Raw genomic sequence first — 57,671 nt, 5'->3', positions numbered from 1 at the left:
CGTTTCAGGTATCGGCCCGTCTTCAGGTGGTCTCTAATTACAACATTTTTACGATTGAAAACATCAATCCGGAAAACGCACATTACATTCTTCTCACGCGTTTAAACACGACCTTTGCGTTGAATGCCACCGCATCCGGAAAGCTGCTTCTGTATTATATGGGGGAGCGCCAGAGGGAACGGTATTTCAGGACGCTGGACAAACACATGTATACAAAGAACACTCTTGTAACCAGGGAAGATTTGCAAAAAGAGCTGGATAAGATTGAAGAATGGGGATATGCCACAGAATTTGAAGAGATAGGGCTTGGAATCAGCAGTATTGCCATTCCGGTCATGAAGAAGAACGGGGCGCTCTACGGGACGATCAGTATCGTGGCATCCAGTTCCATTGTGATGCCGATTATCCAGGATGTTATCATTCCAATGAGAGAATGCGCGGCATTCGTGACAGAGAATCTTTTGCTTTAATGGACAAAGAAGTGTTTTGGAAGACAAGGAAAAAGCATTAATTCACTAAAGCAAATTTAAGAAGGGCAGGAATTCCAGGAAAACGGGATTCTTACCCTTCTTTTAATATGTTTTTTTCACGCAGGCAGTTCTTCCTTCGGTGACTAGAATTATTTTAATTCTGCTTTTCTGGCGGCCAGACCATTCATGAAATAGAGCGCCATCCATACTCCTGTGTGGGCAGATGTCTGCGCGCCGCAGGTTTCCGGGTAAATCTCTACAAAGTCAAATGCGTTGGCTCCGGCCCTGCCGCATTCGTTAACCATCATAGCCAGTTCAAAGGAGGTAACGCCGCATGGATCAACCGGTCCCTGTGGGTTTGCGGAAGCATCCAGTACGTCGGAGCAGATGGTTACATAGATTACGTCCGTATCTTTAGACACAATTTCCAGGGCTTTCTTGATGGAAGCCTCGTATCCGTTCTTTTTGATTTCCATAGCGGGAATGACGGTTGCACCGTATTTCTCGGCTTCCCTTCTCTCCTGAGGATGATTTCTCGGTCCTCTGATTCCGATATGCACAATCTTGGTGGAATCAAAGTTCTCATCCTGATACAGGCGGTTGAAAGGAGAGCATCTGGAATAAAGATCGTCACCAAAGGACGGCATTGTATCGAGATGCGCGTCAAAATGGATAACGCCGACTCTCTTTTTATGGCGTTTTGCCAGCTCACTGATCATTGGGTAGGAGATGGAGTGATCGCCGCCAAATGTAATCGGAATGGCTCCCGCATCAATAATCTCGCCGAATTTCTCACGCATTTTTGCAAATGTCAGGTCATAGTTTCCGTTCTGGACAACGGTGTCGCCGTAATCACAGGCGGTCAGATAATCAAATGTATCTATATCATAATCAGGAAGATATCCTGTATAGCGTGTCGAAACGGCACGGAATGTTTTTGGCGCTACAACGCAGGAAGAGTATCCGCCATATGTACAACCACCTTCCCACGGAACCCCCATAACGGCGAAATCAAACTGTTTTACATCTTCCGCTGTCTTTGCTACCGGAAGTCCCATAAAAGATGGTACCCCGCTGTAAATTTCCTGTGGCACTACGCCCGGCTGATAGATAACTGGCTTATTCTGCATAATAAAAAACTCCTTTCGTGGACGAAATATGGTACTTTAAAAACGACATTGTAATTCTATAAACGATATTATCATAAAATGACTATATCACTACGCTGTTAAAATGTCAATAGGCATGTAACATTTTTTCCCTCATATACTTATAATAATAAGGCGATCCGGCCCTTACCCGCGGCAGTTTTGCCGGGATTTCCGCGGGCCGGCGAGCAGTCTGAAAATTATATTTTGCTGAGGTGGTCAAATGAAATTTATTAAACAAAGAAAGAGGGAACCGTCGGAGAGGCATTCCGGCCATCATCTGCCTATGGCGGAGAATGCATTGTTCTGGATGCTGTTGGTGCTTTTGTCAATTGGCTGTATCACATCTCTGTATGAGAAATCCATACATAAGGGGGATGCGTCCAGCGTCTCATCACAGAGCGTGTTTAAATATGTCAAAGCCGCAGGCAGGAATTATCAGATCAAGGAAAGAAGGCTTCCCATTTACTGCGTGAAGACGGATAAACCACAGGTAGCGCTGACGTTTGACGCGGCATGGGGAAATGAGGATACACGCCGGCTGATGGATATCCTGGGGGCCCACAATATCAAGGTTACTTTTTTTATGACGGGCGGATGGGTGGAAAAATATCCGGAGGATGTCCGCTACATTGCGCAGCAGGGGCATGAGCTTGGAAACCACAGCGAAAATCACAAGAATATGAGCCGGCTCGACAAGGCAGAGATAAAGTCGGAACTGCAGACGGTGCATGACAAAGTGAAGAAATTGACGGGAAAGGACATGACGTTGTTCCGTCCGCCCTATGGTGACTATAATAATAATGTAATAGAAGTTGCGGATTCCTTAGGATATTACCCGATTCAATGGGATGTTGACAGTCTGGACTGGAAGGACTACGGCGCCGATTCAATTGTGAATAAAGTTCTGGATGATCCGCATCTAGGTAATGGAAGTATTATTCTGATGCATAATGGGGCGAAGTATACCCCGGATGCCCTGGAAGCGGTCATAACGGGGCTACAGCAAAAAGGATTTGAAATTGTTCCGGTTTCTTCTCTTATATGGAAGGAAAATTTTCATCTCGATCAGGAAGGACGTCAGTTTACCGATTAAGATTGCTTATTTTACTGTTCTGTTTTATACTGTATTTATAGATAAAACACTGATAAAACCAAAATCAAACCTAAAATTAACAGATTACTGCTTAATTTGTAACGTAAGTGTTTGGGAAAGGGGAGGCGTTATGAAAAATAAGATTTGGACGGCGGCAGCGTTCGTTTTGGGAGCGTCGATGACTCTGCTGGCGTCGGTTCCCACCCTGGCGGGCAACTGGGTATATGGGGAGGAAGTCTGGAAGTATGAAAACAATGACGGAAGCCATCTGGCCTCGCAGTGGTTTCAGGATGAAGATGGATGCTGGTATTATCTGGATAGCCAGGGAAACATGGTGACGGACGGCGTCACGCCCGACGGCTACACTGTTGGCAAGGACGGGGCGTGGATTCAGAAGGTTCCGCAGATGGAACGGTATGAACATATCGCCCCGGATGAATCCTGCAATCATTATGCCGGAAAACAAAGCGAGCCGATTTTCCAGGTAGATACGGAAAAACCGCTGGTAGCGCTGTCATTTGACTCCGGTTCCGTATTTGACTATACGGATCAGCTTCTGGAAATCCTGAAACGGTATAATGTGCGCACGACCTTTTTCTTGACGAAGGACTGGATGGATGACCACGGTGACAGTGTTAAAAAGATTTATGAGGCCGGCCATGAGATCGGCAATCACAGCGTCAGCCACCCGGATATGACGGGCATGACGCCGGGACAGATTACCGCCCAGATACAGGCGGCCCATGAGAAGATAAAGGAATTGACGGGGCGGGAGGCCTTTCTATTCAGGGCCCCCTACGGAGCCTATAATTCAAAAGTGATTGACACGGTCAAAAATAACGGGTATTACTGTATTCAGTGGACGATTGATTCTTTAGATTGGAAGAATCTGGGAATCCAGCCGCTTCTGGACCGCGTATTGAACAGCGGAAAGCTGAAAAACGGGGCAATCATCCTGATGCATAACGGGGCGGAATATACGCCTCAGGCACTGGAGACAATTATTAAAGAAATACAGGCCAGGGGATATACAATTGTACCCGTCTCGGAGCTGATTTACACCAGGGATTACAAATTGGATGTCTATGGAATCCAGCATTCCACGAAAGCGCAGGAGACTGAATAATGGATTTTGAGCCGTCATGCAATAACGGATTTTAAACTGTCATGCAGGACCCGGAACGGAGAACGCCCGGAACCGGCCCTGCATGGCAGTTTGTCAATGAGCCGGAGCCTGAAGCAAAGAGCGGTCTTTGTTTTTGCTGTGACCGGTAACGGAGCGCATGTCATGGTAATATGGAAAAAAGTTCTCTATTTACACAGAACGTATGTTCTTGTATAATGGATTTATTAAACAGCAGGAGCCGCCGCACGGTTCCTGTTTCGGACAGGAATTATATGTTCCTGAATTTTACCGGAGGTGGAAACATGGAACAGGTTGTATTTCATGTGGATGTGAACAGCGCATTTCTTTCCTGGGAAGCTGTTTACCGGCTGAAGCACCTGGGAGGGACCAGGGATTTAAGGGAAGGAATCTGCGCTGTGGGCGGCGACAGCAGCAAGCGCCGCGGCATTATACTGGCAAAGTCCATGAAGGCGAAGCAATTTGGCGTCCGGACGGGGGAATCCATCATGGAAGCGCGAAAGAAATGCCCCCAGCTGGAACTGGTGCCGGCCCATTACAATCTTTATCAGGAATCATCGAAGGCTTTTATGGATATGTTGAGAGAATATTCCCCTAACGTGGAGCCGTACAGTATTGATGAGGCGTTTATGGATATGACCGGGATGGAGAAGCTGTTCGGGCCGCCGGAAGAAGCGGCCAACCGCATCCGGGAGAGGATTAAGTCGGAGCTTGGATTTACCGTCAATATCGGAGTATCCTCCAATAAACTGCTGGCAAAGATGGCCTCGGATTTTAAGAAACCCAATCTGGTGCATACGCTTTTTCAGGATGAGATTGCGGAGAAGATGTGGCCCCTGCCCGTGAGGGAACTGTTTTTTGTCGGCCGGGCAACCGAGCAGAAGCTTTCGGCCATGGGAATCCACACGATCGGGGAGCTGGCGAATACGGAACTGTCCATCGTGACCAGTCATTTGAAAAAGCATGGCGAGGTGATTTGGAATTTTGCCAATGGGGAGGCTCCCGATCTGGTGGAGCCGGAAGCGCCTGACAATAAGGGATACGGCAACAGCACGACGATTTCCTTTGATGTGACGGATGCGCAGATTGCGAAGATGGTGCTGCTGTCTCTGGCGGAGACGGTCGGGACGCGGCTCAGGAGCCATGGAGTTAAGGCGGAGGTGGTCTCGGTATCAATTAAGAACAACCTTCTGCAGTCGCAGGGGCACCAGATGGTGCTGGCGGCGCCGACCAATATTACGGCGGAGCTCTATCAGGCGGCCTGCCGTCTTTTTGAGGAGCTGTGGGATGGGGCGCCAATCCGCCATCTTGGGATACATACGACCAGAATTAAGGAAGAGAGCGCCCGCCAGATGAGCATTTTCGATACGACGGACTACGAAAAATTGGAGAAGTTGGACAGGGCAGTGGATGCCATCCGCGGTAAATTCGGCACGGATGCCGTCAAAAGGGCCTCATTCCTGCCTCCTGATATCAATGGTAAGGAAGAGAAGGACAACGGGAAAGTGAGCGCGCAGGGAGCAAAAACCGCATTGGTTCCGGAAGAAAGAAATCCGGGAGACGGTTCTGCCAAAGAGCAGGATAAGACAAACAAAACGAATAAAACGGCGGGGAAAGCGGAAACTAGGAAGAGAGCAGGAAGAATAGACCATATGTCGGGCGGAATTTCCAGGGAGAAGCTGACCGTGGATTACAGCAGAATCAAGATAGATTAGCCGCAACCGTACGGACTCTGGAAAAAAGACAGTTCTTATGGTAATATTTATAGTGGACAATGACCAATATATGGATGAAAGAGGGATTGTGATGGCAAAGGAAATCATATTTAAGATGGAGAGGCCGGGACTTGTGGAGCAGGGCCAGGAGGTAGAGGTGAGCGAATCGGTCACCCCCTTTAACGTCAACTATATGATAGAACCGGCCGTGGCGATGTCGGGGCTTTTCAAGCTCAACAACAGATTAAAAACGGAGAACGGGGTTACAAGAGGAATTGTGAAGGAAATTGTAGAAAATGACCGGGGTTTTTATGTGACCGTCACGTTTCCGGAGGAGTAAGTTTGTAGAAATGTGTAAATTTTTGTAAATTTATGTTGACAAACAATTGAATTTACAGGTGCATTGTGATAAAGTGTGTGGGAAAAAGATAACCGACAGAGAAGGAAGCGTGACCCAAGATGAAAAAAATACCACAGGATCCAATTATGTGCCTGAGCTTTATTAATACCCAGCTCCGCGACTATTATTCCAGCCTGGAATCACTTTGTGACGACTTGATGGTGGACCGGCAGGAGCTGGAGAATAAACTGGCAGAAGCCGGTTACTGTTACGACAAAGGCCAGAACCGTTTTCGATGATATGAATAAAAGACAAAAGATGAACGAGAACAGAGGATGCGGCGAAAATAAAGGATTTACACTGTTGGAACTGGTTGTATCAGTATCGATACTTGCGATATTGGTAGGGATGGCGGCGCCTGTTTTGGCAAAATACATTGAAAAAGCCAGGGAACAGCGCTATATGACGGAAGCGGAAAGCGTCAGCCTGGCCACACAGCTTTATATGATAGATATGGAAGCAGCCGGGACTCCGCTGACACAGGAAAAATTGGCAGCTCAGTTATGTGAAATCGAAGTATCTTCAAAGAGACATGTGCTGAATCCGTACCTGACGAGGAGAGCCACCATGGGAGCGGAAATACAGGAATTCCGATTTGTGAAATCCGTGCTGGTTGAATTTGTTTACGCCGTGGATGGCTACAAAATCACTGTAAAGCTGGCGGGTGATATTTCAATCGTGAGGGATAAGCCGGATATCAGTATAACAAAACCAGGAGTAACAGCGGACGGTGAATAGCCGGAGCAGGTCAGAGGATATTCCGGTTTGAAAAATAGGACGGAGTGTATACAGTGGGCGTGATTGGAACGATTTTTGACGGAGCGGTGTCGGTCTGGACATGGATTCTGGAACATCTGATTTTTGTCAATTTAATATTGTCGATTATTATCGTATTTTTCAGGAGGCATGATCCGAAGACGGTCTGGACGTGGCTTCTGGCTTTGTATTTCATTCCGGTATTCGGCATTCTCTTTTATCTGTTTTTTGACCAGGATTTCAGGAAGAGTAAGATGTTCAGGATCAAAGAGGTGGAGGACCGCCTCAAATATTCGGCTAAAAACCAGGAAGAATTCATCAAGAGCCAGGATATGGGACTTTTGGGCTCCCTGGCCGGAGGATATGCGGATCTGGTCCTTTATAACCTGGAGGTATCCGGAGCCGTCCTGACGATGAACAACCAGGTGGAGATTTTTACGGACGGCGTGGAGAAGTTTGATGACTTAAAAGAAGAACTTAAGAAGGCCAGACGTTATATCCATATCCAGTACTATATTATAAAAAATGATGAACTCTTTGACTCAATGATTCCGATCCTGCTTGAGAAGGTGAGGGAGGGCGTTGAAGTCAGGATTCTGTACGACGGGATGGGCGGCCGTTTTATGCCGAAGCGGAAATGGAAGATGCTTGAGGAAGCCGGAATCAGGATTGCCAGCTTCTTCCCGCCGATTCTGGGCCGTCTCAATTTCCGTGTGAATTACAGAAACCACAGGAAGATTGTTGTGATTGACGGCCGCGTCGGTTACGTCGGCGGCTTTAATATCGGCCGGGAATATATCTCCAAGGATCCAAAGTTCGGATACTGGCGGGATACCCATCTGAAAATTCACGGCGAGGCGGTAATCGGCCTGCAGCTCCGTTTTGCCCAGGACTGGAATTATGCGGCAGGGGAGAACCTGTTTAAGGATATGAGCTATTTTAATGAGACGGCTGATTTGACGGAGCCCACATCGATTGACAGCATGGTCGGGATCCAGATCGTTTCCAGCGGACCCGATACCCAGACCCGGCAAATACGTGATAATTATCTGGAACTGTTCCATAAAGCCAGGCATCATATCTATATTCAGACGCCTTATTTTGTCCCGGATGACGCCATTTTGTCCGCCATCCAGATTGCGGCCCGCTCCGGCGTGGATGTGCGTCTGATGATTCCCTGCAAACCGGATCATCCGTTTGTGTACTGGGCTACCTATTCCTATGTAGGCGATTTGCTGAAGGCGGGAGCCAGATGCTATACCTATGAGAATGGTTTCCTCCATGCCAAAGGCGTTTCCGTGGACGGCTTTGTGAGCTGCTACGGTACGGCCAATATGGATATCCGAAGTTTTGAACTGAATTTTGAAGTCAATGCGGTCATCTATGACGAGGCTACGACGGAACGCCTGGAAGAGGCATTCCTGAATGATCTTCCGCTGTGCCGGGAGATTACACCAGAGGATTATGAGGCCAGGGGGCTTGTGATCCGATTTAAGGAACAGTGCAGCCGTCTGTTGTCACCGCTTTTATAGGACGGATTAAGAATTACAGAACGCGTTACGGTTCAGGCCGGATGTATTCCGCGAGATGTTTTTTGTGAGTGGAGCAAAGCGAAAGTCACAGAAAACCAGACGGTTCTTTACAGGCATTTTACAGACAGGAAAAGCTTGTAAAAGAGCCGTTATTTTTATATAATAGAACGGATAGAGAGGTGAAGATATGATACGTTTTGTATTAGTGGCATCAACTGTAATTGGTTTCCTTATTTTTTCCACAGGACTTTTGTATAAACTTAAAAAGACAGGCAAAAGTGACCGGGACAAGATGGAGCGGGAGAGCCTGCGCATTGTGCAGAAAGTATTCCGTTTCATACTTAAGATGTCGGGAGTGACCGTGACCGTCAAAGGGATGGAGAATGTGCCGGAAGGACAGCCTGTCCTGTATGTGGGAAACCATAGAAGTTATTTTGATATTCTCGTAGGCTATACGACGGTGCCGAGCCTACTTGGGTTTGTAGCAAAGAAAGAGATGAAACGGTATCCGCTGCTTTCCGACTGGATGACCAATGTCAATTGCCTGTTCCTGGATCGCAAGAACCTGAAAGAGGGACTTAAGACAATCCTGGAAGGAATCGAAAAGGTGAAGAGGGGCGTTTCCATCTGGATTTTTCCGGAGGGAACGAGAAACAGAGGGGACAATCTCCTGGAGCTTCTGCCCTTTAAAGAGGGGAGCTTAAAGATTGCCGAGAAATCAGGATGCCCGGTAATACCAGTTGCCATCACAGGTACGGCGGAGATATTTGAAAAACATTTTCCGATTATCAGGCCGGCCCATGTGACGATCGAGTTTGGACAGCCGTTTATTATCAAGGAACTGCCTCCGGAAGAGCGCAAGTTTGTCGGGGCATATACAAGAAAGCAGATTATCAGAATGCTTGAAAAGGAGCAGCATGGACTTACAGGAAATCAGAATTAAACTGGATGGAATCGATACACAGATTGAGAAGCTGTTTGAAGAAAGAATGAGACTCTGCGCGGATGTGGCGGAGTATAAGATTGAGACGGGCAAGGCCGTTTACGACGCCAAGCGCGAACAGGAGAAGATAGAAACCCTTACCGGAATGGCAGAGGGGGACTTTAATAAACAGGCGGTCGGAGAGCTTTTTCTCCAGATGATGACACTGAGCCGCCGATACCAGTACCAGACGATGGCGGGGCGCACCGGCCTGATGGAGCTGGGATTTGAGAAAGTGAAAAAACTGGACACTGCGGGAAAAAGGATTGTGTTTCAGGGATTGGAAGGGGCCTATGGCCATGCCGCTGCGCTGCGGTACTTTGGCAAAGAGGCCGATATCCACCATGTCCGCAGGTTTGAAGACCTGATGATAGAGGTGAAGGAGGGCCGGGCCGATTACAGCGTGCTCCCGATCGAGAACTCCTCCGCAGGAGCCGTTACGGATAACTACGATCTGCTTTTAAGGTATAACAATTACATAGTGGCGGAAACCTTTGTTCCGGTAAACCACTTCCTGCTCGGTACGCAGGATGCCTCCATTGAGGATATCCGGCGCGTATATGCCCATCCCCAGGCGCTGATGCAGAGTTCCGAGTTCCTGAACGGGAGGGAGAACTGGCAGCAGCTCAGCATGGAGAATAATGCGGTTGCCGCCAAGAAGATCCGGGATGAGAATGACAGGACCCAGGCCGCGGTGGCAAGTGAGATAGCAGGGGAAATCTACGGTTTAAAGCCGCTTGCCACGTCCATTAACAACAGTAAAGAGAACACGACGCGTTTCCTGATTTTGTCGGCTGAGCCGGTATACAGGGAAGACGCCGGGAAGATCAGCATCTGTTTTGAACTTCCCCACAAGATTGGTACTCTTTACAACATACTGGGGAATTTTATTTTTAATCACGTCAACATGAGGATGATCGAGTCACGTCCGGTTCCCGGGCGTAATTGGGAATACCGTTTCTTTGTCGACATAGAAGGAAATCTGGAGAATCCGGGAGTCATAAGCGCGCTTTACGGCATATCACAGGAAGCGAAGAATATGAGGATTCTCGGTAATTATTGACGGTACGGTATTTCGGTTCAGCCGGAAAGAGGGCAGCATGGAAGAGATAATGAGGAAAGAAAACGGAAAAATACAGGGGAATCAGATGATTCTCTACAGAAATTTAAAATATCAGAACTTATTTGACAATGTATGCGCACTGCTGGCAGCGGACAGGGGCCCTGAGGCCCCGGATGCTTTTGCCTGTGCCAACTGTCTGATAGAACTGGCAGTGACCTATGGTTTTAAAGGAAATCTATGGCACTGCTTTTTGGCATTCTGTATGGCGAACCATGAGAACGCCTACAGTACTTCATGTGAGATTACAGGCCCTGTAAAAGGCACGCTAAATGAGCTGGCGGCTCATGACTTCCGGCTGATGAGGGAGCTTTTTTCACGCGATATCGCCGCTTTGGACGAGGAGGATGGCGGTATCTGGCATCTGATGAAGCGGTATCAGAGTTCATCGGATGAGAGCCGGGTGTTCAACCGAAGAATCCGCGACAGGATTGTGGAGCTGGCTGCGGCGCTTGAGAGCGCAGGCGACGACAGGACGTTCCAGGATACGGTGACTGAGTTTTACAGGGAATTCGGCGTCGGCAAATTCGGCCTTAATAAGGCGTTCCATATCAGCATGAATGAGAACAGCCCAAAGGCATCGATTGAGCCGATCACCAGGGTGGAGCACATTTATCTGGAGGATCTCGTCGGATACGAGATGCAGAAGGCAAAACTGATCGAAAATACGGAATCATTTATAGAAGGCAGGGCGGCCAACAACGTACTTTTGTTTGGCGACAGCGGCACGGGAAAATCTTCCAGCATTAAGGCAATTCTGAATAAATATTATGACCGGGGATTGCGGATGATAGAAGTATATAAGCATCAGTTCCGCAGCCTGTCAGATGTGCTGGAGCAGATTAAGGACCGGAACTACAAATTTATTATCTATATGGATGATCTGTCTTTTGAGGAATATGAGATAGAGTACAAATATCTGAAAGCGATTATCGAGGGCGGGCTGGGAATCAAACCCCAGAATGTCCTGATTTACGCAACCTCCAACAGACGCCATCTGATCCGGGAGAAGTTCAGCGATAAACGTGAACTGGACGATGATCTGCATGTCAATGACACGGTGCAGGAAAAATTATCCCTCGTTGCCAGGTTTGGAGTGACGATTTATTACGGTTCCCCGGACAAAAAGGAATTCCAGAAGATCGTAAAGGTGCTGGCGGAGAAATACCATGTAAATATGCCGGAGGAAGAATTGTATCTGGAGGCAAATAAATGGGAGCTGAGCCATGGCGGGCTGTCCGGCAGGACGGCCGCCCAGTTCATCACCCATTTGCTGGGTAAGTTAAAGCTGGAGGAAAAACAGTATGGCAATTAAAACATTTGCTGCGATTGACGTAGGATCGTTTGAGCTGGAACTTGGAATCTATGAGATTTCAGGCAAATACGGCATCAGGGAAATAGATCACCTGCGCCATGTTCTGGCTTTGGGAAAAGACACCTACAATGACGGTAAGATCACTTATGTGCTGGTGGATGAGATGTGCCGGGTGCTGAAGGAATTCATGGACGTCATGAAGACCTACAGGGTTCAGGATTACCGGGCCTATGCCAGCAGTGCGCTCAGGGAGGCCAGAAACAGCCAGATCGTCCTGGACCAGATCCTGGTCCGGACCGGCGTCAGGGTAATACCGATCAATAACTCCGAGCTTCGTTTTATGACCTATAAAGCGGTGGCATCCAAGGACGCGGAGTTCCAGAAGACCGTGCAGACGGGAACCGCGATTGTGGACGTGGGATTTGGAAGCTCCCAGATTTCCCTGTTTGACAAGGACTCTCTCGTATCAACCCAGAACCTGATTCTGGGTGTGCTGCGCCTTAGTGAGATGGCCGCCCACTGGAAGGTCAATTACCAGATGATACCGGAGGTGATTGACGAGCTGGTGGACAATGAACTTTACACATTTAAAAAGATGTACCTGAAGGACAGACAGATCAAGAACCTGATTGCCACCGGCGAGAGCATTATCTATATGGTCAAGAGAGGGATGAAGGAGGCGAACCGTGACCGCTTTACCGCGGAGCAGTTCAAGGCATTCTGCAAGAAACTGACCTCGATGTCCGTGGACGAGATAGAAGACTACTATGAGATAGAGCATGACTATGCGGCTCTTTTGATTCCGGGCGCCATTATCTATAAAAAGGTGCTGGATATGCTGGGGGCGGAATCCGTATGGATCCCGGGCATCCGGCTCTGTGACGGGATTGCGGCGGAGTATGCGGAGGAAAGCCGTCTTGTAAAATTCCACCATGATTTTGAGGGAGATATTCTCTCCTCGGCCCGCAATATGGCGAAGCGGTATAAGTGTTACGCAGCCCACACCCAGGAAGTGGAGAGGACGGCGGTGGCCATTTTCAACGCGACCAGGAAATATCACGGCCTGGGAAACAGGGAGAGGCTGCTGCTTCAGATTGCCGCGATTCTCCACGCTTGTGGTAAATTTGTAAGCATCACAAAGAGCACGGAAAATGCTTACCAGATTATCATGGCGACGGAGATTATCGGCCTTTCCCATCTGGAGAGGGAGATTGTCGCCAACGTCGTGAGATATAATATACAGGAATTTGCCTATGATGAGGTGGTACTGGAATCCGATTTTTCGCGGCACGGAGGCAAGAACATTTCAAGGCGGGAGCTGACCATTATTATTGCAAAGCTGACCGCGATCCTGCGCCTTGCCAATTCCATGGACAGGGGCCATAAACAGAAGCTCTCCGATTTCAAAGTGGCGGTCAGGGATGGAAACCTGGTTATCACGACGGGCTATACCGACAGTATTGTGCTGGAACGCTTCTCATTCGAGCAGAAGGCCGACTTCTTCGAGGAGATTTTCGGCATACATCCGGTATTGAGACAGAAAAGGGGGATTTAAGAGATGACAGAGACAGCATCGAAATATACCAGTCCTGAGAATTATGTGAACAGGGAACTGAGCTGGCTGGAATTCAACTACCGTGTTCTGGGCGAGGCCAGGGATAAAACCACTCCGCTGTTTGACCGGCTGAAGTTTTTAAGCATCACAGCTTCCAACCTGGATGAATTTTTCATGGTCCGTGTAGCCTCTTTAAAGGATATGATCCATGCCGGATATACGAAGCCCGACATTGCGGGGATGACGGCCACAAAACAGCTTGAGGCCATCGGAGTTAAGACGCATGAGCTGGTGGCGGATCAGTATAAGACCTATAACAGGGGCCTTCTTCCAGTTTTAAAACAGAATGGCCTGAAGATAGTGACCTGCCATGAGAACCTGACGAGAAAAGAGGCGGCCTACGTAGATAAGTATTTCGAAGACGTGGTTTATCCGGTCCTTACGCCGATGGCGGTGGATTCTTCGAGGCCGTTTCCGCTGATACGCAATAAATCCCTGAACATTGCCGCACTGGTGAGAAAGAAAAAGGGAGACAGCGAGCTGGACTTTGCCATGGTCCGTGTGCCGACCGGCCTGCCGAGGGTCGTTGTGATCCCGGATGATGAGAAAAACGCCGGGGGAGACGGCCAGGAACAGAAAGAGACGAAGACAACGATTATCTATCTGGAGGAGATCATTGAACGGAATATCGACAAACTGTTCCTGAACTATGATATCATCTGCTCCCATCCGTTCCGTGTCATGAGAAATGCCGATCTGAGCATCGACGAGGATGAGGCCGAGGATCTGCTGCAGGAGATTGAAAAACAGTTGAAAAAACGCCAGTGGGGTGAAGCAATCCGTCTGGACATCGAGGAGAAAGCCGATAAACGCCTTCTCGATATCCTGAAAAATGAGCTGGAAGTTTCAAACGACGAGATATATGAGATAAACGGCCCGCTGGATTTGACCGTGCTTATGAAAGTTTACGGCCTCCCGGGCTATGAGGCGTTCAAGACGCCGGGCTACACGCCGCAGCCGGTACCGGCCCTGATGAATGACGACGATATTTTTACCAATATCAGAAAGGGAGATATTCTCTTATTCCACCCGTATGAGTCGTTTGAACCGGTTGTGGATTTCATCAAACGGGCTGCCAAGGATCCGGATGTTCTGGCTATCAAGCAGACCCTGTACCGCGTCAGCGGAAACTCTCCGATCATTGCAGCCCTTGCAGAGGCGGCGGATAATGGAAAACAGGTTTCCGTCCTTGTGGAGCTGAAGGCGCGTTTTGATGAGGAGAATAATATTATCTGGGCGAAGATGCTGGAGAAAGCAGGCTGCCATGTAATATACGGCCTGCTGGGCCTCAAAACCCACAGTAAAATCACCCTGATTGTCAGAAAAGAGGAGGAGGGCATCCGCCGTTATGTCCATCTGGGAACGGGAAACTACAACGACTCCACAGCCAAGCTCTATACGGACTGCGGCCTGTTCACCTGCGATCCGCAGATTGGAGAGGATGCCACGGCTGTATTCAACATGCTGTCGGGATATTCCGAACCTCTGGGATGGAATAAACTGTCCCTGGCTCCCCTGTGGCTTCGCGGCAAATTCCTCCGCCTGATTCAGAGGGAGACGAAAAATGCCAGGAACGGAAAGAATGCGAGAATTGTGGCGAAACTGAACTCCCTCTGTGACAAGGAGATCATTGCCAATCTGTATGAGGCATCCTGTGCAGGCGTTAAGGTGGAACTGATTGTACGAGGCATCTGCTGCCTGAAAGCGGGCGTGCCGGGACTGAGTGAAAATATTACGGTCTGCTCGATTGTCGGTAATTTCCTGGAGCACAGCCGAATCTTCTTCTTTGAGAACAGCGGGGAACAGAAGGTATTTATGGGAAGCGCGGACTGGATGCCGAGAAACCTGGACCGGCGTGTGGAAATCCTTTTCCCGGTGGAAGACGAGAAGCTGAAAGAGCGTGTAATCCACATCCTGGATGTCCAGTTAAATGACAATGTGAAGGCTCATTTCCTGCAGCCGGACGGCACTTATGCAAAGAAGGATAAGAGGGGAAAAGCCCTTGTTATCTCCCAGGAGGTATTCTGCGAAGAGGCGATCCAGGCAGCCAGGGCGGAGAAGGATCTGACGGATCCGGTAAAGAACCGGGTGTTTATTCCTCTGGAACAGTAGGGAATTGAAGATGACTTCGGAATCTGGATGGAATGGGAGAAAGAATCAGGGAAGAACCGCGGTGGAACTAAGGCTGGAGCCGGGAAAACGGGATTTAGAACCGCGGTGAACGGGCTCTGCTTATAGATTCTGTAAAAACATAAAAAACGAAACAATGATGCTTATCAGGCTTTGTACCGCTTTGAGGCATCACTGTTTCGTTTTTATATTTTCTGTGGACAATATTTCTTCACGCTGTCATACAATAGATAATATCCAGTGGATAATAGCCTGATTGCTGGTAACAACCGGAAGCTCCAGCATTCGGCTGATTCTGTTATGGATCTCGGCGGCACGGAAATTCGTGCAGGAAAGTAAGAGCAGATCCTGTTCTTTTAATCTATCGCTGTATCTGGATGCCATATCCTCAATCTCCTGAGGCTCCACCCGGGCAATCTGTGTATCGTCGGAGATTCCAAGGCCGTAATAGGCTCCGCAGGCGATGTGGAATTCCGCCAGAGTGGCCGCAAAGAATTGGTTAACCTCCACGGTATAGGGGGTCAGGAGGCCGATTCGCTTCGCTTCAAAGCGCCTGATTTCAGAAAGGACGGCGGAAAATGCATTGGTCACGGGACATTTTAGCCCTTCTTCCATCAGATGTCCGATGCGCTGTAACCCCTCCTCACCGTAAACTGCCGAGGCCGATGTACAGCCGAACACCGCGCCGTCAAACTGGGTAATGTCTTTCAGAAATGAGATTGCCTTCGGCAGTTCTTCGTCCACCATACGCTTTTCCGCCGCCTCCCCAACTTCATCCAGGCGCATCCTGGCGGTGTGGATAATGACGTTGGAAGGGAGATAAATCTGAAGATCCGTTTCCAGAATGGAATCCGTGTTGGGCAGCAGCAGGGCAATCCTTTTTATATCTCGCTTTGACATCTGTGTACCTCCTGTTCACTTAGAACCGTATACTTTTGTAATGATTTAATTATATACATTTTTTGGCATATCCGTCAATATATTCTGACGTTTTGTTGAAAATGGCAAAATATACTGTTATATAAGGAGGGGATGGAATATTTGCGTTCACAGTCCAGTTCATTCGGGTTTTTGTTACAGAAGAAGGGCCGGGCAGGGGCCGGGCGGGGCACGGCGGGCCGGAGAACCCGGAAAACCCTTGATTTACAAGGGAAGATTTCTCCAAAAATGTAAGAGAAAATTAAAGCAAATTTTTCTGCTGTATGGTAAACTAAAGCTGTATGGTTTTCCGGAGAGAAACAAAACGGGAAAATGACAGAAAAGGTTTACTAATGAGGGAGGATTTTTATGTCAGAGATCAACATCTTAGTGGTAGATGATGAAAAGGAAATAGCGGACCTGGTGGAGATTTACCTGGTCAGTGACGGATATAAAGTATTTAAGGCGGATAACGCACAGGCAGGACTCGATATTCTGGAGAAGGAGAGCATTCATCTCGTCCTTCTGGATATCATGATGCCGGGGATGGACGGACTTGAGATGTGCAAGAAGATCAGGGAGACCAACAATATCCCGATTATCATGCTCAGCGCCCGCTCCACGGATCTTGATAAGATTCTGGGTCTCGGGACCGGGGCGGACGATTATGTGGTAAAGCCGTTTAACCCGCTGGAGCTGACGGCCAGGGTGAAGTCCCAGCTTCGCAGATACACACAGTTAAATCCACAGAGCAACGTAAGTTCCTCCGCCAAGAATGAGATTTCCATCAAGGGACTGATTATTAACAAGGATAACCACAAGGTAGTGGTATATGGGGAAGAGATCAAGCTGACCCCGATTGAATTCGATATCCTCTATCTTCTCGCTTCCAATCCGGGCCGCGTATTCAGCACCGACGAGATATTCGAAAAGGTTTGGAATGAGAAGGTCTATGAAGCCAACAACACAGTTATGGTACATATCCGGCGCCTTCGCGGCAAGATGAAAGAAGACACCAGACAGAACAAGATCATCACCACCGTCTGGGGGGTAGGATACAAAATTGAAAAGTAGTGACATGAGCAAACGGTTTCGTACGAAAATCGTTACAAACATATTTTACAGTGCAGTGATAACCTGCCTGATAGAAGTATTTCTCATCGCGAATGTTTCCATGATCATTGGGTATCTGAAAGAGACGAGATACGCCGATTCCTTTTTTCTGCAGATGACGGAAATCAATACGCTGATGGTCCTCATCTATGTGCTCATGGGGATTGGCGTATTTACCGTGACCTTTATGACACTGCAGGAGAAAGCGCTGCGCTACATCGGGAAGATCTCTTCCGCTATCCAGAATATTTCGGAGGGAGATCTGAATACAACGGTGGAGGTCACGGGAGATGACGAATTTACCCAGATGGCGGTAAACCTCAATAAGATGATGGAGGATATCCGCAGGCTGATGGATAAGGAGAGGGAGGCAGAGAGGACGAAAAATGAGCTGATCACTAATGTGGCCCATGATCTGAGGACACCCCTCACATCGATCATCGGATATCTGGAGCTGTTGTCCGGCAAGGTGGAGATTCCACAGGAGATGCAGAAGAAGTACATTGATATCGCGTATGCAAAGTCCAAACGCCTGGAGAAGCTGATCGAGGATCTGTTCGGATTTACCAAGATGAATTATGGCAAGATGAGCATGCATGTTGGAAAGGTGGATGTTGTTAAGCTTTTGAGCCAGCTTCTGGAGGAGTTCTATCCGAGCTTCGTGGACAAGAACCTGTCCTATGAACTTCAGAGCAATGTGCCCGGCAAAGTGATTACGGCGGACGGGAATCTTCTGGCCCGCCTCTTTGATAACCTGATTAACAATGCAATTAAATACGGAGCCGACGGAAAACGGGTGCTTGTCAAGATACAGGTCGCCGAGCCGACGGTTACCGTTTCCGTCACCAATTACGGTTACGTGATTCCGGAGGATGAGCTTCCGTTTATATTCAATAAGTTCTACAGAGTGGAGCAGTCGCGTTCCACCAACACGGGAGGGACGGGCCTGGGCCTTGCGATTGCCAAAAATATCGTAGATATGCATGGCGGGACGATCCAGGTGACAAGCGATTTGAACGGTACCGTATTCACCGTTAAGCTGAAGACGAACTTTGACGTAAACAAAGAGAATTTTGACACACCGGCGTAAAGCGGGGGAAGAGTGGACATGAAAGAACATAAAAAACAGGGAAAAAGAGGGGCAGGCCTCTTTTTTGCCTTATTTGCACTAATATTCCTGGGGGGTGCGGTACTGCTCCCGCTCAGAACCATGGCGGCCATCCAGGCGGGAAAGGACGCGCCTGTTGCAATGGAGGTAACATACGGGTTTGACGACACGGCAAAAGGAAACCGCTATCTGCAGATAAAGGTTCAGATGGAAAACAGGAAAGAGCAGGACTTTACGGGAAGACTGGAAATCCTGACCACCGAGTCGAGTATGGAGGTTTACCGCTACGATTACCCGATATCGATTAAAGGCGGAGGACAGGAAGAAAAGTCTGTCTACATCCCCCTTGGAATCAAGACGGATCAGCTGTTTGTCAGCATGACGGATGCAGGCGGCAATGAGGTGATCAGGAAGCGCCTGAAACTGAATATAAGCGGCGATGTCGCGGAGACATTTGTCGGTGTGTTCAGCGACCATCCGGAAGAACTGCAGTTTATGGACGAAGTGGGAATCCATTATGGTTCTATTAAAATCCGCCAGGTTTATCTGAACCGTGAAACGACTCCGGAGAATGCCTTCGGCTATGATCAGCTGGACATGATTCTGGTGTCGGACTATGATTTAAACCAGCTTTCCGAAGCGCAGCATAAGGCGGTCAGCCGCTGGATTGACGACGGCGGAACGCTTCTTGTGGGAGGAGGCGCGCGTTATAAAGAGTCGTTGGGGCGCTTTGCCTCCGAGATTCTGGAGCCGCCGTACAAGGAGGCCGTTCTTCAGGAGGTGAATCTCGGGGCGGAATACTCACAGAATGCTCCGCAGGACGCCGTCATGGAGATGGTCTGTGCCAATATCGGACTGAAAAACGGTTCGGCCCTGATGCCGGGGGACGCTTTCCCCCTCCTTTCTTATGTACACAGGAAAAAGGGCAGGATTGTTGCGGCAGCATTTGAACTGAAAGATATCAGGGGTTTTTGCGAGACCCATCCTGCATTTATTGAAAAATTTTACACAATGGCCATGGGCGATATGAAGACGAACGAATTGGCCCAGATGGAGTATTCCGGCTTTGCCAGCCTGTATTTTACCGTACAGGGACTGATCAACACGGGGGATGCCGGAAGGCTGCCCAATATTATCCTTTACACATTTGTCATTCTCGTTTATCTGGTTTTGATAGGTCCGGTGATTTATCTTTACCTGAAAAAACGTTCCATTCACCGGTATTATATGGGAGGCGTGACCGCCTGTGCCCTGATTTTTACGGGGATTATCTATATTCTGGGAATGAAGACACGGTTCAGGGAACCTTTCTTTACTTATGCGACGATTCTGGATGTTTCGGGGAAGGATGTGGAGGAGGAGACTTATGTCAATATCCGCAGTCCTTACAATAAACCATATACGGTGAAGCTGAACCCGCAGTATGCGGTGAGGCCGGTGACGAAAGGGTATTACTATGATTCGTTCACCGCCGCACGGTTTACAGGGGAGGAAGATTACAAGACAGATATCAATTACCTTCCGGACAGAACCGAGATAAAAATACGCGATACCGTCGCATTTACGCCGAAACTGTTTATGCTGAGGAAACAGCTCGACAGGACGGAGCATGTGGGAATAGACGGAAAAGTGGATATATATGGAGGGGAAATCGAGGGAACCCTGGTCAACCGGTTTGATTACAGGCTGGAGGACGCCGTTCTTCTTCTTTATGGACAGGCCGTATTGCTGGGAGATATGGAGCCGGGGCAGGAGATAAAACTGGACGATTTGGAAATTCTCAATTATCCTCTGAGTTATACGTACGCCCTTTCACAAAGGGTTACCGGAGGCGACCAGTATGAGAAGACGGACATCAACGATGAAGGCTATATGCGCTCGCAGGAGCACAGCCGCCTGCTGTCTTTTTACCTGGATTCCGTGATGGATGAATATACGCCTGAGGCAACGGTTGTGGGTTTCAGCCCCAACCAGGGGGAAACGTTCCTGGAGGGCGATGACTTTATCGCGGAGGGACTCACGATGGTGACCGCCAAGGTGGAACTCAGCCGGAAGGAGAACGGCCTTGTTTACAGGACGGCCCTGGAACAGGATCCGAAGGTGATTTCAGGCAATTATCAGCCAAGATATAACAGCATGTACACGGGAGAACCGGCGGAACCTGCGATTATTGAGTATTCGCTCGGCAATGACCTGGATATCATCCGTGTGGACTTTAAGAAATTGTCACCTGTATTTATCGACAACCCGAGATATCCATATCTGAATATTTTTACCGGGAAGATGTTTTTTTACAACTATGACACCGGACGCAATGATCTGATGGAAGAAAAGGACAGCTATACAGCCCAGGAATTAAAGCCGTACCTGTCACCGGCCAATACGCTCACCGTGAAATATGTCAGTGAGGGAACAAATGAGAACGGATGGGACAGACAGCTTCCGATGCTTTACGTCACAGGGAGGGAAAAATAATGCTGGAAATCAGACAGCTTCGAAAAAAATACGGCAATTTCCAGGCCCTTGACGGTTTAAATCTGGAGATAGCCAAGGGGGAACTGTTCGGCTTTGTCGGTCCCAACGGGGCAGGCAAAACGACGACGCTTAAGATCGCGGCGGGACTTCTGGCGCCGGACGGCGGCGAAGTGATAATCGACGGCGTGGATGCCGTCAGAGACAATACGGCGCTAAAACAGAAGATTGGATATGTCCCGGACTTTTTCGGGGTTTACGATAACCTGAAGGTATCGGAGTATATGGAATTTTTTGCCTCCTGCTACGGAATAGAAGGACTGATGGCCAGAAAACGGTGCGGACTTCTGCTTGAGCAGGTAAAGCTGGAGGACAAGGCAGACTTTTTTGTGGACGGCCTTTCCAGAGGAATGAAGCAGAGGCTCTGCCTGGCCAGGGCCCTGATCCATGATCCGGAACTGCTGATTCTGGATGAACCGGCTTCCGGCCTGGATCCCAGGACGAGAGTGGAGTACACGCTGATGCTGAAGGAACTGAGGGAACAGGGCAAGACGCTGATTGTAAGTTCCCACATGCTGTCGGAACTGTCGGAATTATGCACCAGCATCGGCATCATAGAGCAGGGCAGGATGGTCCTGCAGGGCAGCATGTCCCAGATTTTTGAGCGCGTCAATTCTTCCAATCCGCTTTTAATCTGCGTTTTCAGCAATAAGGAGAAGGCGCTGACCATATTAAAGAGCCATCCCTGCGTGCAGACGATATCGGTGAAGGAAGAGGAGATTAAGGTCGGATTTATCGGAGATAAGCAGGATGAAGCGATGCTGCTCCAGCAAATGATAGATGCCGATGTAATGATAAGTGGTTTTATGAGAGAAAAGGGTAGTCTGGAAACGCTCTTTATGCAGATTACCGGTCACGAAGGAGAGAAGGCGGTGCTGAAACATGAAATTGAATCCGGTTTATAAAAGAGAACTGACTGTCAGCAGCCGCAGTATCCGTATGGCGCTGATTCTTTTGATATTTAACAGTGTTCTGGCCATAGTGGCCCTGTTCAATATGTTTACCGTAGTGGAACAGGTGAAGGTGACGGCGGAGATACAGTATTCCAGATTCCTGGAGCTGTACACCTTTGTCTCCTCCATCGAATTTTTGATGCTGATGTTTATTATGCCGGCCCTTACGGCCAGCAGCATCAGCGGTGAGAGGGAGCGTCAGACGCTGGAACTGATGCTGACCACGACGATGCAGCCCAAAGAAATTATCCTGGGCAAATTCTGGTCGGCGCTCACTACGATGCTGATTCTGGCCATTTCAGCGCTGCCGGTTCAGTCGCTTGTATTTGTGTACGGCGGAATCACGATTGTGGATGTGCTGGTGCTGTTTCTCTGTTATGGTATTGTGGCGCTGTTTACGGGAGGTATCGGCATGTTTTATTCCTCCCTGCTGAAACGCTCTACCGTAGCCACGGTCTGCACTTACGTCACCATCGTGCTTCTGGTGGCGGGGACGTATGCCGTCAATGTGTTTACATACCGCCTGGATGTCAATGAAGTTAATTCCTATGTGTCGGTTTTAAACTCCGCGGCCAGGCAGGCCAGCTCGGGTGGTTTTATTTACCTGCTGCTCCTGAACCCGGCGCTGACATTTTATTCCGTGATCAACGGGCAGGCGGGAGCCGGGGATATCCGAAAACCGTTTGAACAGTGGTTTGGGGCTCTGCCGGACAATTTTATCATGGATCACTGGGCTGCAGTGAGCATGGCAATACAACTTGTTCTGGCCATAATATTGATTATAATTTCCATCTATGCGGTTACTCCTATCCACGGAAGAAAAGATAAGGCGGTGCAGCATGAGAAAATAAGAGGATTTGAAAGAGAAAAGAGGAGACAGCCATGTTGAGAATCGGATGTCATTTATCATCATCCAAGGGTTATCTGGCCATGGGAAAAGAGGCGGAGAAGATCGGCGCCGGGACGTTTCAGTTTTTTACCAGGAACCCGAGGGGCGGCAGCGCGAAAAAGATCGATCCGGCCGATGCCGGGAATTTTCTTGCTTTTGCCGAAACACAGGGGATTGAAAAGATTTTGGCCCATGCGCCCTACACGTTAAACGGCTGTTCCGCCGATGAAAATATCAGAAAGTTCGCCAGGGAGACCATGGAGGATGATTTAAACAGAATGGAGTACACCCCGGGAAACTGTTACAATTTCCACCCGGGCAGCCACGTAAAGCAAGGGGTGGAAACCGGAATTGCATATATTGCGGAAATGCTGAACGGGATTCTGAAACCAGAACAGAGGACGACCGTGCTCCTGGAGACGATGGCGGGAAAAGGCAGCGAGGTGGGACGGGAGTTTGAAGAACTCCGGGAGATCCTTTCACGGGTGGAACTTTCAGACAAGATGGGAGTCTGCCTGGACACCTGCCATGTATGGGACGGCGGGTATGATATTGTAAATGATCTGGACGGCGTCCTGAATCATTTTGACCGGGTGATTGGCCTTCACAGGCTGAAAGCCATCCATTTAAACGACAGCATGAATCCCCTGGGCGCACACAAGGACCGCCATGCAAAAATCGGGGAGGGCCATATCGGCCTCGATGCAATGGTGCGGATTATCAATCATCCGGCGCTTAGAAATCTGCCTTTTTATCTGGAAACGCCCAATGATTTGGACGGATATGCAAGGGAGATAGCGCTGCTCAAATCAAAATACAGGGATTAAAACAGGAGGTAGTGGAATGGGAATTATTAAAGCGGTAACGGGGGCAATCGGGACGTCTTTAGCGGATCAGTGGCTGGAGGTCATCGAAGCTGAGGATATGAGTGACCAGACGGTATTTACCAAAGGCGTTAAAATCAGGTCGGGACAGAATAAAAAGGGACTGGCTGACGTGGTTTCCAACGGTTCCATAATCCATGTGTACCCGAATCAGTTCATGATGCTGGTGGACGGCGGCAAGGTTGTGGATTATACGGCGGAAGAGGGATATTACAAAGTGGATAATTCTGCGATGCCGTCCCTTTTTAACGGTGAATTCGGAGACGCCCTGAAGGAGACGTTTAACAGAATCCGTTTCGGCGGCCAGACGCCTCTGAAACAGGTGGCGTATTTTATCAATCTCCAGGAAATCAAGGGAATCCGCTTTGGCACCAGGACACCGATCAATTATTTTGATAATTTCTACAACGCCGAGCTGTTTTTAAGGGCGCACGGAACCTATTCGATCAAGGTTACGGAGCCCCTCAAGTTCTATGCGGAAGTCATTCCAAAGAATGAAGACCATGTGGATATCGACGTAATCAACGAACAGTATCTGTCCGAATTTTTGTCGGCCCTCCAGTCCTCTATCAACCAGATGTCATCAGACGGCACAAGGATCTCCTATGTCAGCTCCAAGAGCCGCGAGCTCGGCCAGTATATGTCGACAACGCTGGACGCCGAGTGGAACCAGATGAGGGGAATGGAGATTCAGGCGGTGGGTATTGCCAGCATCTCCTATGACGAGGAATCCCAGAAGCTGATTAATATGAGAAATCAGGGAGCCATGCTCGGCGATCCGTCTGTACGTGAGGGATATGTACAGGGCTCTGTGGCAAGAGGAATGGAGGCGGCAGGCTCCAATGCAAACGGCTCCCTGGCCGGGTTCATGGGTATGGGCGTGGGAATGAACGCAGGCGGCGGCCTGATGGGAGCGCTGTCGGCGGCCAATATGCAGCAGATGCAGATGAACCAGGCCATGGGACAGCCGCCGATATTCCAGACGGATTGGATGCAGCAGGCAGGCGCACCGGGAAATTTCCAGGGAAATGCCCAGGGAGGCGCGGGACGCAGGACGGCCCCCATGCAGCCGGCATCATGGACCTGTGCCTGTGGAACTGTGAATACGGGCAAGTTCTGTTCTGAATGCGGAACACCGAAACCCTCAGAAGAGTGGACCTGCAGCTGCGGCAATGTAAACAAGGGGAATTTCTGTTCGGAGTGTGGAAAACCGAGGCCATAAAAGGTGAAACGAAAGATGAACACAATTACATATAAGTGTCCCAACTGTGACGGCGGTTTGGAGTTTGATCCGAAAACCCAGAAATTCAAATGCGGGTACTGTCTGTCCGAGTTTACGCAGGAAGAACTGGTAGGACTGGCCGACACGGAAGAGGCAGAGACGGCGGAGCGGGAAGACGCGGCAGAACCGGCAGGAGGTTCTGAGGAAAATTCACCGGACGATTCCCCATTGGTTCTTTACCACTGCCCAAGCTGCGGAGCCGAGATCGTTACGGATGAGACGACAGCAGCCACATTCTGCTATTACTGCCACAATCCGGTGGTGCTTTCGGGCAGGCTGGAAGGTATTTATAAGCCGGATTATATCATTCCGTTTGAGATGGATCGGAAAAAGGCAGAGAAGATTTTCAAAGACTGGATTAAACGCAAAAGATATGTACCGCGGGATTTCTATTCGCCGGGACAGATGGAACTGATGGAAGGGATCTATTACCCCTACTGGCTCTATAGCTGCAAGGTGGACGGATGGATTGACGCGGAGGGCATTAAGCGCAGGACGACGAGGACCGGGAACATCGAGTATCTGGAGACCAGCCGGTATCAGGTCGAGAGAAAAGGGGAGATGGACGTTAAAAATATCTCCCGGAATGCCCTGAAGCGGGCCGACCGGAGACTGTCGGAGAATGTGCTGCCCTTTGACATGGAAAAACTGAGACCGTTCCAGGCCTCATATCTTTCCGGATTTAAGGCCGAGCGGCGTGATATGGAACGGGATGAGTTCAGGCAGGGCCTGGAGGAGGAAGTGCGCGATTTTGCAGTTAATTCCCTGAAAAACAGCATTTCCTCTTATGACAGCGTCAATATTAAAAACCACCGGGAAGAAATTGTGGATTCGGAGTGGAATTATTCGCTTCTTCCCGTGTGGGTCCTGACTTACAGGGATAAAAAGAATGATAAAATGTACTATTTCGCGATGAACGGCCAGAGCGGGAAAATCTGTGGTGTGCTGCCGGTGGACTATGGGAAACTGGCGGGCCTTTTTGCCGTTATCTTTTTCCCGGTCCTGATCCTGCTGCTGATAGGAGGGTATCTGATATGAGAACAGTCAGCCATACGGGCAATTATATAAGACTTGTCTGTGCCGGATTCCTGGCAGCGGTTTTGTCTGCCCTTATCGCCCTTGCGTCTCCGGGATCAGCTTACGCAGGGGAACAGCGCGTCTTCGATAACGGAGGGCTGTTCGATAAGGATGAAACAGAAGCACTGGAGCAAACGCTCGCTGCTTTCCGCGATGAGTGGAAGATGGATCTGGGAATCATGACAACGGACGATGCGCGGGGAAAACCGACGGAACGTCTCGCGGATGATTTTTATGACAGAAACGGCCTGGGCGTGGGAAGTGATCACAGCGGAGCGCTCCTCGTGATAGATATGGACAACCGGGAAATTTATGTTTCCACATTGGGAAAGATGGCCGGTTATCTGACGGATGAGAGAATCGAAAAGGTGCTGGACGCTGCTTACGGCTGCGTCTCCGACGGAGACTATGCGGGAGGTGCGGATGCGGCGGTAAAGCAGATTGACAGTTATATGGAGGCCGGTATTCCGGCAAATCAGCATGATTATATACGGAGCGAATACCGGCCGTCCCTGAGATGGTATGAAGTGGTATTTGCATTTGTGGCCGCCGGAGCCGTCGCCGCTCTGCCGTGCATCAGTACAGTCAACCAATATAAGATGAAAAAGGAGCAGAAGCAGGCTCTTAATTACCGTTTCTCTTACAGGGGAAACAGCGAATTTCAGTACCGCCTTGTAAACGACCTGTTTTTAAACAGGATGGTCACTCAGAGAAGAATCCCCAGGAATACGGGAAGTTCCGGTTCCGGCCGGGGGCCCGGCTCCTCAGCCGGCCGCACGACCCTTCACAGAAGCAGCAGCGGAAGGATGCACGGCGGCGGGGGGCGGAAATTTTGAGAGGCTATTAGAATATAAAGTTAATCAGGGAACAGAGAATGATTCCGATCACTGTCGGCAGCAGGAATGAGACGACAGTCCAGCGGATACTTCCTGTTTCCTTTTTTACAGTGAGGCAGGTGGTGGAACATGGCCAGTGGAACAGGGCGAAGACAGCCATGCACACCGCGGTCTTCATCGTCCATCCATGGGCGGCGAAGAGTCCCATCAGGGCGGATGGGTCGGACATCTCAACCAGGCTGCCGGTCTGCAGGTAACCCATCAGAATGATGGGGACTACAATCTCATTGGCCGGGAATCCCAATATGAATCCAACCAGAATCATACCGTCCATTCCCAGAAAACGGCCGAACGGATCGAGGAAGGAGGACATGTGGGATAAGAGGCTCTGGCCGTCGATAAACAGGTTTCCGGCTATCCAGATAATCAGGCCCGCGGGAGCCGCCACACAAACGGCGCGGCCGAGGACAAAAAGCGTTCTGTCAAAAATGGAACGGACAATGACCTTACCTATCTGCGGCCGTCTGTAGGGAGGCAGTTCCAGAGTAAAGGAAGACGGAATTCCTTTTAGTACTGTTTTGGACAGCAGAAGGGATGATAAAAGAGTGGCAAGAACCCCCAGCAGGATGAATGCCGTCAGGACAATCGCGGTGGTAAAGGATTCTAAAATTCCGCCGCTTTGTGAGCCGATTCCCATAAAAAAGATTGTAATCAGCATGATAAGGGTAGGAAAACGGCCGTTACAGGGGACCATGGAGTTGGTCAGGATGGCAATCAGCCTCTCTCGTGGAGAGTCGATAATACGGCAGCCGACGACGCCGGCTGCATTGCAGCCGAAGCCCATAGCCATGAGTGGTCAACGCATGCCCTGGGAAGGCGGTGTCTTTTTACGGGTTGCCCTGCTGCTAAGCTGTTCTCTGCACTGGGCAAACAGTTTTTCCGTCACAATGGGGGGATGTGTGCCGGGAACCTTGATCCGGTCACAGGAGGGGACCGTGAGAGATGCCCTGCTTTTGAAGGACAGTTTCTTCGTTTTTCCCTGTACCATATGGCCGAGGTACACGGGATTGTGCAGTATTTTTATGATGGTGTTGGCCGTCCACAGGCCGCTTTTGCTGTAATGGTCCGGGTTCAGGCCAGGATGTTTCAAACAGCGGTAGAGGGAAGGACAGGGGATGTGTTCCGCGTTTAATTCGCCGGCCAGCGCGGAGGGGAGAACACCCGAAGCCGTTTCAAGGAAAATCCGCAGTACGATGGGCGCTGTCTCGCCGTCAGGGATAAGCTGATGGCGTTCTTTTCCGCATTTATTGTAGCCGTAAGGGGCAAAGTTACCGATATAGGAACCCTCCTCCATCCGTACCTGCAGGGATGCACGGATTTTTCTTGAAATATCGCGGGCATACATTTCGTTCACCACGTTGCGGAACGGAATCAGGTCGGTGCTTGAATAGGCGGAGTCATATCCGTCTCCGACGGCAATGAAACGGACGCCTCTGGATGGAAAGAATAACTCCGTATATTCTCCCGTTTTAATGTAATCCCTGCCGAGCCGTGACAGATCCTTGGTGAGAACCAGCCTGATTTCTTTTTTTTCAATGTCCTCAATCATGCTGCGAAAACCGGGGCGGTCGAACGAAGTGCCGGAGTAGCCGTCGTCCACATATTCTCGGACAATGGTAAGGCGGTGTTCCCTGGCGTAGCGGAGAAGCATTTTTCTCTGATTGACAATGCTTAAACTTTCCCCGGAACCTTCATCATCTTTTGAAAGCCGCAGATAGATAGCTCCGGGCAGAAGGGAACCTTCAGAAAAAGATGGATACATATACAACCTCTTTATAATGTGGTCAGGATATTTTATGCGGGAATCTTAAATTTCAATTACAGAGAAATGAAATTAGATAAAAACAGTTGTCTACGGAGGGTAAAAATAGTATGATAAGCCTGTAGAATCAGGCTCTGACAGGGCTTAAACGCGGCAGGGCCGTGCATGTGAAATTGGATAAAGGCACAGAAAGATACATGTAAAGAGAAAGAGGAACTGATCGATATGGCAATACTGATGACAGGATTGTGCGAAAAAGGCGTTGAACTGATATGGAAACAGTGCAATGAGGAATTATTCCCCCAGGGCATTGAGTACCTTGAGGAAGCGGCCAGGGCGGGAGACCCGGAGGGCTGGTTTTTCCTGGGAAACTGCTACGGCTGGGGAGAGGGCGCCGTTGGATTCAACGAGAAAAAGGCATACGAATGTTATAAGAGAGGCATTGAGGCCGGGAGCTTCCGCTGTGTACTCGGAGCGGTCAGGGCTGGCCACTATGATGAAGAAATGAAGAAATCTTCCCTCCATACGCTGGAGGAAAGTTATAAAGAGGTACTTGAATCTGCAGAGCAGGGGGATCCGTTTTCCGCCCTGCAGATCGCGACGGCCTATGAGGGAGAGACCATTTTTGACTTGCTTCCGGGTGAGGAGCAGAAGAGGGATACCTGTTTTAGATGGTATCAGCAGGCGGCGGAAAGCGGTATCGTCTCTGCTATGGTCAAGGTCGGAAAATGCTATTTAAACGGAGAATATACACAGAGGGATGCAGAGAAGGCTCTGGAATGGGCGGACCGATGCGCCGCGCTGGGCAGCGCCTGGGGCCTGTACCGGATGGGCATTTACCACCTGGATCATGATAACGCTGAGGCAGCGTATCAGTATTTGAGGGCAGCGGCCAGCCAGGGAGCGTTGAAGGCCTATCTCCACCTGGGGCGGATGTATTTGAACGGCCAGGGGACGGAACGCGACATAGGAAAAGCGGTGGAGGCTTTTGAACAGGCGGCAAACAGCCAGGAGCCGGAGAGCTATACGGAACTGGGCAATATCTTTTACCGTGACGAGGTGGTGGAACGCGATAATGAAAAAGCGTTTTACTGGTATAGCCGCGCCTATGCGGCCGGAGAGAAGGAGACAGCCCTGCCCCTTGCCCACCTGTATCTGAGAACGTCGGATATCCAGGATCTCCAGGCGGCCGAGAAACTGTTTAAGGAAGCGGCTGAGACGGAGAAGGACGGTTTTGCAAGCCTTGCCCTGGGGAATATGAGCAGGGACGGAATCTGCAAAACTCCCGATATAGAAGAGGCGGTTACCTGGTATGAGAAGGGAGCGAAACTCGGAAATGCCGAGTGCATGGAGATACTGGGCGGCCTTTATTTTCAGGGTGGGGAAGGTCTCGATGCGGACTATGAGAAGGCATTTTACTGGCTGAACCGATGCCATCAGATGGGAACCCTGCAGTCCTACTCCAAACTGGCTTTTCTGTACATGAAAGGCCAGGGATGCGAGGCCGACGAGGAGAGAGCCAGGGAGCTTTTTGAGAAGGCCGCCGAAACAGAGTGCGACGGCTATGCCTTTTATGAACTGGGCTACCTTTACGAGAGAAAAAATGAATCCCCGGAGGATCTGGAAAAAGCGGCGGATTATTATCAGCGTGCGATAGAAATGGGAAATGAGAGCGCCGGACGGAGATTTTCTCATTTTAAGAAGAGTCTGTTTGGAAAATGGAAGGTGATATATTAGGTGAGGAATTGTATGGAAAACACTGGACTCGCCGGGGAGCATTGACTAAGCACATGGTAAGGCACTGCTTACCGCAGGCTTTACACTTTTTAAAGGCACAATCCATGTTGAATGCGGCCCTGGGAAGATAGCCCAGGTCTTCGAGCAGTGTAAAGAGCGGGAAGAAGATAGCCATTGGGGGGAGCATGACGGATACAACCCATGCAACAACCCTGAAAACACCGTAAATCATGGAACTGATAATCCATTCCGGGGCGCCTGCGTTTGTGAGCGTTGCGGCCAGCCAGGTCTCCAGGCGGAAGAACTGATCCCACAGGAAGGAAGATGGGTAATTGGCGCCGGTGATCGTGAGCCAGAATATGGCGAGCAGCAGGGCGATCATAATGAGAGAGCCGGTAAAACGGCCGGTAATCAGGCGGTCGATCCGTTCCTGGCGCTTCAGGTATGCCGGATTTTTATAGGTTACGGCCTGAGCTGCCAGGGAAGCGGGGGAGAAGTCGGGCATCAGCTCCCGCAGGGAGCGGTTGGAGGCTTCGTTCCCGCCGCCGTTATCATTTTCCGAATCAGCGGTTTTGCCATTCCCGTCGTTCTCACCGGAGTAGGAGTATACGCCGGATGAACATAAACCGCTGCAGGGGCAGGAATCGCAGGGAAAGGGGAAATCAGGCAGAGCTTCCGGTCCATCACCACAGCTCTGCTGGCAGCAGCGGCACATCTGAAAGGCGGAAGAGCTATGGTAGTCCATTTCGCCGCTCTCCGGTTGAGCCTGGCTCTCAGGTTTCAGCCTTCCGTTATCTTTACAGATTCCGTATATTTCTTCTTTCAATCGGTCCAACCCATGGCGGTCTCTGGCGGTGCAGGGAATCACGGGTATGTTCAGTTTTTCCGACAGCAGTTCAAAATTCAGCTCGATCCCCTTTTTGGCGGCTTCATCACAGAGGTTTACACACAGGATGACATGGGTCAGCAGGGAATCCTCCAGGTCACGGATTTGCTTTAGAAGACGCAGCCCGCGCTCGGCACAGGTTGCATCGCAGACAACCAGCAGTAAATCGGGACCGCCGGAGACAATATATTCTCTGGCGATTTCTTCTTCCTCTGAATGGGTCCGCAGGGAGTAGGTTCCGGGCAGGTCGACAACCAGGCTGGACATATCTTTATAGTGGAACTGTCCGCTGCAGCAGGCGACTGTCTTTCCGGACCAGTTTCCGGTGTGCTGGTGCATTTTTGTCAGGGCGTTGAAAATGGTACTTTTTCCCACATTGGGGGTTCCGGCCAGGGCTATTGTAAAAGGGCTGTTCTGATTCATAGATGGGGTTCCTCCGTTTCCGTTTCGTTTTCTTTGATAAAAATCAGATCGGCGTCTTCACGCCGAAGGGCGATGACAGCACCTTTGATAAGAAATGCAGATAGTTCGCCGTCACACTTTCGTAAGATACAGGTAACTGAGGTACCAGGCTCAAAACCGAGATCGAGAAGTCTTCCGGTAATGGATTTATTATCTGACAGCCAGCAAATTACAGCGGTTTGCCCAATGGACATTTTACTTAAGGGATATAACATGGTCTCACATCACAGAATGATAGCTTTATTATTAGATATGTTAACAGTCAGGCTGTAGTGCCTGGCACAGAAAAATCATTTTAGAGAATCACATCCACCGGCATATCAATTTTCATTTCCTGTTTTGTTATTATACAGTCGCGGGCGAGAATATGGACGCCGGATTCCGATGCCAGTTTAAGCGCATCCGCGAATTCCGGATGGGTGCTCCTGTTGGGGGAAAAAGAAAGAATTCCCTTCATCTGAATGACAAACAGGACATAGGCGTGATATCCTTCCATAGCGGCATCCCTGAGCTCCATAACATGTTTAACCCCGCGCCCGGTCGGTGCGTCGGGAAACATGGCGGCGCCGTCGTGTTCCAGCGTAACTCCTTTTACTTCCATAAACGACGGACATCCATCTTCTTTAAATGCCAGATCAAACCGGGATTCATGATACGTAACCTCTCTTTTCACCTCCGTTACTTCTAAGGAGAGTCCTCCTTCACTCAGCCATTCCGCGGCCGCCTGATTCGGTGCCTGTGAATCCATATTGATAAGCAGGCGTTCGTGGTTATACCCCGCATTTTCCTTATAAACGCCGATAACGGAGTAAGCGGTTTTTCTCCCCAGAGCCGCAGCATCCGGATGGAACTGCACAAGAAGCTCCGCCCCGGGTACTAAAAATTCCCGGAGCCTTCCCGTATTCTTAACATGGCAGACCTCTTCCCTGCCATTGATCATCACATGGGCGATAAACCGGTTGGGCCTCTTCAAAAATATTCCGGTTACGATATGTTCATATTGCATAAAATACACCATTGCCTTTCCTGCAGTAAATTTCTATATAAGAAGTATTCCTATTATACTGCATACGGGCACTGTATTGCAATTACGGAATGATTCCATGATTCAAGGGCGCCCTCAGTTACCCCTGTTTCCACCCCACGATTCTTCTTGCACTAACAACCAAAGTATGGTAAAATTCTTAACCAGGATACCCTCGGAATACAGGGACATACAAGGCTTTTTCCCGATTCCGGAGGGCACAAAGACAGGACAATAAAGAGGCTGAATCATTAAATAAAGAGAGGATGAAAATCATGGCAATCTACTATAGCAGTACCCGCGGCGGTGAAAAAAATGTTACGGCATCACAGGCGATCCTGAAGGGACTTGCAGAGGACGGCGGTCTTTTTATGCCGGATGAGGTTCCCGCATTTGACCGTTCTTTTGCAGAACTGGCAAAGATGAGCTACCAGGAAGTCGCTTATGAGGTGATGAAATTATTTCTTTCGGATTTTACGGAAGAGGAACTGAAAGACTGTATTAACCGTGCCTATGACAGCAAGTTTGACACAGAAGAGATTGCCCCTCTCGTAAAGGCGGACGGAGCATATTACCTTGAACTGTTCCACGGGAACACAATTGCATTCAAGGATATGGCGCTCTCGATTCTTCCCCGCCTGATGACGGTATCAGCCAGAAAGAATAAAATTGACAACACAATTGTAATCCTGACCGCAACCTCCGGGGATACCGGTAAGGCGGCCATGGCCGGCTTTGCGGACGTGGAAGGGACGAAGATTATCGTATTTTATCCGAAGGATGGCGTAAGCCGCGTGCAGGAACTGCAGATGCTTACACAGAAAGGCGATAATACAAGCGTTGTGGGAATTGACGGAAACTTTGACGATGCCCAGAACGGCGTTAAGAAGATATTTAATGATAAAGAGTTTGGAAAGGAACTGGCCGCTAAGGGATACCAGCTCTCCTCCGCAAACTCGATCAACATCGGACGTCTTGTCCCACAGATTGTTTACTATGTTTATGCATATGTAAAACTGCTTGACAACGGTGAGATTTCCGAAGGCGAGAAAATCAATATTACCGTACCGACCGGTAATTTCGGAAATATTCTGGCCGCTTACTTTGCGAAACAGATGGGCCTTCCGGTTGACAGACTGATTTGCGCCTCCAATGACAATAAAGTTTTATATGATTTCTTCCAGACCGGTATCTATGACAGAAAGAGGGAGTTTATCCTGACTTCATCACCGTCCATGGATATCCTCATTTCCAGTAACCTGGAGAGACTGATTTATCTTTCCACCGGCTGTGACGCCGCAAAGACGAAGGGACTGATGGAAGAACTCGTAAGAGACGGAAAATACACGGTTACTCCTGAAATGAGGGAGAGAATGAGCGATTTCTTCGGAGGCTTTGCAACACAGGAAGAGAACGCCGCCGAAATTAAACGTCTCTATGATGAGACCGGTTATATGATTGACACGCATACGGGCGTTGCCTCCTGCGTATATAGAAAGTATGTAAAAGAAACAAATGATACGGCTAAAACCGTAATCGCCTCCACAGCCAGCCCATATAAATTCTCCAGAAGCGTTATGGAGGCAATCTTCGGAAGCGAAGAGGGTAAGGATGAGTTTGAACTGATTGACGAGATGGAGAAAGCATCCGGGGTTGCGGTTCCGGCTGCCATCGAGGAGATTAGAAATGCTGAAATCCGCCATAATATACAGTGCACATCTGAGACTATGAAAAGCACCGTGGCTGACATTCTGAAATAGACGGATGGAAGAAATGTGACTGATTAACGTTCGGTTAGGGCGTTAGTTACTGTTCACACGGATGTATCCCGCGAGGTGTTTTCACGTGTTTTTCGTGAAAATCCCGAGTTAAGCGGCGCGAAACGGAGTTTTTTGCCGTTTTTGTGCATCGCGAAGCGGGTTACTGGGCACGGAGTGAACAGTAACGGGCGTTATGAAAAAAATGTGCTAATTTTTTAACAGTCTTCCCAAAACCATAAATATGGTATATAATAAAAGAATGTAAGTGAGAAAAGCGACAAGGAGGTTCGTAATATGTTAGTAAACGCAAAGGACATGCTTCAGAAGGCAAAAGAAGGCCAGTACGCAGTTGGGCAGTTTAATATCAACAACCTGGAATGGACAAAGGCAGTATTACAGACCGCACAGGAACAGAATTCACCGGTTATCCTGGGCGTATCTGAGGGAGCCGGCAAATATATGGCCGGATTCAAGACGGTTGCTGATATGGTAAAGGCAATGATCGATGAACTTAAGATTACAGTCCCGGTAGCGATCCACTTAGACCATGGTACTTATGACGGCTGCATGAAATGTATCGAGGCAGGTTTTTCCTCCATTATGTTTGACGGCTCTCATTATCCAATCGACGAGAACGTTGAGAAGACGAAAGAACTCGTTCGCATCTGTGCTGAAAAAGGTTTATCACTTGAGGCAGAGGTTGGTTCCATCGGCGGTGAAGAAGACGGCGTTGTAGGAATGGGCGAGTGCGCAGATCCCGATGAATGTAAGGCAATTGCAGATCTCGGCGTAGATATGCTGGCAGCGGGAATCGGCAATATTCACGGCAAATATCCGGCAAACTGGCCGGGACTCAGCTTTGAGACCCTGGAAGCCGTAAAGAATAAAACGGGCGATATGCCGTTAGTTCTCCATGGCGGTACCGGTATCCCGGAGGACATGATTAAAAGAGCAATCTCCCTTGGCGTAGCCAAGATTAATGTTAACACAGAGTGCCAGCTTGCTTTTGCAGATGCAACACGTAAATACATCGAAGCAGGCAAGGATCTGGAAGGCAAGGGCTTTGACCCGCGTAAACTTCTTGCTCCTGGTACAGCAGCAATCAAGGAAACAGTTAAGACTAAGATGGAACTCTTCGGTTCTGTCGGCAAAGCCTGATTGTAATTTAAAACGGAGTTTAACCGATGACGGTGGCAAGTGAGTTCTGAGACTTGTTTGTCATCGTTTAGAGCCGGCCTGCAGGTAATAAAGTTTCGGCATTTCGAAAGAATATTACTTACAGGCCGGCTCTGTTTTTAGATATTGATGAGAAATCCGCAGGATAAGATTCCCAGAGGCCGCGCCCCGAGGGAAATTCCGCGGATTATACTTTTTCGTCATAGTAAGGGAGAAAACAATGAGTGACTTAATTAATGTGTCTGAAATTTTCGGGAAGAACGTTTTCAATGATACTGCAATGAAAGAGCGCCTTCCGAAAAGCGTTTATAAAAAGCTGAAGCAGACCATAGAGGACGGAACGGAACTGGATCCGTCCATTGCGGATGTTGTGGCCCATGCAATGAAGGACTGGGCGATCGAGAGGGGGGCGACCCATTATTCCCACTGGTTCCAACCGCTTACAGGAGTGACGGCCGAGAAGCACGATGCCTTTATCTCGGTTCCGGATGCAGCAGGCCGCGTGATTATGGAATTTTCCGGTAAGGAGTTGATTAAGGGAGAACCGGATGCGTCTTCTTTCCCATCAGGGGGACTCCGTTCCACCTTTGAGGCCAGAGGATATACAACCTGGGACTGCACTTCCCCTGCCTTTTTGCGGGAGGACACCTGGGGCGTGACTCTCTACATACCGACGGCTTTCTGTTCTTACAGGGGCGAGGCTCTTGACAAGAAGACGCCGCTTCTGCGTTCCATGCAGGCGATCAACGAACAGTCCCTGCGGATTCTCCGCCTGTTCGGGAATACCACATCAAAACGCGTGATTCCGTATGTCGGACCGGAGCAGGAGTATTTTCTGATTGATAAAGAAAAATATTTACAGAGAAAAGATCTGATCTACGCAAACAGGACTCTGTTTGGCGCTATGCCGCCGAAAGGGCAGGAGATGGATGATCATTATTTCGGGAGTATCCGTCCGCGTGTAGGCGCTTTTATGAAAGAAGTGAATGAGGAAATGTGGCGTCTCGGCGTCTGTGCCAAGACACAGCACAATGAGGCCGCTCCGGCCCAGCATGAACTGGCTCCTGTTTATACACAGGTGAATGTTGCGGTCGACCATAACCAGATGATGATGGAGGCCTTAAAGAGGATTGCCGGCCATCACGGTCTTACCTGCCTCCTTCATGAAAAGCCGTTTGCGGGGATCAACGGTTCCGGTAAACATAACAACTGGTCCCTGACCACCGACGACGGAATTAACATGATGAATCCCGGCGAAACGCCGCATGAGAACATCCAGTTCCTTCTGGTTTTGGCCTGTATCATGAAAGCGGTTGACGTCCATGCCGATCTGTTGAGAGAATCAACGGCGGTGCCGGGCAATGATCAGCGTCTGGGAGCGGCCGAGGCTCCGCCTGCGATTATTTCCATTTTCCTTGGTGAGCAGCTGGAAGATGTCATTGACCAGCTCTGCAGTACCGGTTCCGCGGCGCATTCCAAACAGGGCGGTGTATTGAAAACAGGCGTTGCAACCCTTCCTGATTTTGCCAAGGATGCCACGGACCGCAACAGGACATCGCCGTTTGCCTTTACGGGCAATAAGTTTGAGTTCCGTATGGTAGGTTCCTCAGATTCCGTGTCTTCCCCGAATGTTGTTTTAAATACGATTGTAGCGGAGGCATTTAAGGAGGCTGCGGATCAGCTGGAAAAAGCGGACGATTTTGATATGGCTGTCCATGATATGATTAAAAAACTGTTTGCGGAGCACAGAAGGATTATCTTCAGCGGAAACGGCTATTCCGAGGAGTGGGTTAAGGAAGCGGAGAGAAGGGGACTTCCGAATCTGAGAGCGGGGATTGATTCCGTTGCGGCTTTGATTACCGATAAGGCGGTCGAGCTGTTTGAGCATTTTAGTGTTTATACGAGGGCTGAACTGGAATCCAGAGCTGAAATAGAGTATGAATCCTATGCAAAGACAATCAATATAGAGGCAAAAACTATGATCGACATGGCAGGAAAACAGATTATCCCTGCCGTGGTAGAATATACGACGCAGCTTGCAAAATCACTTTCCGCCGTCAGGGATGCCTGCCCGGAAGCAGATGTCAGCGTTCAGAAGGAACTGATTTTAGAAACATCGGCTCTTCTGTCGGAGATGAAGGCGGCGCTTTCTAACCTTGAGAATGAGGCGAAGGCGGCAACGGCGATTTCAAACAGTAAAGAGAGGGCCTATTACTGCCTGGAAAAGGTGACCGCGGCGATGAAGAAACTCAGAATACCGGCGGATAAGCTGGAGATGATTGTGGATAAAGAACTCTGGCCTTTCCCGAGCTATGGGGATTTGATATTTGAGGTGTAGGCTGTATAAAAAGCTGGTGGATAAAGGGATAACGAGTTAGCCTGTCATTCGGTTATGTGATACATGATACGTGATGTGTGATGTATGGTATTTGGTATATGCGACATATAAGGATACACTGGATATCAGGGGGAGTGTTTATCAGTATAGTATTATAAAAACAGGGACTGTTTGCGGTGATGAATCACTGAAACAGTCCCTGTTTTTTATTGGGTGGCAATGAAAAGTTCGCGAAGCGTGCTTTTCGTTGTTATCTGATATGTTTAGGTTAGGGTTGTACTGCGTTATCGTCCTGGGCCAGTGGTCAGGCCGGGGCGGAGCCCTCCGCTGCTGCCGGATCCTGAAGAACCGGAGGAGCCTGAACTGCCGGGAGGAGTCGAGCTGTTACTTCCCGAAGAAGAGCCGCCCGGCGCGGAGGAGTTCCCTGAATTGGAAGAGCCGCCCGGCGCGGAGGAACTTCCTGAGCTGGAAGAGCCGCCCGGTGCGGAGGAACTTCCTGAGTTGGAGGAGCCGCCCGGTGCGGAGGAACTTCCTGAGTTGGAGCCGCCCGGTGCGGAGGAACTTCCTGAACTGGAAGATCCGCCGGGTGCAGCTACATTGCCGCCATTGCCGGAAGAAGATCCTGCATTCGTCACATTGCCCGTCGGTCCGCCGGATGAGCTGCCCGAGGAACCGGACGGTGAACCGCTGTTTCCTGAACCGCCCGATGGAGAACTGCTATTCCCGGAAGTTCCTCCCGGAGATTGGGTAGAGTTGTTCGTCTGGTTGGAATTCTGGGAGCCTGAAGAATTTTTCAGGTCATTCAGGTTAAACGAACTGTCTGCAAGTCCACTCATATTGTTTGTTTCATTCTGACACACACCATTTTGATCAAAGGTGTAGTTTACGTTATCAATCACACGGGAAACATTCTCCGTCATTTTACCAGTTTCCGGATCGAGATAATAATATTTGCCGGAGAGGTTAATCCATCCCGTCTGCATATGGCCGTTCTGATTAAAATAGAACCAGGAACCGTCTATTTTTCTCCATCCTCTTGTCATTCGTCCGGAGTTGGTGCTCATGTAATATTTGCTGCCGTTGCTGTCGCTCAGCCAGCCGCTCAGCATCTTTCCTTCATGCAGATAGTAGTATTCACCGTCAATCTGCTGCCAGCCCGACAACATCCGTCCGCTGCTGTCCAGATAGTACCAGGCATTGTCCACTTTCTGCCATCCGGTGCGCAGTTTGCCGTCGGTTCCGAAATAATACCAGTTATTGTCAATTTGCTGCCAGCCGGTATACATCTTACCGTCATTTGCAAGAAGATAACGTGCCCCTTCAATATCGGTCCATCCCCGGAGCAGTTCACCGGTAGGATTAAAATAGTACCATGCATTGTCAATCTGATACCATCCCTTGGCCATGGAGCCGTCACTCTTGAGGTAATAGTAGGTGTCATTTCCTACTTTCAGCCATTCGGTTACCATTGTTCCGTCATTATTCAGGTAGTACCATTTATTATTGTCCTGTATCCATCCTGTGGCCATCGCTCCATCCGATTTAAAATAATACCATTTGGAGGTGGAGGTATCTTTGCGCCATCCGGTTATCATCTTACCGGTATTGTCGTTCAGGTAGAAATATTTGTCGTCAATATGGAGCCAGCCCTTATGCTGAGTTCCATCTTCCTTCATGTAGTACCAGCCGTTGCCATCATTGATCCATCCCGTCTGTTTCTTATAGTCGGAATAATAATACCAGTTGTTGTTAATCTGTCGCCACTGCTTGGCAGGGATTGCGTTGGAAAAATCTTTGTACGCAAAGTTAATATCCACATCGCCGGAAATACCGGCTATCGTTCCCTGATTTGTGGCCTGCCACATGGAGGCCTTATTATATGTATGTTTTGTTTCATAGCGGGCAACCCATACGTCGTATGTGACTTTACTCATGTCGATCTTATTGGTAAGCCAGTAGTCATTGGCATAGAGCATCGGATAATAGCCGGCATCTTTTACCTTTTTACAGAAAGCATTGATAATGTCACTGAGCTGGGACGGCGTAAGCGTACTCATAACCGAAGCTTCCACATCAAATACGACAGGATAGGAAATCGGGTAATCCTTGATCAGATCAAGGACAAAATCAGCCTCCTGGACCGCCATATCGGTAGTGGTGGCATAAGAATAAATATACGCTCCCACTTTAAGGCCCGCCGCCGCTGCCGCATTTGCATTTGACTTAAAAAAAGGATCCACTGCATTGTCATACCGCGTACCGAGCATAACAAACTGGATGTCGTCATTGGCAACGGCAGTCCAGTCAATAGCCTGTTTCCAGTGAGAAACGTCGATACCCCTGGCTACGACTCCGGCAATGGTAGTGCCGTCGCTGCCAACATATACGCCGTTATTTTTAGTCCAGGAAACGGCGGCCAGACTTTCTGATGCCGGGGCCAGACTCATCAGCCCGATCAGACAGGCAAGCCCCAGCGCCCGGATACGTTTCTTGTGTATCATAATACTCCTCCTCCTGCGTAAAACATACGGTAACCTGCGGGAAAGGCTCCCGGCAGATACTGTATCTGCTGCATTTATTATAACCTCTGCCGGATTCGGGAAAAACGCTCTGGTGTTCCTGAATGATTTAACCCGGTTTTGGCAATTTTGGTAATTTTGGTAAAACGGAATTTAGCGCCCGAATTTCTGCGGTGGACGCAGAAACCGGCAGTTCTTCCTGCGGTGACTAGAATTTAGGGCGTCATGCCATGAATTCGACAGAGTGGCGACTTTGTCGACACTCTGAGGTATAATGTCCACTTTGTGGACATTATACCATATTTACCTAGTGAAGTTATAAATAATTTATTACAATTGGGGAAAAATGGCGTTTTAGGCCGGGAAGAGCCTGGATATTCTCTTGTAATACAGCTTTGCATAATGGTACATGACAATCGTATATTCGCCGAATTCCTCGCCTTCCAGACTTTTGAAGACCGCCCAGAGACACCAGAGAAAGCCGCCGAGAGCTGCATATGCGTAAGTGACGATCCGTTCCTCGGGAGATGGGACACGCTCGAGGTAGAGCTCCAGGAGGCGATCCAGTTCTTCTTCATTGTAATAGGAATAGATGCTGCACATTGAAATATCAATCAGAGGATCGTGCATAGCTGCATACTCCCAGTCGATCAGGCGGACGGAACCGTCGGGAAGAAAGAGAAAATTATCGGCAACTGAGTCGATGTGGGAGAGGCAGCATGGCCGGTCAAACTTCTCAACACGATCTAACAGCGTATTCATCCAGCCTCGGACTTCATTATAGTCTTCAAAAAGCAGCAGTTCATGGTGATGGCAGAGCGCTTCATAAAAATCAATCCGTTCTCTGAGGTTAAAACGATGCTCAACCTTCAGGTTGGATTGATGCAGTTTGCGCAGAATGGCCATACAGGCGGCAATGTCATCCCAGTTTTTTGCATTTGCATTTCTGGACCCCTCATAAAACTTTGCAATCTTATATCCATTTTCACCATCAAAATAAATAATATGTTCAGTAATATCAAGAGGTTCAACCGCATGATAGGAGGCCTCTTCTTCTTTGCGGTTGATGAGCAGTTCTGTGCCGGGACCGGGAATGCGGCAGATATAATGTTCATTATTAACTTCAAACAGGAAAGATTTGTTGGTCATTCCGGATTTGAGACAGCGGATGTTGCTGATTGCGGATTCTTTCACCTGAAATACCTGGGAAACGAGACGCATTGCTTCATTGTCTGAATGGTTTCTGTATTTGGGATCAAACTGACGAAGCTCTTCCAGGTTTTCAAATTCATATACCTGATCCTCAGGCTGACAGTTCATGTGAAAATCAAGTTTATCAATATGATTCAGTAAAACCTGTTCCCAGTAACACTGTTCGGTTCCGGGCCGGTTATAGTCGGCCTCCAACAGCGGTATGAAGGAGTCGGAAAAGCTTTTGGACAAAAAAGCTGGACCGTACATCACCCAGGAGTCCTGTCCACCTACAACAACGGAGGTAACCTTTCCTTTTTTGTTGGCGCCGAGGCACCATTCGGATGTGTTCCCTTCCATATAAACGGCAGAATACCAGGAGCCGCACTCGTAAGTGTGGAACATGTTGTTACGAATCCAGTTGTCGGAGACAAGCAGATACATATTCCTGCCACGGAAAAACTCCCTGGCCTGATAGACTGTAGCAAGGGTGCCTTTGGAAGTGTACTCAGGGTTATAAAAAAGCTTTACATTATATTTATCAATCAAATACTCAAACTTTTCCTTTAAATAACCGACTACGAGTGTGATGTCGGTTATTCCCGCCTCATGGAGCTGGCGGATCTGGCGCTCAATCATTCTTTCCCCAAAAACCTCGAGAAGTCCCTTGGGTGTTTCAAAGGAAAGAGGAACGAAGCGCGAACCGAATCCGGCCGCAGTGATAACGGCGCCGTCCACCCGGTATTGCTCCAGATAGTCCATTCCCTTTTTGGTTAAGCTGTATTTACCGTGCTCAGAACGGTTCTGAATCAGACCGTCGTTGATGCAGTCGCTGACCAGTTTATTAACACTTCCGAGAGAAACGCCCAGAATTGAGGATAGCTCTCTCTGTGTGACATCAGAATCTTCATAAATGCTTCTGCATATTAACCCATATCGATCCATGGTGGAACCTCCGTTTTAATGTATGATAATGTGTGTTATAATAAATTGTAGAAATTAAGCGGGTTATTACATATATTTAAAAAACGACATTTTGATAGAATGTTCAAAAATGTGATTTTACATATAGATATGAACATTATAGCATGAAATTCTTAATTGTAAACCTCAATTCTTATGATTGTATTAATATAAAAACAATAATGAGTTAAAAACGATTTTTTGTAACAATTCTGTAAGGAAATGCACAGATAAAAGTTATGGTAATTTCGGAATAGATATATTATAATGTGAATGTATCGGAGACAGGGTCAACTTCCCAGAAAATGAATCGGTAGCATGAAGTGCAAAAATTTCACTTTGTAACAAAAAGTTGGAAAATTTGTAAAAAAACTATTGATAATTTTCCTTATCCGAAGTATAATGACCTCGTAATGCAATTAGGAAATTTCGAGAAATAGTTCAAAAAGAAAAAAGGAGAGTGCATTAATTATGAGAAAGCAGACTAAATTAGTTGCAGTTCTTTCTGCAGCAGCTTTACTCGCTATGGGTGCTTCCATGACATCTTTCGCCGCTGGTTGGGAAAAAGATGATGCTGGAATCTGGCACTATTATGATAGTGATGACGAGATGGTAACTGGAGAATGGAAGAAAGACGGTGGAAAGTGGTTCTACTTAGATGATGACGGCGAAATGCTGACAGATTCTTGGGTTGACGATGAGTACTATGTTGGTGAAGACGGCGCTATGCTGGTTAACCAGTGGAAGAAAACCATTTCCGACGACGACATGGATGATCCAGACGAAGACGGTGAAAACTGGTACTATTTCGGTAGCAAGGGTAAGAAAGTAACCGATGATTCCAAGAAGATCAACGGAAAGACATACTACTTTGACGAAGAAGGCAAGATGGAATACGGCTGGTACGGCAAAGGAGATAACGTTTACTACTTAGGCGGAGAAGATGAAGGTGCAAGAGCTACTGGCTGGTTATGGTTAGAGGCTCCGGATTCTGAGGATGAAGATGATCAGGATGCTACAACAATTCTTGGCCATGAGAGCGACGACACAGACGTTTGTGACGACGAAGGCTGGTACTACTTCGGCAGCGATGGTAAAATGTACACAAGCGCTAAGCAGAAGAAGATCAATGGCAAGTACTACTACTTCAACAACCATGGCCAGATGTTATATGAGTGGATCAACGGTGTTAAAGCACCGATGGGATCCAACGCTCAGTTAGACACTGACGACGGTACTAAGGCATCTGCAAGCGATGTTCGTTATATGAACGTAGTAGAAGAAGGCTGGAGAGCCGATGGTTGGTATCAGATCGACGGTGCTGATGTACTTGGTGCAGGAGATGATACAGACTGGTACTACTTCAAAGACGGTAAAGCTAAAAAAGCTGAATACACAGATGTTACCGGCTTATGGGATGGTGACGATCAGGTTATCAGAGCTAAAATTAAAATTAATGGAAAATATTTCTGCTTCAACGAAAACGGCCAGATGCAGACAGGTCTGCAGGCAATCGGTAACTATGCAGATAAGAAGACCAACTTATACTACTTCGATGAAAACGGTTATATGAAGACGGGTAAAGTTTCTAATGTAGAAGAAGAGAATGATAGCTTTACTTACTACTTCGAGACAAAGAACGGTAAGAATGGCCAGGGTGTAATGGGTGAGAAATCCGGATACCTGTACTGGAATGGTAAGAGGCTTGAGGCTGATGATGACTACAAGATCTACAAAGTAGAAGGAAACTACTACGTTGTAAATAACAAGGGTAAACTTCAGAAGTCCACAAGCAAAGAGTACGAGATCGAGAATAAAGACGGTACAGAGTACAAATTCCAGATTGGTAAGAAGACCTATCAGATCGAAAAGATCACTTCAATCGATGGCAAAGCTACTACTGCTGCCCAAGAAAAAGATTTCGCATCCTTAGAGGCAAGCTTACCATACATCGAATTATATGACAGTGTAATTTATACAGATGGTAGCAAGAATGATATCCGCGTTAAATCTGCTAAGACATTTAGCGAAGAGACCGATGCTGTAGACAAAAAAGCTGTTGCAACAACTTCTGAAGACGAAGAATAATCTATAACTTAATTTTACTAAGAATATTTAGTAAAATATAAAGCAGGCAGTAAACTAATCAGTTGGTTAGTTTACTGCCTGCTTTTATTATGGCTTTAGCTAGTCTCAGGCATTTCCATTTTTTGTGTTCCGAAAAATGGAAATGCCTGAAACAGAAAACCACCTGCTTCGCGTGTGGTATAGTAAGTGTTTATAGCTACTATCTAAGAAAGGAAAGATGATTTTAATGGCACACAAGAATCATGATAATATGGCACATACAAAGTGGATGTGCAACCACATTGTGTTCACTCCTAAGTAGACAAAAAGCGATTTATAATCAAAACAAAGAAAGTATCCAAGATATTTTAAAGACGATATGCGGATACAATGGAGTGGAGATAATAGAGGGGCACTTAATACCAGATCATATCCATATGCTGGTAAGTATATCGCCGAAATATAGTATGTCCAGCTCTATGGGTAACTATCCCTTATAGGAGCGAGCAAATCACCCGTTTGACGGGTGGTCATGATTTGACCATTTATAAAAAGCCAAAATAGAAGGGCTGTGGAAAAAGGAATTAAATCAACTCCATTTTTTCACAGCCCCTCTGATTTAACCACTAAAACTTTGAGTGCATGTTAATGCTTTCTCTTATTTAGCATCATCAATATGAACTTCTTTAGCTTCACCGGTGGTTGTAATAATGCTGTCAATCAGCTCGATCTCTGGAACATCAAATGCTGCGATTTCTTTCTGAGCATCATCGCTGCTGTTTGCTACATCAATTTTGTTGCCACTGAAAGCAAAGATTACATCCTCAGCACCTGTGTTCTCAACATCATATTTCTTAGTCTTAGATTTCTGGATTTTACCTTTGTTGTTTACAAGGTAGTAGTTTCCTTCAACTTTGTATACTCTGTAATCATCGTCAGCTTCCAGTCTCTTACCGTTCCAGTATAAGTAACCATCTTTTTCGCCAGTTACGCCCTTACCATTGCCGCCGTTCTTGGTCTGGAAATAGTAAGTAAAGGAATCATTCTCTTCTTCAACGTTAGCAACTTTGCCTGTCTTCATATAGCCGTTCTCATCGAAGTAGTAGGTATTGCCTTCAATATACTGTAACCCTGTCTGCATCTGTCCAATTTCATTAAAGCAGAAGTATTTGCCATTGATTTTGATTCTTTCTCTATAAACCTCAGAACCACCATCATTCAGGCCATTTTTAGAATTTTTGGCTCTCTTAGCTTCGCCGTCCTTGAAGTAGTACCAGTCTGTATCGTTGTTAGCGCCTGTATCCTCCGCACCGTCGATTTCATACCAGCCGTCAGCTCTCCAACCTTCTTCTACTACGTTAGTATAGATCATGTGGCCAGCTTCAGCAGCACCTGGTGTTGCAGCGTTACCATCTAACTGAGCGTTAGAACCAGCAGTAACCTTAGCGCCGTTAATCCACTCGTATAACATCTGACCATGCTCGTTGAAGAAGTAATATTTTCCGTTTACTTTCTTCTTCTTAGCATCTTTATACATTTTTCCGTTAGAACCGAAGTAGTACCAGCCTTCTTCGTCGCAGATGTCTTCGTCATCGCTGTGGCCGTTAACGGTAACGTCTTCCTCTTCCGGAACCTCTAACCATAACCAACCACTTGTTCTTGCGCCGTCGTCTTCCTCACCTAAGTAGTAAACGTCTTCGCCATCCTGATACCAGCCATCTCTCATCTTACCATCTTCATTGAAGAAATAAGTTTTTCCATTGATTTTCTTGGATTCATCAGTAGTTTTCTTACCTTTGCTTCCGAAGTAGTACCATGCTTCTCCGTCATCTTCCGGATCATCCATGTCTTCGTCAGCCAAGGTTTTCTTCCATGTGTTGATCAGCATAGCACCGTCATCACCAACATAGTACTCGTCGTCAACCCAAGAATCTGTCAGCATTTCGCCGTCATCATCTAAGTAGAACCACTTTCCACCGTCTTTTTTCCACTCTCCTGTAATCATCTCGTCATCACTATCATAGTAGTGCCAGATTCCAGCGTCATCTTTTTCCCAACCAGCGGCGAAAGATGTCATGGAAGCACCCATAGCGAGTAAAGCTGCTGCAGAAAGAACTGCAACTAATTTAGTCTGCTTTCTCATAATTAATGCACTCTCCTTTTTTTCTTTTTGAACTATTTCTCGAAATTTCCTAATTGCATTACGAGGTCATTATACTTCGGATATGGAAAATTATAGTGAACAGTAAGAAAACAATGATTTTCAGCTTTTTTATTAATCAAACCAGATATAAAAACAAAAAAGTTATCCGCTAAAAAATGAAAAGATGAAGAAAATGAAAAAATAAAAGACATAAAAAGATAATAGACATAAAAAATTAAAATATGGGAACCATAATAGGAAAATTATAACTTTAATGGAGGAACACATGAAAAGAATAGTACTTTTCCTTATTGCCATGGCAATGTCGGCAGTTTTACTGACTGCATGCAGCAAAAAAGATACAGCTGATAATTATGTAACCGAACAGAATGATATTATGGATAAAATGCAGGAAGAAATGGATAAGGTTCAGGATACGGGAAATGCAACACTGGATTTTCTTTATGGAATGATACCGCATCATGAGTCGGCGATTGAAATGTCCAAGAGTTATTTAAAATATGCAAAAGGCAGGGATAAACAGGAGTTCAAGGAGCTGGCAGAGGATATTATCGAAGCTCAACAGGAAGAAATAAAGCAGATGAAAGAAATGGCAAAAGAGATAGAGAAGAAGCAGGAGACTGATTATGAAGACGAGCAATCCTATCTCAAAGATTATCATGCTTTGATGAAAGGTCATGATATGGATCACAATATGATAACAAGTGATCTCGATACTGCCTTTGCAGAGGGGATGATTATGCACCATCAAATGGCGGTTGATATGGCCGAAGCAATTTTAAAATATACAAATGAAGAGGACGTCATTGAATTTGCAAAAAATATCATAGAGGTGCAGGAAGATGAGATTGCACAGATGCAGAGTTTTTTAGATGCTCATGCTGATAATAAAAGCCATAACCATTAGCAGCCAATAGCTTTATCTGTTCATAAGAAATCCCGAAATAAGCATTTTGTTTTATACAAAACCGGATGAATATGCCCTCTCATCCGGTTTTATTCGGCAGGATACATGAAAATGATGAGCTTTAAAAGAGTTTCATAATTACCTTGAGAACAAATAAAGTCATTAAAAAGCATAAAGTAAATAAAATATATGAGGAAAAAGAAAACACCTTAATAAAAAATTAAAACTTACAGCGAAGTTAAAAAGTTCAGGAAGGTTGATTTAAGAATCAACAGATGCTATACTGTAAAAAGCCTTTAAACAGGGGCTTTATGAAGACATAAGGAGATTTAACACATGGCGAAGGCTACACCAAAGAAGGATCCGAATGCTCTGGCCGAGGTGGCCGGGAATGTTTTTGCAGGGATTATGGCGGTATTTACATTTGTTGTTTTGGCAGTATTTCCGCTTTATTATCATAATTACTATTTTGATATTTTGAAGGCAAAATACAAGTTTTATTGGATAACGGTTGTTGCGATGGCTGTGATATGTCTGATTGTCGCTCTTGTATTTTTGTTTGTAGACCGGATGGAATATGACGGTGTCAACACAAAACGGTTTTTCAGCCATTTTCGTTTTGACAGTTTAAAAAAACAGCCGGCGGCATACAAATTCCTGATTCTGTTTTTAATTCTGGCGGCAATTTCGACATTGTTATCGGATTACAAATTTGAATCATTTTGGGGGAATGAAGGGAGATTCAGTGGCTTATTCCTGATATCTCTTTATGCATTGGGCGTATTTATGATCGGGAAGCTTGGAAAGATCAAAAAGTGGTATCTGGATCTTTTCCTGTTGTCTGGAGTTCTGGTTTGCCTATTTGGAATTACGGATTATTTCAGGATGGATCTCCTTCACTGGAAGGCGGGAGTTACAACAACGCAGGCGGATTCCTTTACGTCTACCCTTGGAAACATTAATACCTATACGGCTTATGTTGCACTGGTATTGGGAGTGGCATGCGGACTTTTTACCACGGAGAAAAATATCTTTCGTAATATCTGGTATTTTATTGTACTGCTGATTGGTTTCTTTGCTATTATTACAGGTCAGAGTGATAATGCTTATCTGGCATTAGGGGCAGTATTTGCACTTTTTCCTCTTGCACTTTTTGCAACAAGAAAAGGCATAATCCGCTATATTACAGTGATAGCCTCGTTCATGTCGGTTATTAAGGTAATTGATGAGATTAATAAGAAAATGGCGGAGAAAGTAATCGGATTAAGCGGCATTTTCGATGTACTGGTAAGGCATAAGTATCTGGAAGTTATTGTTATTGCATTGTGGCTTTTGGTTGCTGTATTATATATAGGTGACCGTGTCCTGATGAAGGACAAAGAAGACAAGGTCGGTAAATGGCTTCGGATTACATGGTTCTGCCTGATCGCCGCTGGTGTTGCCGCGGTAATTGCAGTTTTGTATGATGCAAACTTCGGGCCAAATCCGGAGAAATATTCGTCGTTATCAGGATATTTGGTGTTTAACGACAGTTGGGGAACGAACCGGGGATACTGTTGGCGTATCGGATGGGAATCTTATATGCAGCAGCCGCTTATTCACAAGCTGTTTGGGTTTGGACCGGATACCTTTGGTATTCTCACCTGGCCATTCAGGCAGGACTCCCTTGATACGTACGGCGTATTTTTTGAAAGCGCCCACAACGAGTATTTTCAGTATCTTGTTACAATGGGGCCGTTTACCATGATTGCATACATTCTTTTCCTTGTATCCAGTTGTGCGAGAATGTTCAGATATGCCAAAGTACAGCCATGGATTCTGGCTCCTTTAGGAGCAACGGTTTGTTATGGAGCGCAGGCGCTTGTTAATATTAATCTTCCGATTGCGACACCGGTTATGTGGGCTCTTTTGGCAGTTGGATTGGCGATGTGCAAAAATGCATCGGAAACTGCAAAGGGTTCGGACAAACAGGAAACAGCCGTACAGAATCAGTAGCGTGAATGTGAATATCCAGAAGTAATTATAGTGACAGGTTACTAAGAGATAAATATAATTTAGAAAAGTTGCAGGAATGATAAAATGTTTGAAAAAATGATGCCAAGAGATAAAAAAATCAGGATGGTGGTTCTGCTCCTGGTGGATATATGTGTAATCCAGTTCAGCAGTTTTATGGGTCTGTGGATGCGGTTTGATATGCGGCTTCAGTCTATCCCGGAAAATTACAGAATGGCGGCGGCAGGGTATGTGGTTCCCTACACACTGGTAACTCTGATTATTTTCTATGTATTCCGCATGTATTCTTCGATGTGGAGTGTTGCCGGAGTCAGGGAGGCGTGTCATATTGTATTTGCCTGTGCTCTGTCGAGCCTTTGCCAGATTGCGGGCATGACGATGCTGCAGCTTAATGTTCCCAGAAGCTATTTTGCCATCAGTTTTATCATCCTGACAGGCTGTGAGGGGCTTGTGAGGTTATCTTACCGCATCTACCGTTCGTTATTTAAACGCTACGGTGAAACGAGCAGCAGCAGAATCCTGATTGTAGGCGCCGGAACATCCGGTTCCGTGATTCTGAAGGAGATAGAAACAAGCCAGTATGCCCATGGCAAGGTGGCCTGTTTTGTGGATGATGATAAGAATAAGATTGGGAAATTCCTGAACGGCGTTCCGATTGCCGGTAACCGGTATGATATTCCCCAGCTTGTCGAAAAATATAAAATCGATAAGATTTATGTAGCGGCCCCGTCTGCTCCGGCTAAGGAGATCAAGAAGATACTGGAAATCTGCCGTGAGACTAATTGCCAGCTCAAAATTCTTCCCGGTATTTTTCAGCTTCTCAATGGCGATGTCAGTGTATCAAAACTGCGCGAGGTGCAGATTGAGGATCTTTTGGGCCGTGATCCGATCCAGGTTAATCTGGATGAGATTATGGGATATGTCAGCAATAAGGTGATTCTCGTTACCGGCGGCGGCGGTTCTATCGGCAGTGAACTTTGCCGCCAGATTGCCAGCCATAACCCAAAGCAGCTTATTATTGTGGATATCTACGAAAATAATGCGTATGACATCCAGCAGGAGCTGAAACGGACCTATCCGGAGCTGGATTTGGTCGTTTTAATTGGTTCTGTACGCAATACACACAGAATGAACAGTATTTTTGAACATTACAGACCAAACATTGTTTACCATGCAGCGGCCCACAAGCACGTGCCGTTGATGGAGGACAGCCCTCATGAGGCCATTAAAAATAATGTATTTGGTACATATAAGACCGCGAAGGCGGCCAGCCGCTATGGCGTCGAGCGTTTTGTGCTGATTTCCACCGACAAGGCGGTAAATCCAACCAACATTATGGGCGCTTCCAAACGAATGTGCGAGATGGTTGTGCAGATGGTGAATAAGGAGTCTAAGACGGATTTCGTTGCGGTCCGGTTCGGTAATGTGTTGGGAAGCAACGGTTCGGTAATTCCTCTGTTTAAGAAACAAATCGCAGAGGGGGGACCTGTCACCGTAACACATCCCGATATTATCCGTTATTTTATGACGATACCAGAGGCTGTTTCTCTGGTGCTTCAGGCCGGCTCCTATGCAAAGGGAGGAGAAATCTTCGTCTTGGATATGGGAGAACCTGTTAAAATCCTCGATTTAGCGAAGAACCTGATCCGCCTGTCCGGCTATGTGCCGAATGAAGATATTATGATTGAGTTCACAGGCCTGCGTCCCGGTGAAAAGTTATATGAGGAACTTCTGATGGATGAAGAAGGACTCCAGGATACGCCGAATAAGCAAATCCATATTGGAAAGCCGATTGATTTTGATGAGGAGCTGTTTAAAAAACAGCTGGACGAACTTTATGAAGAAGCAAATGGTGATGAGGTCGATATAAAGGCGGCAGTGCAAAAAATTGTACCCACTTATATTCGCAAGGACGATTGATTAAAATTATATAGTTTTTCTATCGGGGAATAAGGAGCTTATTTTGGCTCCTTATTTTTTTTGATTCATAGGAAATTACGTCCGATGAATCAAAAAACACTCCGCGAGGATGCACATGCCGCGCAGAGGTAAATAGTTGCTGAAGCAACCGCGCGGAAGCGCAAGAATCCCGCGGGCAGGATTCTTTGTTATGCGGCGGGAAACGTTCTTCAAACTTTCCGACTGCATAAAAAACCATCCCCACAGGACGGAAACTTTAAAGAGGCCTGTTCATTTTCGCTTGAGTTCGAAACTTTAAAGATGTAACAGATTCATATGCTGCCTCAGAGTGTGGAAAAATTGAATGCCGGGGAATCATGTATTAGAAAATTAGAATTAGGGATAAGTAAATCCGTTATAACCTTTCGACAAAATTCGACATCTGAATATGCGGTCGGGAGCAGCCTTTGCTATGATATTCCTATCCGTAATTGGATAAGAATTTGCAAAGGAGAAGAGGATTATGACACAAGAAGAAAAGAAACACATTGACCCATCAGAAAATCACACGATCTCACACCTGTGCGAGGCGTGGAAGCTCTCCATGAGGTATCAGGTGAAACCGAGTACGTTTGCCTGCTATGCAACACTCATCCAGAAACATATCAGGCCGGCGCTCGGTTCTGTGGAGATGGAGAAGATGGACAATGAGGTTCTTACGGAATTTATTCTGGACAGGCAGAGACAGGGGCTATCGGCGAACACACTGCGACTGATACTTTTTCTTTTGAAAAGTATTATCCACACGGGAGAGAGAAGGGGAATCTATCCAGCTGAAACGCTGGAGTTTTTTCTTCCCAAGGAAAGAGGGAATGAAATGAGGCTTTTAAGCCAGGAAAACAGGAGGAAGCTTTTAAGCTGGCTGGCCGGATGCAGGACGAATTTTGAGCTGGGACTTTTGTTGTCACTCAGCACCGGGATCAGAGTCGGGGAACTGTGCGGCGTGAGATGGGAGGATGTGGATTTGGACGAAGGCGTGCTTCATATCAGGCGTACGGTTTCCCGGATTCGGAATACGGAGCAGAAAAATACGGCTGCTAAAACACGTCTATACATTGGAACACCAAAAACTGGAACATCGCAACGTGATATTCCGCTTCCGGATTTCATGCTCCCCAGACTGGGAGAAAAGAAGCGCGACGGCGCCTGTTACCTACTGACGGGGAGACTTAGCTGTATGGAGCCCAGGGGTGTCCAGAGACGCTTTAAAAACCTTTTAAGGAAGCTCAGGCTGCCGGATATCAATATTCACGCCCTGCGGCACTCATTTGCATCCCAGTGGATAGAGAATGGATTTGACAGTAAGTCACTTTCAGAAATTCTGGGGCATTCTTCCGTGAAGATTACGATGGATATCTATGTACATAGCAATATGAGCCAGAAGAGGGCTTATATGGACCAGATGACGGCGGTATAAGCCTTATGGAACCGATTCAGTAGAGCATGATTTAATTATGTAATAAGATTCTAAGTCTGCCCGGTATAGAATGGATGGCATTACATATAAGAAGTAACAGGATTGCGGCATATTTGCGAGGAGAGCTATATGGCAGTGAGGAGTAAGAAACTGAGGCAAAGCAAAGAAATGAATAGTAAAGAAATGAATAATAAAGAAATGAATAATAAAAACGGGGTGTAAGATTGAAGGCGACGCAGCAGACGGAACGTGAAGGAGAAGTGTGAAATACGCATCATAAAAACAGGAAATTGTATCAAAAAACGGATGCACCAGAACATAAAACCACCCGGCGGCGACAAACAAGTTCCAGGCCATAAACCAACAGCATAAGGAAATCTTAAAGTATTTTACAGGATTTTCCGCCCAATCCCAATTGCACATTCTTATTGTTTATGCTAAGATAAGAAAAGCATTTACAATAGGAGGAGTTTTGTCCGATGGAACCGAACAATAATTATGAACAGGAAATTGATTTGAAGGATTTGATGTTTGCCGTGCTTCGCAGGTGGCGTCCAATCATTATTATCGCCGTGATTTTTGCTGTTTTACTTGGCGGCCTTAAAACGGTGAAAGGGATCAATCAGCTCAGTGATGAGGAGTATGTAAAGAAGAACCAGGATACATACAAGATGAACATGGAGCAGTATACCTCCACAAAGGATCGTCTGGAAAAAGAAATCCAGAATCTGCAGGATAATATTGAAAGCCAGAAAGAGTATAAAGAACAGTCGATTTTGATGAATATCAATCCATATGACGAGTATGTTGAGACGGCTACGTTCTATATTTCGACAGATTATTCAATTATGCCGGGCATGGTTTATCAGAACCCGAATACGGCTACCAGTATCCTGAAAGCCTATATGTCCATCGCACAGAACGGTGAGATGGACAATTATGTTCTGGGCAAGATGAACAGTAAGATGGGAATCCGTTATCTGAAAGAGCTGGTAAAGATCGTGCCGGATTATGATAACAATATGCTGGATATCACGGTAATCGGAGACACGAGAAAGACGGCCAGTGACGTGATGGGATATATTAAAGACAGCATTGCGTCCTCCCAGGAAAACATTACAAAGGCAATCGGCGAACATGAGAACAACCTTGTAGATGAATCCCAGTTCGTAACGGTAGATTTGGAGCTGGACAAGACACAGACTGAATTTGCAGCCAACACCGATCAGCTGGATATCAGCCTGAAAGAGAAGACGAAAGAGCTGTCCGAGCTGGAAGAGCCGAAGAACAGCCTTTTAAGCAAGTCGAGTGTTTTAAAGAGTGCAATCAAGTATGCGGTTCTCGGCGGCGTGCTTGGTGCATTTATGGTGGTATTCTTCCTCTGTGTAGCGTTTCTGATGAGCGACAAGCTGGTCAGCGAGAAAGAGCTGAAACGCAGATATGGTATTATGGTTCTTGGAGTTTTCAGCAAGCATAATAAAAAGCGTGCGTTTGCCTTCATTGACAGATGGCTGGATAAGCTGGAGGGTACATCCGCCAGAGAGATGGAGGATAGCAGAACTTTCGAAGTAGTAGCTGCCAATGCCATCAATTATATTGAACAGGACAGCATCCGGGACGTAATCCTTGTGGGCACGGTTGAAAATGAGAAGCTGGAGCAGGTTCACACGGGCCTTGCGGCCATGCTGGGCAGCGTAGAGCTCACAGTAGGCGGTAACCTTGGCAAAGATGCCTCTGCCATCAAGAAAGCGGCTTCCTGCGATGCAGTGGTTATCGTAGAGCAGCGCGGCAATTCCATGTTCTCCGGAATTGAACAGGAACTTGATCTTGTACGCAGTCTTGGCAAAAAAGTAATTGGTTGTATCGTATTGTAAATTAATAGACATGGCAGGTTTGAATATTAAAAATTTAACAGGGTATTGTATTACACTGTCGAAATTTGCGGTGGATAAGGCCTTTCTTTTTCAACAGTTTTATATTATAAATATATGTGTTGATTTACATATATGAAGGAGGAAGATGGTCATGGAGGAGGCTAGGCGAATTGCTTTACTGGAAAAGGAGAACTTTGAATTAAAAGAAGAAGTAGATACCTTATTCAATACGGTAGTTCAGTTAAAAGAAAGTATGAATCTTCTTGTTAGCCGTTACATCGTAAATGAGAAAAGCAGGTAAAAAAAGGGCAGGAAAAACCGTTTTTAGTCAGAGACGATATTTTCCTTGCCCTTTTTGATGTTTGCGCAATATTCTATGGCTTATTCTCTGGAGTTGCCATGCAGCTTTCTGGTTAAATCCCAGATCATATCGTGCATCCAGTCTATTGTTTTCTCCAGCTCCGCATTCTTCTGGTGGAGATCTTCGTTTTCGTATTCCAGCTCCTCGTTTCTGGCCTTCAGTTTTGCAATGGCGGAACGGTTATTGGATGTTTTACTCTGTTCTGTGATTCGCTGTACAACTGAGGTCTGAGGAGTTACATTTCCCGCTATCTGATCCGAAATTAGTTGGTCACGCATATTGTAATCCATATCCATGAAGTTTTGATAAGACATTGGGAAGACCGTCATAGGTGTTTTGCACACGGGGCATATGGCATTTTTTGAAACCTGGTAAAAGCCATAGCGGCCGCATCTGGAACAATAGTAAACAGTCAATTCACGCATAATTTTATCTTCCGTCATTAAGTGATAGTTTGTAACCCGATATAAATATGGTAGTATCCACTCCACATCTACATTACAACATTTGGTCATAAAATACCATACTTATATACAAAACGTATAAAAAATAAGAAGTGTGACAAGAAAAATTGTATTTTTTTAAAAACATTTTGGCTTTTTTAACATGAATTGTGTCTGATTAAAAGAAAACTTTGTGCAGTAAGCCTTTCTGTCAGTTTTATTATATGAGAGGCAGAATAAAAAAAGAACAGCCCCATAGGCGGGATGTTCAAAAATACGCCGGGATACCCTCTGTGGCTTCTTTAAGCACACCATAGCGATGCCGGACGGTCCCCCGGGTAAATTCCTTCATCTGATTGATAATATCTGCCTACAGGCCATGCTCCGTGCTTCTTACGCTGTCTGTGGCAGTAGAAAACACATGCCGGGAACCTGTACGTGAAAACAAAGAAAAAATACCGCGGTTCCGTCGAAACGGCCTACGGTATTTATGAACGGATGATATTAATATATTACTGGATGATTCCTGAACTGTCAACTGTCCAGACTGTCTCATTTGTATCTTTGATATCTTTAAAGCCTTTTCCTAATTCCGGTTTTGCAGAGGAAGTGGAAGTAGAGGATGCTTTCTGGATGTTGCCGCTTGTGTTAACCAGGTAGCGCTTTTCGCCAACTGTCACCGGTTCGTAGCGGAGTTCCGGATCGGCTTTCTGGAGAAGTCCGTTTAAATAAACCTGATTATCACGTTCTCCGTGGTATCCCTGGCCTTTCAGAGAGCCTTTTGCATGGAAGTACCATGTCTGGTTTTCTTCGAGGTCTTCATCGTAAATCGTCTGTTTTCCTGTCTGCATTTCACCTTTTTCGTTAAAATAGTATGTTACTTCTTTTCCTGAACCATCGGTCAGAATCTGGATGCCTGTCTGCATTTCACCTTTTTCGTTGAAAGCGTACTTGTTGGAATTGATAGTGAAAAGTTCAAGTCCTTTTTCAGCGTGGAAAGCTTCGCCGTTTTTAAAGTAGAAGGTAAATTCGTTATCGCTCTCGTTGATTCCGGGAGCCCCTTCAATTGTGTACCAGCCTGTTGCTCTTTTTCCGTCGTTCGCTTCGTCGTAGTAGCGGAAATCCTTTAAGGAAAGAGCAGGAGCTGCTTCGCTTTCTGTGGCAGCCGCAGCAGAGGAGATAAATCCGGCTTCGGCTACGTTAACCCAGCCTGTCTGCATCTTGCCGTCAATGAATGTATAGTAATTACCGTTTATTTTTCTATCCATCTGGTCTGTAATCATTTTTCCGTTTTCGTCAAAATAGCACCAGATGCCTTCATCGTCTGTATCGTGAGTCATTTCTTCTAAAAGCACCCAGCCTGTCTTTCTGGCTCCGTCGCTTTCATTTCCAAGATAGTAGGTGGCTCCGTCAATTTCCACAAGCCCGGTCAGCATCTGGCCGTCCTCGTCGAAGTAGTATGTCTTGCCGCTTATGGTCATCCATTTGGAAGTGACGATTTTACCGTCCTTACCAAAATAGTGCCAGTTCGCTCCGCCTGGGGCGTCGGGACTGTCGTATTCTTCGTCATTGT

45 protein-coding genes and 1 pseudogene (2 of these 46 only partly in view) are annotated in these 57,671 nt (G+C 47.2%); 34 read left to right on the top strand and 12 right to left on the bottom strand.

The annotated features are described in order from the left end of the window. Positions 1-470, top strand: the 3' portion of a protein-coding gene (locus tag V3C10_19420) for an IclR family transcriptional regulator (protein WVP61448.1). 301 nt of this gene lie to the left of the window's left edge; 470 of the gene's 771 nt are visible here — the last part of the coding sequence; its start codon lies beyond the left edge, outside the window; its stop codon occupies positions 468-470. A 149-nt stretch (positions 471-619) separates the two neighbouring features. Here the strand turns inward: V3C10_19420 and V3C10_19415 are convergent, their stop codons facing one another. Next, positions 620-1,600 (bottom strand): agmatinase family protein, encoded by a 981-nt coding sequence (locus V3C10_19415; protein WVP61447.1) that lies wholly within the window; start codon positions 1,598-1,600, stop codon positions 620-622. Between the two features lie 241 nt (positions 1,601-1,841). On the opposite strand from V3C10_19415, the gene V3C10_19410 reads away from it, so the two are divergent. The 12 genes from V3C10_19410 to V3C10_19355 all read left to right on the top strand — a co-directional run bounded on the left by V3C10_19410 (position 1,842) and on the right by V3C10_19355 (position 15,405). Next, positions 1,842-2,714, top strand: a complete 873-nt coding sequence (locus V3C10_19410; protein ID WVP61446.1) for a polysaccharide deacetylase family protein — start codon at positions 1,842-1,844, stop codon at positions 2,712-2,714. 130 nt (positions 2,715-2,844) lie between these two features. Then, on the top strand, positions 2,845-3,840 hold the full coding sequence (locus V3C10_19405; GenBank protein WVP61445.1) for a polysaccharide deacetylase family protein: 996 nt from the start codon (positions 2,845-2,847) through the stop codon (positions 3,838-3,840). 302 nt (positions 3,841-4,142) lie between these two features. Next, positions 4,143-5,573 (top strand): DNA polymerase IV, encoded by a 1,431-nt coding sequence (locus V3C10_19400; GenBank protein ID WVP61444.1) that lies wholly within the window; start codon positions 4,143-4,145, stop codon positions 5,571-5,573. A 91-nt stretch (positions 5,574-5,664) separates the two neighbouring features. Then, positions 5,665-5,913, top strand: a complete 249-nt coding sequence (locus V3C10_19395; GenBank protein ID WVP64670.1) for a hypothetical protein — start codon at positions 5,665-5,667, stop codon at positions 5,911-5,913. Between the two features lie 119 nt (positions 5,914-6,032). Then, the gene (locus V3C10_19390) at positions 6,033-6,212 is read left to right on the top strand and encodes a DUF4250 domain-containing protein (GenBank protein WVP61443.1); all 180 of its coding nucleotides are present in this window, start codon (positions 6,033-6,035) and stop codon (positions 6,210-6,212) included. A 19-nt stretch (positions 6,213-6,231) separates the two neighbouring features. Then, positions 6,232-6,711, top strand: coding sequence for a prepilin-type N-terminal cleavage/methylation domain-containing protein (locus V3C10_19385; GenBank protein WVP61442.1), 480 nt, complete (start codon positions 6,232-6,234; stop codon positions 6,709-6,711). A 53-nt stretch (positions 6,712-6,764) separates the two neighbouring features. Continuing rightward, positions 6,765-8,261 carry a cardiolipin synthase gene (gene cls, locus V3C10_19380; GenBank protein ID WVP61441.1) on the top strand — a complete coding sequence of 499 codons (1,497 nt, stop codon included), beginning with the start codon at positions 6,765-6,767 and terminating at the stop codon, positions 8,259-8,261. A 187-nt stretch (positions 8,262-8,448) separates the two neighbouring features. Beyond that, complete coding sequence (locus V3C10_19375; GenBank protein WVP61440.1) at positions 8,449-9,204, top strand: lysophospholipid acyltransferase family protein; 756 nt, start codon at positions 8,449-8,451, stop codon at positions 9,202-9,204. Next, positions 9,179-10,306, top strand: coding sequence for a prephenate dehydratase domain-containing protein (locus V3C10_19370; GenBank protein WVP61439.1), 1,128 nt, complete (start codon positions 9,179-9,181; stop codon positions 10,304-10,306). Before V3C10_19375 ends, V3C10_19370 begins: the two co-directional genes overlap by 26 nt. 37 nt (positions 10,307-10,343) lie before the next feature. Further along, the gene (locus V3C10_19365) at positions 10,344-11,678 is read left to right on the top strand and encodes an ATP-binding protein (protein ID WVP61438.1); all 1,335 of its coding nucleotides are present in this window, start codon (positions 10,344-10,346) and stop codon (positions 11,676-11,678) included. After that, on the top strand, positions 11,668-13,233 hold the full coding sequence (locus V3C10_19360; GenBank protein WVP61437.1) for an exopolyphosphatase: 1,566 nt from the start codon (positions 11,668-11,670) through the stop codon (positions 13,231-13,233). The genes V3C10_19365 and V3C10_19360 overlap by 11 nt, the downstream gene beginning before the upstream one ends. A gap of 3 nt (positions 13,234-13,236) precedes the next feature. Continuing rightward, positions 13,237-15,405 (top strand): RNA degradosome polyphosphate kinase, encoded by a 2,169-nt coding sequence (locus V3C10_19355; GenBank protein ID WVP61436.1) that lies wholly within the window; start codon positions 13,237-13,239, stop codon positions 15,403-15,405. 237 nt (positions 15,406-15,642) lie between these two features. Here V3C10_19355 and V3C10_19350 read toward each other — a convergent pair whose 3' ends face one another. Further along, entirely contained in the window at positions 15,643-16,323 is a 681-nt protein-coding gene (locus V3C10_19350; protein ID WVP61435.1) for an aspartate/glutamate racemase family protein, read from the bottom strand. Positions 16,324-16,710: 387 nt separating this feature from the next. Between V3C10_19350 and V3C10_19345 the strand changes: the two genes are divergently transcribed. The 9 genes from V3C10_19345 to V3C10_19305 are packed head-to-tail and all read left to right on the top strand — an operon-like array spanning position 16,711 to position 27,015. Continuing rightward, positions 16,711-17,415 carry a response regulator transcription factor gene (locus V3C10_19345; GenBank protein WVP61434.1) on the top strand — a complete coding sequence of 235 codons (705 nt, stop codon included), beginning with the start codon at positions 16,711-16,713 and terminating at the stop codon, positions 17,413-17,415. 4 nt (positions 17,416-17,419) lie between these two features. Then, complete coding sequence (locus tag V3C10_19340) at positions 17,420-18,544, top strand: HAMP domain-containing sensor histidine kinase (GenBank protein WVP64669.1); 1,125 nt, start codon at positions 17,420-17,422, stop codon at positions 18,542-18,544. Positions 18,545-18,562: 18 nt separating this feature from the next. After that, positions 18,563-21,037, top strand: a complete 2,475-nt coding sequence (locus V3C10_19335; protein WVP61433.1) for a hypothetical protein — start codon at positions 18,563-18,565, stop codon at positions 21,035-21,037. Continuing rightward, entirely contained in the window at positions 21,037-21,999 is a 963-nt protein-coding gene (locus V3C10_19330) for an ABC transporter ATP-binding protein (GenBank protein ID WVP61432.1), read from the top strand. The genes V3C10_19335 and V3C10_19330 overlap by 1 nt, the downstream gene beginning before the upstream one ends. Further along, positions 21,977-22,936, top strand: coding sequence for an ABC transporter permease subunit (locus tag V3C10_19325; protein ID WVP61431.1), 960 nt, complete (start codon positions 21,977-21,979; stop codon positions 22,934-22,936). Before V3C10_19330 ends, V3C10_19325 begins: the two co-directional genes overlap by 23 nt. Then, a complete protein-coding gene (locus V3C10_19320; protein WVP61430.1) occupies positions 22,930-23,763 on the top strand; it encodes a deoxyribonuclease IV in 834 nt (277 codons plus the stop codon). Before V3C10_19325 ends, V3C10_19320 begins: the two co-directional genes overlap by 7 nt. 16 nt (positions 23,764-23,779) lie before the next feature. Next, on the top strand, positions 23,780-25,042 hold the full coding sequence (locus tag V3C10_19315) for an SPFH domain-containing protein (GenBank protein ID WVP61429.1): 1,263 nt from the start codon (positions 23,780-23,782) through the stop codon (positions 25,040-25,042). Between the two features lie 15 nt (positions 25,043-25,057). After that, positions 25,058-26,140: a TFIIB-type zinc ribbon-containing protein gene (locus tag V3C10_19310; GenBank protein ID WVP61428.1), complete on the top strand. Its 1,083-nt coding sequence runs from the start codon at positions 25,058-25,060 to the stop codon at positions 26,138-26,140. Next, positions 26,137-27,015, top strand: a complete 879-nt coding sequence (locus V3C10_19305; GenBank protein WVP61427.1) for a TPM domain-containing protein — start codon at positions 26,137-26,139, stop codon at positions 27,013-27,015. Before V3C10_19310 ends, V3C10_19305 begins: the two co-directional genes overlap by 4 nt. A gap of 7 nt (positions 27,016-27,022) precedes the next feature. Here V3C10_19305 and V3C10_19300 read toward each other — a convergent pair whose 3' ends face one another. Together V3C10_19300 and V3C10_19295 are read right to left on the bottom strand one after the other, a co-directional pair. After that, the gene (locus V3C10_19300) at positions 27,023-27,865 is read right to left on the bottom strand and encodes a nucleoside recognition domain-containing protein (protein ID WVP61426.1); all 843 of its coding nucleotides are present in this window, start codon (positions 27,863-27,865) and stop codon (positions 27,023-27,025) included. A gap of 6 nt (positions 27,866-27,871) precedes the next feature. Further along, positions 27,872-28,837, bottom strand: a complete 966-nt coding sequence (locus V3C10_19295; protein WVP61425.1) for a recombinase family protein — start codon at positions 28,835-28,837, stop codon at positions 27,872-27,874. A 225-nt stretch (positions 28,838-29,062) separates the two neighbouring features. Here V3C10_19295 and V3C10_19290 point away from each other — a divergent pair, with 225 nt between their 5' ends. Next, positions 29,063-30,574: a tetratricopeptide repeat protein gene (locus V3C10_19290; protein ID WVP61424.1), complete on the top strand. Its 1,512-nt coding sequence runs from the start codon at positions 29,063-29,065 to the stop codon at positions 30,572-30,574. Here the strand turns inward: V3C10_19290 and V3C10_19285 are convergent. The 3 genes from V3C10_19285 to sfsA all read right to left on the bottom strand — a co-directional run bounded on the left by V3C10_19285 (position 30,534) and on the right by sfsA (position 32,928). Continuing rightward, complete coding sequence (locus V3C10_19285; protein WVP61423.1) at positions 30,534-31,883, bottom strand: FeoB small GTPase domain-containing protein; 1,350 nt, start codon at positions 31,881-31,883, stop codon at positions 30,534-30,536. The two genes, V3C10_19290 and V3C10_19285, sit on opposite strands and share 41 nt — an antisense overlap. Beyond that, positions 31,880-32,116: a FeoA family protein gene (locus V3C10_19280; GenBank protein ID WVP64668.1), complete on the bottom strand. Its 237-nt coding sequence runs from the start codon at positions 32,114-32,116 to the stop codon at positions 31,880-31,882. Before V3C10_19280 ends, V3C10_19285 begins: the two co-directional genes overlap by 4 nt. A 101-nt stretch (positions 32,117-32,217) precedes the next feature. Continuing rightward, positions 32,218-32,928 carry a DNA/RNA nuclease SfsA gene (sfsA, locus tag V3C10_19275; GenBank protein ID WVP64667.1) on the bottom strand — a complete coding sequence of 237 codons (711 nt, stop codon included), beginning with the start codon at positions 32,926-32,928 and terminating at the stop codon, positions 32,218-32,220. A gap of 293 nt (positions 32,929-33,221) precedes the next feature. Between sfsA and thrC the strand changes: the two genes are divergently transcribed. From thrC to V3C10_19260, 3 genes are all read left to right on the top strand, one after another. Continuing rightward, on the top strand, positions 33,222-34,706 hold the full coding sequence (thrC, locus tag V3C10_19270; protein ID WVP61422.1) for a threonine synthase: 1,485 nt from the start codon (positions 33,222-33,224) through the stop codon (positions 34,704-34,706). A gap of 294 nt (positions 34,707-35,000) precedes the next feature. After that, complete coding sequence (fba, locus tag V3C10_19265) at positions 35,001-35,864, top strand: class II fructose-1,6-bisphosphate aldolase (GenBank protein WVP61421.1); 864 nt, start codon at positions 35,001-35,003, stop codon at positions 35,862-35,864. Between the two features lie 238 nt (positions 35,865-36,102). Continuing rightward, positions 36,103-38,220, top strand: coding sequence for a glutamine synthetase III (locus V3C10_19260; protein ID WVP61420.1), 2,118 nt, complete (start codon positions 36,103-36,105; stop codon positions 38,218-38,220). A 284-nt stretch (positions 38,221-38,504) separates the two neighbouring features. On the opposite strand, the gene V3C10_19255 is transcribed toward V3C10_19260, so the two are convergent. Next, entirely contained in the window at positions 38,505-40,721 is a 2,217-nt protein-coding gene (locus V3C10_19255; protein WVP61419.1) for a GH25 family lysozyme, read from the bottom strand. Positions 40,722-41,093: 372 nt separating this feature from the next. Continuing rightward, positions 41,094-42,875, bottom strand: coding sequence for a phosphotransferase (locus V3C10_19250; GenBank protein ID WVP61418.1), 1,782 nt, complete (start codon positions 42,873-42,875; stop codon positions 41,094-41,096). Between the two features lie 489 nt (positions 42,876-43,364). Here V3C10_19250 and V3C10_19245 point away from each other — a divergent pair, with 489 nt between their 5' ends. Then, positions 43,365-44,981, top strand: a complete 1,617-nt coding sequence (locus V3C10_19245; protein WVP61417.1) for a glucan-binding protein — start codon at positions 43,365-43,367, stop codon at positions 44,979-44,981. Between the two features lie 226 nt (positions 44,982-45,207). Beyond that, positions 45,208-45,445 (top strand): annotated as a pseudogene (gene tnpA, locus V3C10_19240) (IS200/IS605 family transposase). Positions 45,446-45,618: 173 nt separating this feature from the next. On the opposite strand, the gene V3C10_19235 reads toward tnpA, so the two are convergent. Then, positions 45,619-47,103 (bottom strand): glucan-binding protein, encoded by a 1,485-nt coding sequence (locus V3C10_19235; GenBank protein WVP61416.1) that lies wholly within the window; start codon positions 47,101-47,103, stop codon positions 45,619-45,621. Positions 47,104-47,389: 286 nt separating this feature from the next. On the opposite strand from V3C10_19235, the gene V3C10_19230 reads away from it, so the two are divergent. From V3C10_19230 to V3C10_19205, 6 genes are all read left to right on the top strand, one after another. Continuing rightward, positions 47,390-48,031, top strand: a complete 642-nt coding sequence (locus V3C10_19230; protein WVP61415.1) for a DUF305 domain-containing protein — start codon at positions 47,390-47,392, stop codon at positions 48,029-48,031. A gap of 336 nt (positions 48,032-48,367) precedes the next feature. Beyond that, a complete protein-coding gene (locus V3C10_19225; GenBank protein ID WVP61414.1) occupies positions 48,368-50,026 on the top strand; it encodes an O-antigen ligase family protein in 1,659 nt (552 codons plus the stop codon). An 84-nt stretch (positions 50,027-50,110) separates the two neighbouring features. Beyond that, on the top strand, positions 50,111-51,964 hold the full coding sequence (locus V3C10_19220; protein ID WVP61413.1) for a nucleoside-diphosphate sugar epimerase/dehydratase: 1,854 nt from the start codon (positions 50,111-50,113) through the stop codon (positions 51,962-51,964). Positions 51,965-52,466: 502 nt separating this feature from the next. Then, complete coding sequence (locus tag V3C10_19215) at positions 52,467-53,420, top strand: site-specific integrase (GenBank protein WVP61412.1); 954 nt, start codon at positions 52,467-52,469, stop codon at positions 53,418-53,420. A gap of 479 nt (positions 53,421-53,899) precedes the next feature. Further along, positions 53,900-55,294, top strand: a complete 1,395-nt coding sequence (locus V3C10_19210) for a chain-length determining protein (GenBank protein ID WVP61411.1) — start codon at positions 53,900-53,902, stop codon at positions 55,292-55,294. A gap of 151 nt (positions 55,295-55,445) precedes the next feature. After that, on the top strand, positions 55,446-55,595 hold the full coding sequence (locus V3C10_19205; GenBank protein ID WVP61410.1) for a hypothetical protein: 150 nt from the start codon (positions 55,446-55,448) through the stop codon (positions 55,593-55,595). Positions 55,596-55,675: 80 nt separating this feature from the next. On the opposite strand, the gene V3C10_19200 is transcribed toward V3C10_19205, so the two are convergent. Together V3C10_19200 and V3C10_19195 are read right to left on the bottom strand one after the other, a co-directional pair. After that, the gene (locus tag V3C10_19200; protein ID WVP61409.1) at positions 55,676-56,080 is read right to left on the bottom strand and encodes a teichuronopeptide; all 405 of its coding nucleotides are present in this window, start codon (positions 56,078-56,080) and stop codon (positions 55,676-55,678) included. 530 nt (positions 56,081-56,610) lie between these two features. Beyond that, positions 56,611-57,671, bottom strand: the 3' portion of a protein-coding gene (locus V3C10_19195; protein ID WVP61408.1) for a cell wall-binding protein. The gene runs 307 nt beyond the window's last position; only the last 1,061 of its 1,368 coding nucleotides appear in the window; the start codon falls outside the window, past its right edge; it ends in the stop codon at positions 56,611-56,613.

The organism is [Clostridium] symbiosum (genome assembly GCA_036419695.1).
GTDB lineage: Bacteria > Bacillota > Clostridia > Lachnospirales > Lachnospiraceae > Otoolea > Otoolea symbiosa_A.
The sequence above is the reverse complement of the archived record's forward strand: the minus strand, read 5'-3'. Positions and strand labels throughout refer to the sequence as shown.

Coding starts and splice junctions, on each gene's coding strand:
- V3C10_19415 (WVP61447.1), bottom strand. CDS start 1,600: ATGCAGAATAAGCCAGTTATCTATCAGCCGGGCGTAGTGCCACAGGAA.
- V3C10_19410 (WVP61446.1), top strand. CDS start 1,842: ATGAAATTTATTAAACAAAGAAAGAGGGAACCGTCGGAGAGGCATTCC.
- V3C10_19405 (WVP61445.1), top strand. CDS start 2,845: ATGAAAAATAAGATTTGGACGGCGGCAGCGTTCGTTTTGGGAGCGTCG.
- V3C10_19400 (WVP61444.1), top strand. CDS start 4,143: ATGGAACAGGTTGTATTTCATGTGGATGTGAACAGCGCATTTCTTTCC.
- V3C10_19395 (WVP64670.1), top strand. CDS start 5,665: ATGGCAAAGGAAATCATATTTAAGATGGAGAGGCCGGGACTTGTGGAG.
- V3C10_19390 (WVP61443.1), top strand. CDS start 6,033: ATGAAAAAAATACCACAGGATCCAATTATGTGCCTGAGCTTTATTAAT.
- V3C10_19385 (WVP61442.1), top strand. CDS start 6,232: ATGAACGAGAACAGAGGATGCGGCGAAAATAAAGGATTTACACTGTTG.
- V3C10_19375 (WVP61440.1), top strand. CDS start 8,449: ATGATACGTTTTGTATTAGTGGCATCAACTGTAATTGGTTTCCTTATT.
- V3C10_19370 (WVP61439.1), top strand. CDS start 9,179: ATGGACTTACAGGAAATCAGAATTAAACTGGATGGAATCGATACACAG.
- V3C10_19365 (WVP61438.1), top strand. CDS start 10,344: ATGGAAGAGATAATGAGGAAAGAAAACGGAAAAATACAGGGGAATCAG.
- V3C10_19360 (WVP61437.1), top strand. CDS start 11,668: ATGGCAATTAAAACATTTGCTGCGATTGACGTAGGATCGTTTGAGCTG.
- V3C10_19355 (WVP61436.1), top strand. CDS start 13,237: ATGACAGAGACAGCATCGAAATATACCAGTCCTGAGAATTATGTGAAC.
- V3C10_19350 (WVP61435.1), bottom strand. CDS start 16,323: ATGTCAAAGCGAGATATAAAAAGGATTGCCCTGCTGCTGCCCAACACG.
- V3C10_19345 (WVP61434.1), top strand. CDS start 16,711: ATGTCAGAGATCAACATCTTAGTGGTAGATGATGAAAAGGAAATAGCG.
- V3C10_19340 (WVP64669.1), top strand. CDS start 17,420: ATGAGCAAACGGTTTCGTACGAAAATCGTTACAAACATATTTTACAGT.
- V3C10_19335 (WVP61433.1), top strand. CDS start 18,563: ATGAAAGAACATAAAAAACAGGGAAAAAGAGGGGCAGGCCTCTTTTTT.
- V3C10_19330 (WVP61432.1), top strand. CDS start 21,037: ATGCTGGAAATCAGACAGCTTCGAAAAAAATACGGCAATTTCCAGGCC.
- V3C10_19325 (WVP61431.1), top strand. CDS start 21,977: ATGAAATTGAATCCGGTTTATAAAAGAGAACTGACTGTCAGCAGCCGC.
- V3C10_19320 (WVP61430.1), top strand. CDS start 22,930: ATGTTGAGAATCGGATGTCATTTATCATCATCCAAGGGTTATCTGGCC.
- V3C10_19315 (WVP61429.1), top strand. CDS start 23,780: ATGGGAATTATTAAAGCGGTAACGGGGGCAATCGGGACGTCTTTAGCG.
- V3C10_19310 (WVP61428.1), top strand. CDS start 25,058: ATGAACACAATTACATATAAGTGTCCCAACTGTGACGGCGGTTTGGAG.
- V3C10_19305 (WVP61427.1), top strand. CDS start 26,137: ATGAGAACAGTCAGCCATACGGGCAATTATATAAGACTTGTCTGTGCC.
- V3C10_19300 (WVP61426.1), bottom strand. CDS start 27,865: ATGGCTATGGGCTTCGGCTGCAATGCAGCCGGCGTCGTCGGCTGCCGT.
- V3C10_19295 (WVP61425.1), bottom strand. CDS start 28,837: ATGTATCCATCTTTTTCTGAAGGTTCCCTTCTGCCCGGAGCTATCTAT.
- V3C10_19290 (WVP61424.1), top strand. CDS start 29,063: ATGGCAATACTGATGACAGGATTGTGCGAAAAAGGCGTTGAACTGATA.
- V3C10_19285 (WVP61423.1), bottom strand. CDS start 31,883: ATGAATCAGAACAGCCCTTTTACAATAGCCCTGGCCGGAACCCCCAAT.
- V3C10_19280 (WVP64668.1), bottom strand. CDS start 32,116: ATGTCCATTGGGCAAACCGCTGTAATTTGCTGGCTGTCAGATAATAAA.
- sfsA (WVP64667.1), bottom strand. CDS start 32,928: ATGCAATATGAACATATCGTAACCGGAATATTTTTGAAGAGGCCCAAC.
- thrC (WVP61422.1), top strand. CDS start 33,222: ATGGCAATCTACTATAGCAGTACCCGCGGCGGTGAAAAAAATGTTACG.
- fba (WVP61421.1), top strand. CDS start 35,001: ATGTTAGTAAACGCAAAGGACATGCTTCAGAAGGCAAAAGAAGGCCAG.
- V3C10_19260 (WVP61420.1), top strand. CDS start 36,103: ATGAGTGACTTAATTAATGTGTCTGAAATTTTCGGGAAGAACGTTTTC.
- V3C10_19255 (WVP61419.1), bottom strand. CDS start 40,721: ATGATACACAAGAAACGTATCCGGGCGCTGGGGCTTGCCTGTCTGATC.
- V3C10_19250 (WVP61418.1), bottom strand. CDS start 42,875: ATGGATCGATATGGGTTAATATGCAGAAGCATTTATGAAGATTCTGAT.
- V3C10_19245 (WVP61417.1), top strand. CDS start 43,365: ATGAGAAAGCAGACTAAATTAGTTGCAGTTCTTTCTGCAGCAGCTTTA.
- V3C10_19235 (WVP61416.1), bottom strand. CDS start 47,103: ATGAGAAAGCAGACTAAATTAGTTGCAGTTCTTTCTGCAGCAGCTTTA.
- V3C10_19230 (WVP61415.1), top strand. CDS start 47,390: ATGAAAAGAATAGTACTTTTCCTTATTGCCATGGCAATGTCGGCAGTT.
- V3C10_19225 (WVP61414.1), top strand. CDS start 48,368: ATGGCGAAGGCTACACCAAAGAAGGATCCGAATGCTCTGGCCGAGGTG.
- V3C10_19220 (WVP61413.1), top strand. CDS start 50,111: ATGTTTGAAAAAATGATGCCAAGAGATAAAAAAATCAGGATGGTGGTT.
- V3C10_19215 (WVP61412.1), top strand. CDS start 52,467: ATGACACAAGAAGAAAAGAAACACATTGACCCATCAGAAAATCACACG.
- V3C10_19210 (WVP61411.1), top strand. CDS start 53,900: ATGGAACCGAACAATAATTATGAACAGGAAATTGATTTGAAGGATTTG.
- V3C10_19205 (WVP61410.1), top strand. CDS start 55,446: ATGGAGGAGGCTAGGCGAATTGCTTTACTGGAAAAGGAGAACTTTGAA.
- V3C10_19200 (WVP61409.1), bottom strand. CDS start 56,080: ATGCGTGAATTGACTGTTTACTATTGTTCCAGATGCGGCCGCTATGGC.